The organism is Capnocytophaga sp. FDAARGOS_737 (genome assembly GCF_009730375.1).
GTDB lineage: Bacteria > Bacteroidota > Bacteroidia > Flavobacteriales > Flavobacteriaceae > Capnocytophaga > Capnocytophaga leadbetteri.
Window position 1 is genome coordinate 1 of record NZ_CP046316.1, and the last position, 57,671, is coordinate 57,671.

The 57,671-nt window shown below is 41.8% G+C and carries 52 protein-coding genes, 1 tRNA gene and 2 pseudogenes (1 of these 55 running past the window's edge); 27 read left to right on the plus strand and 28 right to left on the minus strand.

Going from position 1 to position 57,671, the window contains the following annotated elements; genetic code table 11:
- Nucleotides 1–83 precede the first annotated feature (83 nt).
- From FOC45_RS00005 to FOC45_RS00035, 7 genes are all read left to right on the plus strand, one after another.
- Entirely contained in the window at nucleotides 84–656 is a 573-nt protein-coding gene (locus FOC45_RS00005; protein WP_009388439.1) for an outer membrane beta-barrel protein, read from the plus strand.
- 143 nt (nucleotides 657–799) lie between these two features.
- Nucleotides 800–2,926, plus strand: coding sequence for a prolyl oligopeptidase family protein (locus tag FOC45_RS00010; RefSeq protein ID WP_009388431.1), 2,127 nt, complete (start codon nucleotides 800–802; stop codon nucleotides 2,924–2,926).
- Between the two features lie 181 nt (nucleotides 2,927–3,107).
- The gene (gldK, locus tag FOC45_RS00015; RefSeq protein WP_009388430.1) at nucleotides 3,108–4,484 is read left to right on the plus strand and encodes a gliding motility lipoprotein GldK; all 1,377 of its coding nucleotides are present in this window, start codon (nucleotides 3,108–3,110) and stop codon (nucleotides 4,482–4,484) included.
- Between the two features lie 69 nt (nucleotides 4,485–4,553).
- A complete protein-coding gene (gene gldL / locus FOC45_RS00020) occupies nucleotides 4,554–5,228 on the plus strand; it encodes a gliding motility protein GldL (RefSeq protein ID WP_009388429.1) in 675 nt (224 codons plus the stop codon).
- 39 nt (nucleotides 5,229–5,267) lie between these two features.
- Nucleotides 5,268–6,836 (plus strand): gliding motility protein GldM, encoded by a 1,569-nt coding sequence (gene gldM, locus FOC45_RS00025; RefSeq protein ID WP_009388428.1) that lies wholly within the window; start codon nucleotides 5,268–5,270, stop codon nucleotides 6,834–6,836.
- Nucleotides 6,837–6,847: 11 nt separating this feature from the next.
- Complete coding sequence (gene gldN, locus FOC45_RS00030; protein ID WP_009388427.1) at nucleotides 6,848–7,750, plus strand: gliding motility protein GldN; 903 nt, start codon at nucleotides 6,848–6,850, stop codon at nucleotides 7,748–7,750.
- 94 nt (nucleotides 7,751–7,844) lie between these two features.
- Nucleotides 7,845–8,171, plus strand: a complete 327-nt coding sequence (locus FOC45_RS00035) for a nucleotide pyrophosphohydrolase (RefSeq protein ID WP_009388426.1) — start codon at nucleotides 7,845–7,847, stop codon at nucleotides 8,169–8,171.
- A 51-nt stretch (nucleotides 8,172–8,222) separates the two neighbouring features.
- Here the strand turns inward: FOC45_RS00035 and recA are convergent, their stop codons facing one another.
- From recA to FOC45_RS00095, 13 genes and pseudogenes are all read right to left on the minus strand, one after another.
- The gene (recA, locus tag FOC45_RS00040; protein WP_009388425.1) at nucleotides 8,223–9,380 is read right to left on the minus strand and encodes a recombinase RecA; all 1,158 of its coding nucleotides are present in this window, start codon (nucleotides 9,378–9,380) and stop codon (nucleotides 8,223–8,225) included.
- A 76-nt stretch (nucleotides 9,381–9,456) separates the two neighbouring features.
- Nucleotides 9,457–9,864: a PLDc N-terminal domain-containing protein gene (locus tag FOC45_RS00045; RefSeq protein WP_157909062.1), complete on the minus strand. Its 408-nt coding sequence runs from the start codon at nucleotides 9,862–9,864 to the stop codon at nucleotides 9,457–9,459.
- Nucleotides 9,865–10,165: 301 nt separating this feature from the next.
- A complete protein-coding gene (pgmB, locus tag FOC45_RS12040) occupies nucleotides 10,166–10,771 on the minus strand; it encodes a beta-phosphoglucomutase (protein ID WP_231121930.1) in 606 nt (201 codons plus the stop codon).
- Nucleotides 10,772–10,810: 39 nt separating this feature from the next.
- Nucleotides 10,811–11,251 (minus strand): annotated as a pseudogene (locus tag FOC45_RS12045) (6-pyruvoyl tetrahydropterin synthase family protein); the annotation flags it as partial.
- 30 nt (nucleotides 11,252–11,281) lie between these two features.
- Nucleotides 11,282–12,049: a UDP-2,3-diacylglucosamine diphosphatase gene (locus FOC45_RS00055; RefSeq protein WP_034540745.1), complete on the minus strand. Its 768-nt coding sequence runs from the start codon at nucleotides 12,047–12,049 to the stop codon at nucleotides 11,282–11,284.
- Nucleotide 12,050: 1 nt separating this feature from the next.
- Nucleotides 12,051–12,935 (minus strand): NAD kinase, encoded by an 885-nt coding sequence (locus FOC45_RS00060; RefSeq protein ID WP_009388419.1) that lies wholly within the window; start codon nucleotides 12,933–12,935, stop codon nucleotides 12,051–12,053.
- 4 nt (nucleotides 12,936–12,939) lie between these two features.
- Complete coding sequence (locus FOC45_RS00065; RefSeq protein ID WP_009388418.1) at nucleotides 12,940–13,389, minus strand: PIN domain-containing protein; 450 nt, start codon at nucleotides 13,387–13,389, stop codon at nucleotides 12,940–12,942.
- A complete protein-coding gene (locus FOC45_RS00070; protein WP_009388417.1) occupies nucleotides 13,373–13,558 on the minus strand; it encodes a hypothetical protein in 186 nt (61 codons plus the stop codon). Before FOC45_RS00070 ends, FOC45_RS00065 begins: the two co-directional genes overlap by 17 nt.
- Before the next feature lie 159 nt (nucleotides 13,559–13,717).
- The gene (locus FOC45_RS00075; RefSeq protein ID WP_009388416.1) at nucleotides 13,718–14,686 is read right to left on the minus strand and encodes a glycoside hydrolase family 130 protein; all 969 of its coding nucleotides are present in this window, start codon (nucleotides 14,684–14,686) and stop codon (nucleotides 13,718–13,720) included.
- Between the two features lie 33 nt (nucleotides 14,687–14,719).
- Nucleotides 14,720–16,984: an NADP-dependent malic enzyme gene (locus FOC45_RS00080; protein WP_009388415.1), complete on the minus strand. Its 2,265-nt coding sequence runs from the start codon at nucleotides 16,982–16,984 to the stop codon at nucleotides 14,720–14,722.
- Between the two features lie 15 nt (nucleotides 16,985–16,999).
- The gene (locus FOC45_RS00085; RefSeq protein ID WP_155846571.1) at nucleotides 17,000–18,124 is read right to left on the minus strand and encodes a DegT/DnrJ/EryC1/StrS aminotransferase family protein; all 1,125 of its coding nucleotides are present in this window, start codon (nucleotides 18,122–18,124) and stop codon (nucleotides 17,000–17,002) included.
- Between the two features lie 14 nt (nucleotides 18,125–18,138).
- Nucleotides 18,139–18,771: an HNH endonuclease gene (locus FOC45_RS00090; protein WP_009388412.1), complete on the minus strand. Its 633-nt coding sequence runs from the start codon at nucleotides 18,769–18,771 to the stop codon at nucleotides 18,139–18,141.
- Nucleotides 18,768–20,000: an AAA family ATPase gene (locus tag FOC45_RS00095; protein WP_009388410.1), complete on the minus strand. Its 1,233-nt coding sequence runs from the start codon at nucleotides 19,998–20,000 to the stop codon at nucleotides 18,768–18,770. Before FOC45_RS00095 ends, FOC45_RS00090 begins: the two co-directional genes overlap by 4 nt.
- 351 nt (nucleotides 20,001–20,351) lie before the next feature.
- On the opposite strand from FOC45_RS00095, the gene FOC45_RS00100 reads away from it, so the two are divergent.
- The 3 genes from FOC45_RS00100 (at nucleotide 20,352) to FOC45_RS00110 (ending at nucleotide 24,082) form a co-directional block, all read left to right on the plus strand.
- Nucleotides 20,352–20,573: a hypothetical protein gene (locus FOC45_RS00100; RefSeq protein WP_009388401.1), complete on the plus strand. Its 222-nt coding sequence runs from the start codon at nucleotides 20,352–20,354 to the stop codon at nucleotides 20,571–20,573.
- Nucleotides 20,574–20,692: 119 nt separating this feature from the next.
- Entirely contained in the window at nucleotides 20,693–21,631 is a 939-nt protein-coding gene (locus tag FOC45_RS00105; protein ID WP_009388400.1) for a hypothetical protein, read from the plus strand.
- 171 nt (nucleotides 21,632–21,802) lie between these two features.
- On the plus strand, nucleotides 21,803–24,082 hold the full coding sequence (locus FOC45_RS00110) for a TonB-dependent receptor (RefSeq protein WP_009388399.1): 2,280 nt from the start codon (nucleotides 21,803–21,805) through the stop codon (nucleotides 24,080–24,082).
- Nucleotides 24,083–24,171: 89 nt separating this feature from the next.
- Here the strand turns inward: FOC45_RS00110 and feoB are convergent, their stop codons facing one another.
- Nucleotides 24,172–26,331 (minus strand): ferrous iron transport protein B, encoded by a 2,160-nt coding sequence (gene feoB, locus FOC45_RS00115; RefSeq protein WP_009388398.1) that lies wholly within the window; start codon nucleotides 26,329–26,331, stop codon nucleotides 24,172–24,174.
- Complete coding sequence (locus FOC45_RS00120) at nucleotides 26,315–26,569, minus strand: FeoA family protein (RefSeq protein WP_155846674.1); 255 nt, start codon at nucleotides 26,567–26,569, stop codon at nucleotides 26,315–26,317. The genes feoB and FOC45_RS00120 overlap by 17 nt, the downstream gene beginning before the upstream one ends.
- Before the next feature lie 120 nt (nucleotides 26,570–26,689).
- Here FOC45_RS00120 and FOC45_RS00125 point away from each other — a divergent pair, with 120 nt between their 5' ends.
- The 5 genes from FOC45_RS00125 (at nucleotide 26,690) to FOC45_RS00145 (ending at nucleotide 33,504) form a co-directional block, all read left to right on the plus strand.
- Nucleotides 26,690–27,922 carry a peptidoglycan DD-metalloendopeptidase family protein gene (locus FOC45_RS00125; protein WP_009388396.1) on the plus strand — a complete coding sequence of 411 codons (1,233 nt, stop codon included), beginning with the start codon at nucleotides 26,690–26,692 and terminating at the stop codon, nucleotides 27,920–27,922.
- Nucleotides 27,923–28,924, plus strand: coding sequence for a DUF3592 domain-containing protein (locus FOC45_RS00130; RefSeq protein ID WP_009388395.1), 1,002 nt, complete (start codon nucleotides 27,923–27,925; stop codon nucleotides 28,922–28,924). It begins immediately after the preceding gene.
- Nucleotides 28,925–29,087: 163 nt separating this feature from the next.
- A complete protein-coding gene (locus FOC45_RS00135) occupies nucleotides 29,088–30,065 on the plus strand; it encodes a pyruvate dehydrogenase complex E1 component subunit beta (protein ID WP_009388394.1) in 978 nt (325 codons plus the stop codon).
- 337 nt (nucleotides 30,066–30,402) lie between these two features.
- Nucleotides 30,403–31,020: a 4'-phosphopantetheinyl transferase superfamily protein gene (locus FOC45_RS00140; RefSeq protein WP_009388393.1), complete on the plus strand. Its 618-nt coding sequence runs from the start codon at nucleotides 30,403–30,405 to the stop codon at nucleotides 31,018–31,020.
- 192 nt (nucleotides 31,021–31,212) lie between these two features.
- Nucleotides 31,213–33,504: a TonB-dependent receptor gene (locus FOC45_RS00145; protein WP_009388392.1), complete on the plus strand. Its 2,292-nt coding sequence runs from the start codon at nucleotides 31,213–31,215 to the stop codon at nucleotides 33,502–33,504.
- A gap of 86 nt (nucleotides 33,505–33,590) precedes the next feature.
- On the opposite strand, the gene FOC45_RS00150 is transcribed toward FOC45_RS00145, so the two are convergent.
- The 11 genes from FOC45_RS00150 to FOC45_RS00200 form a co-directional block, all read right to left on the minus strand.
- Nucleotides 33,591–35,102: a GH3 auxin-responsive promoter family protein gene (locus FOC45_RS00150; protein WP_009388391.1), complete on the minus strand. Its 1,512-nt coding sequence runs from the start codon at nucleotides 35,100–35,102 to the stop codon at nucleotides 33,591–33,593.
- Between the two features lie 102 nt (nucleotides 35,103–35,204).
- Entirely contained in the window at nucleotides 35,205–36,758 is a 1,554-nt protein-coding gene (locus tag FOC45_RS00155; RefSeq protein ID WP_009388390.1) for a phosphoethanolamine transferase, read from the minus strand.
- A gap of 141 nt (nucleotides 36,759–36,899) precedes the next feature.
- Nucleotides 36,900–37,649, minus strand: a complete 750-nt coding sequence (locus FOC45_RS00160) for a uroporphyrinogen-III synthase (RefSeq protein ID WP_009388389.1) — start codon at nucleotides 37,647–37,649, stop codon at nucleotides 36,900–36,902.
- Nucleotides 37,650–37,706: 57 nt separating this feature from the next.
- Nucleotides 37,707–38,378 (minus strand): DUF4271 domain-containing protein, encoded by a 672-nt coding sequence (locus tag FOC45_RS00165; protein ID WP_009388388.1) that lies wholly within the window; start codon nucleotides 38,376–38,378, stop codon nucleotides 37,707–37,709.
- A gap of 14 nt (nucleotides 38,379–38,392) precedes the next feature.
- On the minus strand, nucleotides 38,393–38,803 hold the full coding sequence (locus FOC45_RS00170) for a DUF4296 domain-containing protein (protein ID WP_009388387.1): 411 nt from the start codon (nucleotides 38,801–38,803) through the stop codon (nucleotides 38,393–38,395).
- 1 nt (nucleotide 38,804) lies between these two features.
- Nucleotides 38,805–40,142, minus strand: a complete 1,338-nt coding sequence (locus tag FOC45_RS00175) for a dihydroorotase (protein WP_009388385.1) — start codon at nucleotides 40,140–40,142, stop codon at nucleotides 38,805–38,807.
- A gap of 6 nt (nucleotides 40,143–40,148) precedes the next feature.
- A complete protein-coding gene (locus FOC45_RS00180; RefSeq protein WP_009388383.1) occupies nucleotides 40,149–40,691 on the minus strand; it encodes an N-acetyltransferase in 543 nt (180 codons plus the stop codon).
- A gap of 4 nt (nucleotides 40,692–40,695) precedes the next feature.
- Nucleotides 40,696–40,986 (minus strand): DUF721 domain-containing protein, encoded by a 291-nt coding sequence (locus tag FOC45_RS00185; RefSeq protein ID WP_009388381.1) that lies wholly within the window; start codon nucleotides 40,984–40,986, stop codon nucleotides 40,696–40,698.
- A 169-nt stretch (nucleotides 40,987–41,155) separates the two neighbouring features.
- Complete coding sequence (locus tag FOC45_RS00190; RefSeq protein ID WP_009388379.1) at nucleotides 41,156–42,058, minus strand: radical SAM mobile pair protein B; 903 nt, start codon at nucleotides 42,056–42,058, stop codon at nucleotides 41,156–41,158.
- 17 nt (nucleotides 42,059–42,075) lie between these two features.
- Entirely contained in the window at nucleotides 42,076–42,447 is a 372-nt protein-coding gene (locus FOC45_RS00195) for an MBL fold metallo-hydrolase (RefSeq protein ID WP_009388377.1), read from the minus strand.
- A gap of 12 nt (nucleotides 42,448–42,459) precedes the next feature.
- Complete coding sequence (locus FOC45_RS00200) at nucleotides 42,460–42,912, minus strand: cupin domain-containing protein (RefSeq protein ID WP_009388372.1); 453 nt, start codon at nucleotides 42,910–42,912, stop codon at nucleotides 42,460–42,462.
- Nucleotides 42,913–43,146: 234 nt separating this feature from the next.
- On the opposite strand from FOC45_RS00200, the gene FOC45_RS00205 reads away from it, so the two are divergent.
- The 8 genes and pseudogenes from FOC45_RS00205 (at nucleotide 43,147) to murF (ending at nucleotide 51,950) form a co-directional block, all read left to right on the plus strand.
- The gene (locus FOC45_RS00205; protein WP_231121867.1) at nucleotides 43,147–43,938 is read left to right on the plus strand and encodes an AraC family transcriptional regulator; all 792 of its coding nucleotides are present in this window, start codon (nucleotides 43,147–43,149) and stop codon (nucleotides 43,936–43,938) included.
- A gap of 313 nt (nucleotides 43,939–44,251) precedes the next feature.
- A complete protein-coding gene (locus tag FOC45_RS00210) occupies nucleotides 44,252–45,475 on the plus strand; it encodes a 3-deoxy-D-manno-octulosonic acid transferase (protein WP_155846572.1) in 1,224 nt (407 codons plus the stop codon).
- A gap of 12 nt (nucleotides 45,476–45,487) precedes the next feature.
- Entirely contained in the window at nucleotides 45,488–46,420 is a 933-nt protein-coding gene (locus tag FOC45_RS00215; protein ID WP_009388366.1) for a hypothetical protein, read from the plus strand.
- Between the two features lie 45 nt (nucleotides 46,421–46,465).
- Nucleotides 46,466–46,564 (plus strand): annotated as a pseudogene (locus FOC45_RS12200) (DUF421 domain-containing protein); the annotation flags it as partial.
- Between the two features lie 39 nt (nucleotides 46,565–46,603).
- Nucleotides 46,604–47,518 carry a hypothetical protein gene (locus FOC45_RS00225; RefSeq protein WP_009388364.1) on the plus strand — a complete coding sequence of 305 codons (915 nt, stop codon included), beginning with the start codon at nucleotides 46,604–46,606 and terminating at the stop codon, nucleotides 47,516–47,518.
- Nucleotides 47,519–47,597: 79 nt separating this feature from the next.
- Complete coding sequence (locus FOC45_RS00230; RefSeq protein WP_009388362.1) at nucleotides 47,598–48,632, plus strand: inorganic phosphate transporter; 1,035 nt, start codon at nucleotides 47,598–47,600, stop codon at nucleotides 48,630–48,632.
- 202 nt (nucleotides 48,633–48,834) lie between these two features.
- On the plus strand, nucleotides 48,835–50,511 hold the full coding sequence (gldJ, locus tag FOC45_RS00235; protein ID WP_009388360.1) for a gliding motility lipoprotein GldJ: 1,677 nt from the start codon (nucleotides 48,835–48,837) through the stop codon (nucleotides 50,509–50,511).
- Between the two features lie 89 nt (nucleotides 50,512–50,600).
- Nucleotides 50,601–51,950: a UDP-N-acetylmuramoyl-tripeptide--D-alanyl-D-alanine ligase gene (gene murF, locus FOC45_RS00240; protein WP_155846573.1), complete on the plus strand. Its 1,350-nt coding sequence runs from the start codon at nucleotides 50,601–50,603 to the stop codon at nucleotides 51,948–51,950.
- A gap of 61 nt (nucleotides 51,951–52,011) precedes the next feature.
- Here the strand turns inward: murF and FOC45_RS00245 are convergent, their stop codons facing one another.
- The gene (locus tag FOC45_RS00245) at nucleotides 52,012–54,138 is read right to left on the minus strand and encodes a DPP IV N-terminal domain-containing protein (protein WP_009388352.1); all 2,127 of its coding nucleotides are present in this window, start codon (nucleotides 54,136–54,138) and stop codon (nucleotides 52,012–52,014) included.
- 129 nt (nucleotides 54,139–54,267) lie between these two features.
- Between FOC45_RS00245 and FOC45_RS00250 the strand changes: the two genes are divergently transcribed.
- Nucleotides 54,268–54,344 (plus strand) — tRNA-Ile (locus tag FOC45_RS00250).
- Nucleotides 54,345–54,391: 47 nt separating this feature from the next.
- Here FOC45_RS00250 and FOC45_RS00255 read toward each other — a convergent pair.
- Nucleotides 54,392–54,592: a hypothetical protein gene (locus FOC45_RS00255; RefSeq protein WP_155846574.1), complete on the minus strand. Its 201-nt coding sequence runs from the start codon at nucleotides 54,590–54,592 to the stop codon at nucleotides 54,392–54,394.
- A 299-nt stretch (nucleotides 54,593–54,891) separates the two neighbouring features.
- Here FOC45_RS00255 and FOC45_RS00260 point away from each other — a divergent pair, with 299 nt between their 5' ends.
- The 3 genes from FOC45_RS00260 to FOC45_RS00270 all read left to right on the plus strand — a co-directional run.
- The gene (locus FOC45_RS00260) at nucleotides 54,892–55,980 is read left to right on the plus strand and encodes a class I SAM-dependent methyltransferase (protein ID WP_009388345.1); all 1,089 of its coding nucleotides are present in this window, start codon (nucleotides 54,892–54,894) and stop codon (nucleotides 55,978–55,980) included.
- 145 nt (nucleotides 55,981–56,125) lie between these two features.
- Nucleotides 56,126–57,445, plus strand: coding sequence for a UDP-glucose/GDP-mannose dehydrogenase family protein (locus FOC45_RS00265; protein WP_155846575.1), 1,320 nt, complete (start codon nucleotides 56,126–56,128; stop codon nucleotides 57,443–57,445).
- An 11-nt stretch (nucleotides 57,446–57,456) separates the two neighbouring features.
- Nucleotides 57,457–57,671, plus strand: the 5' portion of a protein-coding gene (locus FOC45_RS00270) for an NAD-dependent epimerase/dehydratase family protein (RefSeq protein ID WP_009388341.1). Its footprint extends 634 nt past the window's final position; the window shows 215 of its 849 coding nt (coding positions 1–215); the start codon lies at nucleotides 57,457–57,459; the stop codon falls past the right edge of the window.

Sequence of the window (57,671 nt, forward strand, 5' to 3'; positions counted from 1 at the left end):
TAAGATTTAATTTCAGAAAAAGTTTGTCTATTCAAAAAAAAGAATTACCTTTGCGACAATAAACGTAAAAATTTAGAAAAACTATGAAAAAATTATTTTTATTTGCAGCCGTTATTTTTGCTAGTGCTTCTTACGCACAAACTGAAAAAGGAAATTGGTTTGCAGGTTCTGACTTAGGACTTTCTTACACATCTGAAACCACTACTCCTAAATATGATGGTACTAAAGGGAGTGAAACAACAGTATCTACTCTTAAGTTCACTCCTAATGTTAACTATTTTGTGATAGACAATTTGGCAGTAGGTTTAGGTTTAGAGTACACTAATATTAAAACAAAAGGGGTATCAGATAGTAAAAATATGTTTACTATAGCACCTAATGCTACTTATTTCTTCCCACTAAGTGCTAACTTGGCACCATTTGTAGGGGCTAAAGTAGGTTATGCTATGGCGTCAGCAGGAAGTTCTGATGCTAATAAGGATAACGGATTAGTATTTGGTGGTAAAGCAGGGATTGCTTATTTTGTAAACCAAGGAGCGGCTATCACCGGTTATGTAGGTTATGATAGCTATTCACTTAAGAATAAAGCAGATAGCAAAGCTGAAACCCAAAGAGGAATCTTAGGCGTAGGCGTAGGGGTTGCTTTGTTCTTTTAATATAATATAAAGAGAAAGACGAAAAAACAATAATAACTTTGCCAAAGGAGTTAATGTAAATCCTTTGGCAAGGTTTATTTGCTAACTACAGACAACTAATGCAACCAATGACAACTACTGACAACTAATAACTAACAATTAATATGAAACACTTTGTATTACCGGTAGGGCTGCTGCTATTAGTGGCTTGCCAGCAAAATCAAACTCCTTCCTCTACTAATGAAGAGAAAATGAATTATCCACAAACACGCAAAGACAGTACTGTAGATACTTACTTCGGTACTCAAGTGGCTGACCCCTATAGATGGTTAGAAGATGACCGCTCGGCTGAAACTGCTGCGTGGGTGAAGGCTCAGAATGCTTTCACTTTTGACTATCTCTCTAAAATTCCTTATAGACAAACTATCAAAGAGAAATTAGAAAAGCTGTGGAACTACGAAAAAATAGGTTCACCTTTTGTAGAAGGCGATTACACCTATTATTATAAGAACGATGGACTGCAAAACCAGTCGGTGTTGTACCGCAAAGACAAAGACGGTAAAGAAGAAGTGTTTTTGAATCCTAATACTTTTTCGGCTGACGGTACCACCTCATTAGCTACAGTGGCTTTCACCGAAGACGGCTCGCTTGTGGCGTACCTCATCTCGGAGGGCGGTAGCGACTGGCGCAAGGGCATTGTATTAGATGCTAAAACTAAGAAACAAATAGGCGAGACCTTAGTAGATATAAAATTTAGCGGCATAGCGTGGAAAGGCAATGAAGGTTTTTACTATTCGAGCTATGACAAACCCAAAGGTAGTGAGTTATCGGCTAAGACTGACCAACATAAGCTATACTACCATAAACTTGGCACTCCGCAAAGTCAAGATGTATTGGTATTTGGCGGTACTCCTGCCGAAAAATACCGCTATGTATCGGGCAGCGTGTCGGACGATGGCACTTATCTCTTCATTTCGGCTGCCAATGCGACTTCAGGCAACAAATTATTTGTAAAAGATTTGACCAAACCTAACGCTCCTCTTGTAACTATCACCGATAGCTTTGACGGCGATACAAGCTTTGTGAGCAACCAAGGTACGACCTTCTTCTTAGAGACGAACCTAAATGCTCCTAATGGCAGATTGGTGAAGGTAGAGGCTAAAAATCCGCAACCTGCTCACTGGCAAGATGTGATTGCAGAAACGGATAATGTATTGAGCATCAGTACCGCTGGCGAGTATCTTTTCGCTCACTATATGGTAGATGCGCTTTCAAAAGTAAAACAGTACGACTATACAGGCAAGCTCGTGCGCGAGGTGCAATTGCCTAATATAGGTACTGCGAGTGGCTTCCACGCTAAGAAGAAAGAAGTGCATACTTATTTCACTTTTACTAACTATGCTACCCCCAGCAGTATCTATAAAATGGACTTAGCTTCAGGGGCTATTGAGCAATATTGGAAACCAGCGATTGCTTTTGATGCTACCCAATATGAGTCGAAGCAAGTATTTTACACTTCTAAAGACGGAACCAAAGTGCCAATGATGATTACCTATAAAAAAGGATTGAAGTTAGATGGCAAAAATCCTACCTTATTATATGGTTACGGAGGTTTTAACGTAAGTTTGACTCCTGCTTTTAGCGTGGTAAATGCTGTGTGGATGGAGCAAGGCGGTGTATATGCTGTACCTAACTTACGCGGAGGAGGCGAATATGGTAAAAAATGGCACGATGCCGGTACTAAGATGCAGAAACAGAATGTGTTTGACGATTTTATAGCGGCAGCTGAATACCTTATTAAAGAGAAATACACCTCGCCTGCTTATTTGGCTATCAAAGGAGGTTCTAACGGTGGGCTGTTAGTAGGCGCTACTATGCTACAACGCCCTGACCTCTTTAGGGTGGCACTTCCGGCAGTGGGTGTGCTTGATATGCTACGTTATCACACCTTTACGGCAGGTGCTGGTTGGGCGTACGACTATGGTACTGCTGATGACAGCGCCGAGATGTTTGAATACCTAAAAGGTTATTCGCCCTTTCATAATGTGAAAAAAGGTGTCAGCTACCCAGCAACCCTCATCACCACTGGTGACCACGATGATAGGGTAGTGCCTGCCCACAGTTTTAAATTTGCGGCAGAGCTACAGAGCAAGCAAGAGGGTAATTTGCCTATACTTATCAGGATAGAAACCAATGCAGGGCACGGAGCCGGTACCCCAGTGAGCAAAACCATAGAGCAAAATGCCGATTTGCAAGCGTTTACCTTGTGGAATATGGGTATTAAAAAGTAACAAATAAGTATATAAAAACGTTTTTCTTTTAATCTTTTTTTACAAATAGGTGTGACGAAACGCGGTGAATTGTGAATAAATTGTTAAATTTCGCTCTCCATCAAAAATAAAAGTAGATAAATTTTGCTGGTGTGAAATAAAATGCGTACGTTTGCGCCCTAATTAAATGTGAATTTAAACAATGTTTATGGCAAGAAGAATATTTGTAGTGCTACTATCATTCTTTGTAATGACAGCGTGTAGACGTGGAGGTGGCGATAACAAAGGAGAGCTTGTAGGTGTAGGGGGTAAGAGCTGGAAGCAGCCTACTCCGTATGGTATGACGCTTATCCCGAGTGGTTCTTTCATTATGGGTAGTTCTGATGATGATAAGACCGCGAGTTTAAACGCTCCAGTCAAAACTGTGAGTGTTGGTTCGTTTTATATGGACGAAACTGAAATTACAAATAGTGAGTACCGCCAATTTGTGAATTGGGTGCGCGACTCTATTATCCGTACTCAGTTAGCCGATATGGCTGAACAAACAGGCCAAACCTCAGGTAGCGGTGGTATTGGTGACTTTGCATACTTAGACACTAATACAGAGAAGATGAACGCTTACCAACAGTATCTTCAAAATACTTACGGTGACCAAAAAGCGCGTAAACTCAATAAGAAGAAAGCACTTATTTGGGATACAAATAAATATCCTGATGAGTACTATTCTGAAGTAATGGACAAAATGTACTTGCCCGAAGAGGAAGCTTATAACGGCAAGCGCATTATGGACGTACAAAAGTTTGAGTTTAAATATCAATGGCTTGATATGGAAAAAGCTGCTCGTGCAAGAGGTAAACGTAAAGACTTCATTAAAGAAGAAATAGTGAAAGTTTATCCTGATACTACTGTATGGATTAGAGACTTTAACTACTCATATAATGAGCCTATGCACAATGACTATTTCTGGCACGAAGCCTACGGGGATTATCCTGTAGTAGGTGTAAGCTGGATACAAGCGAAGGCTTTCTGCGAGTGGCGTACTCTTAATAAGAATGCTTATCAGAAATCAAAAGGTGATTATACGGTGAATGCTTTCCGCCTACCGATTGAATCGGAGTGGGAATATGCAGCACGTGGTGGGCTACCAGGAGGTACTTATCCTTGGGGAGGTCCTTATACCTATGATGATAAAGCGTGCTTTTTGGCGAACTTTAAACCACTACGTGGTGACTACGCCTCAGACAACGCCCTTTATACTGTAGAAGCAAAATCGTACGAGCCTAACGGATACAACCTATATAATATGGCTGGTAACGTATCGGAATGGACAAATACTTCATACGACCCTAACTCTTATGAATATATGTCGACAATGAACCCTAACGTATTGGACGACAACAACAGACGTAAGGTAATACGCGGAGGTTCTTGGAAAGACGTAGCCTTTATGCTGCAAGTAAATACCCGTGACTATGAGTATCAAGACTCTGCGCGTAGCTACATTGGCTTCCGCACAGTACAAGACTTTATGGGTATCAGCGAAAAACAACAAGCTAAATCAGCACGAGGCTATAGATAGAATAGTAAACAAATAATCAAAAAAAACCAAAAACAAATAAACTAACAACATTTTTAATTTCAGAGTATTATGGCAGGAAGTAAAGTAACAAAGAGAATTTTCAATTATGCTTATGGTATAGGAGCCTCTATAGTAATTGTAGGTGCCTTGGCTAAGATTTTGCACGCAGATATTATGGGTATTAGTGGTAGTGTGCTATTGGCAATAGGTATGGGTACTGAGGCAGTTATCTTCTTTATGTCGGCATTTGAGCCAGTAGAAGAAGAGCTAGATTGGTCATTGGTATACCCAGAGCTAAAAGGTGGAGAGCCAGTATCACGCCAAGTGCAAGCTGTAGCCCAACAAGTAAATCCAGCAGAAGAGAAAGCACTAAAAGAATCTCTTTCTGAAAAATTAGATGCTATTTTAGCAGAAGCTAATATTGACGCTAACTTAATGCGTTCATTAGGTAAATCGATAGAAAACTTTGCAGAAGCAAGCAAAGAAATCGCTCCTGTAGCAGGTACTATGGTAGCAACCCACAAATATGGTGAAGAGCTATCAGAGGCAGCCTCTAACTTAGAATCACTAAATAGCCTTTACAAATTACAATTAGAAAGAACTGAACGTCAGGTTTCTGCTCAAGCAGGTATTGCCGATAATCTAGACTCATTGAACAAACAAATGCTTTCATTTAAAGACAATCTAAAATCTTTGAACACAATTTATGGAGGTATGTTGTCAGCAATGGGAGGTGCTCGATAAGAAGAATTTATTAACTTAACTAATTTAAAAATTTAGCTTATGGCAGGTGGAAAGGCAAGTCCTAGACAGAAAATGATTAACCTGATGTATCTGGTTTTCCTTGCGATGATAGCGCTTAATATGGGGAAACAAGTATTGGATGCATTTGGGTTAGTTAATGCAAAATTTGAATCAGCAAATACAAGGGCCAACGGTACCATCGCGGCTGCTTTTGCTGATCTGGAAACTAAAGCGAGTGAAAACCCAAAACAGTATGCTGCGATTTTAGAACAATCGAAGCAGATAAAATCACTCTCTTCTGATTTGTATAGCTATATCCAAGAGATTAAAACAGGATTGGAAGATGCTATTGGACAGAAAGATAAGAAGGTAGAGGAGAAAGATTATCAAGCAATGGATAAATCTGACTATACTGACCACTTATTTTTTGCTGAAGGTGCTACAAAAGGCACAGAATTTGTAGAGAAGATTAATGCATATCGCGAAGGAATTCTAAAAATATTGGGTGAAGACAAGTCTTACGCTGAGTTAGCTACTAAAGTAAAAGAAAACTTTAGTACTAATGACCGCAAAGATAAAGACGGTAATACCGTAAAATGGTTGCACTTCAACTTTGAAGGATTCCCTTATATCGCTTCTTTGGCTAAGTTCTCTATGATGCAGTCAGATATCTTATCAGTACAAGAAGATTTCTTTGCTAAAGCACTTGAAGGTAGTTTGAAACAGCAAGTATCGATGACTAACTATACTACTTTGCTTGAACAAGGTAAAGGAGCTTACTATCAAGGTGAGAAATTTGATGGTTCGATAGTGTTAGGTCGTAAAGATGCTTATACACGCCCTAATGCAGTAGACATTTCATTAGACGGAAGAAAGCTTTCACAAAGTGAATTTACCATTGAAGATGGACGTGTGAAACTTAACATTTCAGCAGGTAATACTGGAGAACACAAAATTACAGGTAATCTTTACTTTGACCAAGAAGGTGAGCGTATAGCAGTGCCTGTATCACAAAGTTTCTCTACTATTCCTAAACCAAACTCAGCTGTTATCTCGGCTGATAAGATGAACGTAGTATATCGTGGCGTAGATAACCCTATCACCATCTCGATGCCTGGTGTACCTGATAACAAAATTATGGCTTCAGGACAAGGACTCTCTAAAGCCTCTGGAACAGGAGCTTGGGTGATGAGACCAGGACAAGGTAAAGATGTAACCATCACTGTAACAGGTGAGTTAGACGGACAACGCTTTAGCTCTTCAAAACTTTTCCGTATTAAGAGTATTCCTCGTGCGGTAACTAGTATAGCCGGAATTGTAGGTGATGGCAAATTGCCAAAAGATAATATCGGTGTATTACCAATCAACGCTGTACTTGAAGACTTTGATTTTGACTTGAAACTACAAGTAAATGAGTTTAAAGTATTTATACCAGGACAACCTAGTGTGGTAGTGAGAGGAAATAAATTTAATGAACAAGCACGCTCAGCTTTATCACGAGCAAAACGTGGTGATAAAGTACAGATATTCGATGTAAAAGCGAGTATAGTAGGCAATAGCACATTGAAATTACCTCCTGTTTCACCTATCGTTATCGAAATAAACTAAGAAGAATTTTTATGTTACAACTAAAAAATATAATAGTACTATTAATTTTAGTGTTTACTTTTCAGCTTTCATCAGCACAGGTGAACATTCTCAATGCTAAGGTAGCATCGGATATTGGTGTGAAAACAGCTGCACAGATAGAGGCTGACAATGATAAGCCCCTACCTTACGGCTATGTAGATGACCGAGATATCCTATGGTCTGTAGAAGTATGGGAAGTAATCGACCTAAACGAAAGGGCAAACTTTCCGCTTCTTTTCCCTACTGATACACTTGAGGTAGACGCTTATCGCCGCTCTCTATACGATGTGCTTATCAAGAATATCAAAAATGGTAAGATAAAAGATCTGTATGTAGATTCATATTTTACACAAACTAAGACAGCTGAGGCTATACAAGCTTCTATGTCTAAGATTGATACGCTTGATATAGGGTATGAGCAACTAAATGCTGGAGAGAAACTTTCGCCTGAGTACGTTACTCGTCGTAACTTAGAGTCATCGGATATTGCTCAGTATCACATACGTGGTATATGGTACTTCGACAAACGCCAAGGAGAGCTCAAGTACCGTTTATTGGCATTGGCTCCTGTAGCACCTGATGTAAACTTTATAGACTCAGACGACTCTACGATGTCAGCATTAGTACCTTTATTCTGGGTGTTCTATCCGCAGGTGCGAGAAATTTTGCACGAGGCTAAAACGTTCAATAGAAAGAACGATGCCCGCCCGATGTCATTCGACCACTTGCTCAATGCCCGAATGTTTAGTTCTGTTATCTATCAAGAAGCTAACGTATACGGCGATAGAAAGATAAAGGACTACATTCAAAACAACGCACTCTTCCAACTCTTAGAGTCTGATAAGATAAAAGAGAAGATTCGTGACAGAGAGCAAGATATGTGGGCTAATTAGAATTTAAATTCACAGAAATATTCTTTTAACTGTTAAAAAAAGCATTGTTGTAATGACAATGCTTTTGTTTTAGATATAAATAAGGAGAAAACAAATGGACATTAAGAATGCACAATTAGAAGTAGATAATTGGATTAAGGAGCATGGAGTGAGATACTTCAATGAGCTTACCAATATGGCGCAACTTACTGAAGAAGTGGGTGAGGTGGCTCGTATCATAGCACGTCGTTATGGAGAGCAATCAGAGAAAGAAAGCGATAAGAACAAGGATTTGGGAGAAGAGCTTGCAGATGTAGTATTTGTAGTACTCTGCTTAGCTAACCAAACAGGCATCGATTTGCAACAAGCCTTTGATAAGAAGATGCTTAAAAAAACTGAGCGAGACCACAATCGCCATCATAATAATGAGAAGTTAAAATAAAAAATAGGGGATACTTAATTAAGTATCCCCTATTTTTATGGGAAAAATTATCTATTCTTCATCTTCAAATAGTTCTTCATCATCATCAAAGTCCTCATCTTCTACTTCGTCAAGGTCTTCTTCTTTAGCTTTGGTAGCTACTTTCTTACCTTTTTTCTTGCCTTTGCTTGGCAACTCGTTGCTCTTAAGCCATTCTCTTATAGCAGCTTCTAATTCTTCTGTTAGCTCAGGGTTGTCTTTTAATACTTTTATTACAGCATCACGCCCTTGCCCGAGCTTGCTTTCTTTGTAGCTAAACCAAGAACCGCTTTTGGTTATGATATCTGCATCTACGCCTATATCTAATATTTCACCTATCTTAGAAATTCCTAGTCCGAAGATAATATCAAATTCGGTAGCCTTAAATGGAGAAGCTACTTTATTCTTTACTACTTTTACTTTAGTGCGGTTACCAATGATTTCACCACTGCTATCCTTAATGGCTGCGCTTCCTTGAGGGCCTCCAGCTTTGCGGATATCTAAACGCACTGATGAATAGAATTTTAGTGCATTACCCCCTGTAGTAGTTTCAGGAGAGCCAAATGTTACACCTATTTTATCGCGTAGCTGGTTGATGAATATCACTATACAGTTAGCTTTGCTTATGCTGGCTGTTATCTTGCGTAGAGCTTGCGACATTAGGCGAGCGTGAAGACCCATTTTAGAGTCACCCATTTCACCTTCTATCTCTCCTTTAGGGGTTAGCGCTGCTACCGAGTCGATAACGATAAGGTCTACTGCACCAGAGCGTATAAGGGCATCTGCTATTTCAAGAGCTTGCTCTCCACTATCAGGTTGTGTAACCAATAGATTTTTGACATCTACGCCCAAACGCTGTGCGTATACAGGGTCAAAAGCGTGCTCAGCATCTATAAAAGCTGCTGTACCTTTAGCTTTTTGTACCTCGGCTATAGCGTGTAGGGTAAGAGTGGTCTTACCTGATGATTCGGGACCGTATATCTCAATTACGCGCCCTTTGGGGTAGCCACCTACACCGAGGGCTGCATCTAAGCCTATAGAACCTGTAGAGTATACTTCTACATCTTCTACAGGGCTGTCGCCTAAAGCGCGTACGGTTCCTTTGCCATAGGCCTTATCTAGCTTGGCTAAGGTTAGCTTGAGGGCTTCTCTTTTTTGTTCTTCTACACTGAGTTCTTTGTTCTTTGCCATTAGTGTTTACTTTAATAAGGTGCAAAAATAGTAATAAAATCAGTAAGCTACAAATATTTACTGATAGGCTTATGGGCTAAAGTGTCTGCCGTTTGCTTTGTTCTACTCTCACTACAAATAGTCCTATACCTAATCCGATGGCGAAAATGCCTAAGTCTTGCAGGTGCAGTGTGTTTGTTTCTTTGTAGAGAGCGCTAACAGTCATCAGACAGATACCTAATAATAAAAGAGCAGGGTAGACTTTAGTAAAGCTGAAATCTTGCTCTAAGCTGTTTAGACGGCGCAGACTAAACTGTCTCTTTCGTCTATAAATTGTATTAAAATAGAGTAATACCCCCAATATTGGGGTACCCACAATCATCAGCGCCCATAAGGTAATGTCTTGTTTCTTTTCGTTCTTGTACCTTTTAAAGAGGTCAGAGAGTGCCCATATAGCAAAAGCGACTTGTAGCACTACAAGGGTAATAATTAGTTCGGTTTGCATAATACATTTAGGTTTTTTTGAGTGGTTATCAAAAAGATGCCACAAAGGTAGCATTTATATTTGATAAATGCAAGTCTTTTTAAGATATAAAATAAAAAAAGTCCGATAATTATTTATCGGACTTTTCCATTAACCAACCAAAACTTTAAATTATGAAAACTATTATTTGAAGTTTTACAATGAGCTACCACCCTCATTGCGTTGGCAAAGGTACGGCGTTTTTTTGAAATACCAAAATAAAATCAGACTTTAACAAAAAATTAACGCATATCACTTTTTTAGGTAGCTCATTATCAATATTTTAACCATTTGCTAAAGAACTGATTACTTTATCAGCTCCTTTCAGAATTTCCGGACTTCCTACTCCTATAGCAGTCATTCCAGCAGCTTTAGCAGCCTGTATACCCGCAGGAGCATCTTCTAATACACAGCAGCGGTCGGCACTGAGGTGTAGGGCTTCGGCTGCTTTCAAGAAAACTTCTGGGTCAGGTTTGGCTTTGCTAACCATTGTGCCATCAACTATAGCATCAAAATAAGGCAGTATACCGGTGCGTTCTAATACTAAGTGTGCATTTCTACTAGCAGAGCCAAGAGCTATCTTTTTGCCTTTGCTTTTCAGTTGCTGAAGCAGTGGCAATACCCCTGGCAATAGTTCCTTATGGTCTATATGACTTATTTTTTGCAGATAACTTTCATTCTTTCTAAGAGCGGTCTGCGCAAAAACTTCCTCGCTTAGGCTCTTGCCTGCCCACGATAATATTTTGTGCAGCGATACCTCTCTTCCTATGCCTTTTAGCTGCTCATTATGCTCGGGAGTAAGCTCAAAACCAAACTCTTTAGTGATTTCTTTCCAAGCTAAATAATGATATTTAGCCGTATCTACTAATACCCCATCAAGGTCGAAAATATACCCATCAGCATCAGGTAGGGAGCATACAGGCTGCGGATTGTCAGAAGCAAACCATTCAGCATACGAACTTTCGGTTTCGCATAGGCGTATAGAGTAAAGTTGCACATTGGGGGGCAACTGCTGCTGAATGCGCTGAGCAAAGTCGATTACCAGATTTTCGCTTGTAGGCTGATAGGGTACACTGATGATATTGTGTCCTTTGGCGCGTAGGCTTTCTGCTAGCTCTTGATGAGGTGAGTTAGAGTTGAATACCATAGCGTGGTCAAAAGGGGTGATAATCTGTTCTTGTACGATGCGTTTTAGGTCGCCAAAATCGATAACCATACCGTTTTTAACGTTGTGTGGGTCATTGATGGGCGTACCAATAACGGTTACTAAAAGTTTATAGCTATGTCCGTGCAGGTTTTTGCACTTGCCGTCATAACCATAGAGGGCGTGACCTGCCTCAAAATCAAATTTCTTTGTAATACGAATCATTTTCTAATCGTTAATTCAAAAATTCATAATTTATAATTCAAAATGCATCAGCTTTGTTTCTTTGCCATCGAATACAGCGTAGGTGTAGTAGTGTATCCAGTCGCCGGTATTTATATAGGTAGCTTTGCCGCCCAAATCGATAGTCATTGGTAGGTGCCGATGCCCAAAAAGGAAGTAATCATAATGGGTAGTCTCTAATTTGCGCTTGCAGTACTGCACTAACCACTCTTTGTCTTCACCTAAGAAATGCACGTCTTCATCGCCCGAAATCATCTTGTTTTTCACCGATAAATATTGCGCTAAACGCACGCCTATATCAGGGTGCAACCAACGGAAAAGCCACTTGCAAAAAGGATTGGTAAATACTTTCTTCATTCGCTTGTAGCCCTTATCGCCAGGCCCTAAACCATCGCCGTGCCCTATAAGGAAGCGTTTGCCGCAGCTCTCTACCTCTTGCGGACGGTGAAAGACAGGTATATTGAGTTCTTTTTCAAAATAATCATCCATCCACAGGTCGTGGTTGCCTACGAAAAAGTAAATAGCGATGCCGCTATCGCGCAGTTCGGCCAGCTTGCCTAAGGTGCGTACGAAGCCTTTAGGCACTACTGTGCGGTACTCAAACCAGAAGTCGAATAAGTCGCCTAAGAGGAAGATAGCCCCTGCATCGGCTTTTATAGTGTCGAGCCAGCGCACGAATTTCGCTTCGCGTTCCTTGCTCGCCTCAGGGGTAGGAGCGCCCAAGTGATTGTCTGAGGCAAAGTATATTTTCTTATTTTCAGTTAGTGATACGTGCAACATCTTATTTATTTCGTTTATCTTCACCCCAAAGTAGCTTGGTGCGAAGGGTTTTGATAAAGCTATCGCCCTCTAAACGAATCATCTTCACTACGAAAGGGGCTTTCCTAACTATGATACTCTGTTTGTTGGGTATCGATTTGATATGCGAGTCAAGCGACATCAGGAACTTCTTTTCGCGCCCTGAAATGCTCAGCTTAACCTCTGCGTCTTCCGGAATAATAACAGGGCGGGCGCTCAGATTATGAGGAGCGATAGGGGTAAGCACAAAGTTCTTAGCGGTGGGTAATATTACCGGCCCTGCACAGCTTAACGAGTAGCCCGTAGAGCCTGTAGGGGTAGCGATGATAAGTCCGTCAGCCCAATAAGAGCACAGGTAGTCGCCATTTAGTTCCGTATCGACAGTTATCATCGAGGCGGTATTTTTGCGAGTAACGGTTATCTCGTTGAGGGCGAAGTTTACCGTATCTACCGGCTCGCCTGTATCGGCAAACACAGCCTCTATAACCGAGCGTTCTACCACCTGATAATCGCCTTTGCGCAGTTGTTCTAATACATTGGGCAAGTCGTCTTTATGGGCGGTTGCCAAGAAGCCCAATCGCCCAGCATTGATGCCCAAAATAGGTATCTGCAAACTGCGTACATAGGTAATGCCTTTTAGCAGTGTGCCATCGCCCCCTATAGTCAGCATCACGTCGTAAGAGGTGTTTAGGTCTTCGAATGAAGCAAAAGATTTAGCGCTGTTAAATTTATCAGACCTCAGCTGCAATTCCGATAGTATTTCCTGCTCTATATACACTTGGTCATCAGGGGTAAAGAGCGAGAAAAGCTGCTGTAAGATGCTTTCGTTTTCAGCAGTATATTGGCGTATATAAATAGCGATTTTCATCTTTTCAAATTTCTTCTTTTTTATAAAGATGTTTTTTTAGTTCTTCAGTAGAGGTAAAGAAATGCCCATAGCCTTTGGCAGTAAGTCCTTTTTTTAGTTTTTCATCACCAGACCAAATCTTGTGCCCAGTATGCAAATGAAGAGCTATGAAAAAGGTATCATCTTCGTCTATATCATCTACTAATGCGTGTGCTTTTAGTAAAGTAGGGGTAGGTATTTCGCTTACATAACTTAGCTTTATACGTGTTTTGTAGTATTTTAATTCCTCTTTCAGTTGTTTTTCTGTTAGGTCTGAACATTCTACCACTTTTTGCCAATGTTCTTTTAACTCCTCAAAAATATAATCAGGAGCTGTAAACTGTAAATGGCTTTTTTGTTTGAATATAGAAGCCATTATCCCCTTAGGAGTTATCAAGGCACTTATCAGAATATTACTATCAGTTATGAGTATCATTTTTTTCTCTAAATAACATATCGAATAAGTATCTTCTTGTCATTCCTGCATTCATAGATTTAGCAATCTCATCAATCGCTTTTTTCTTCTGATAATAAGAGAGTTTCTTTTTAGGCTTTTCTTTCTGAACAGTGGTTGGGGTATTTGTATTTGTAGCTGTTGCTTGCATAATATTTTAATATTTTGTCTTCTATAAGGCAAAGGTACAAAATAATTAGCAAATGAGAAAATTAGTGAAGAACGTTTTGTCTTTGTACTGCACAAAAATAATAAAAATTGCGTGATTTTCCACAAATCACGCAATTTTTATTATGTTGCTATTCTCTTATTAAAGCGAATTTTCTTTAGTAAACTTCACGATTTCAGAGATGCGTCCGAAAGCTACCCCTACTACTGTATCAGCAGCGCCGTAGTATACCGCTACTTTGTCCTCTTCAATAGAATGTAGGGCAGCGCAAGGGAATACTACATTAGGTACATCGCCGGTAGTTTCGTAGAGGGTGGCAGGCGCCAAAAGGTAAGGCTGTGTACGAGCGATTACCTTGCTTGGGTCGTTTAGGTCTAATAGGGCAGCCCCCATAGAGTAACGGAAGCCGTTGCAAGTATTTATCACCCCGTGATAGAATAACAACCAACCGTCTTTAGTTTTGATAGGTACGGCACCAGCTCCTATCTTAGTACATTGCCAAGCGCTATCAACAAAAGGCGTTACTTTCATCACACAGCGGTGCTCGCCCCAGTACTTCATATCCGGACTGTAGCTGATGAAAATATCACCAAAAGGAGTATGTCCGTTATCACTTGGGCGACTTAACATCGCGTATTTACCATTGATTTTCTCAGGGAAAAGCACTCCATTACGGTTGAATGGCAAAAAGGCATTCTCGCATTGGAAGAACTCTTTAAAGTCGAAAGTGTAAGCGATACCGATAGTAGGGCCACAATAGCCGTTGCACCAAGTCACCCAATAACGGTCTTCGATGAAAGTTACGCGAGGGTCGTATTTGTACTCAGAGTGTAAGAAATCAGTATTACCCCCTTTCATTACGATAGGTTCGTGGTTGATTTCCCAGTGGATAGCATCTTTACTAAAACCAGCAAAAATATTCATTTGCACGGCTTTGTTATCGCAGCGGAATACCCCTGCAAAACCATCGCCAAAAGGCACTACAGCCGAGTTGAAAATACTGTTAGAGGTAGGAATATCATATCTACCGATAATAGGGTTTTCAGAGTAACGCCACATCACATCGGTACAACCTGCAGGGCGTTCTTGCCAAGGAATTTTATGACTCATTATATTTTTATTATTTTAATTTTTTTAGGTTAATTATTTACCCTGTGCTTCTATCACAGCCAGAGTAGCTAAGTTTACCATCTCATCTACGGTCGACCCGATAGTGGTGATGTGTATAGGCTTAGTAAGACCCATAATCAGAGGGCCTATGGTGTCTAAGTGCTGCGTTTCTTTTAGTAGCTTATAGCTGATGTTAGCCGCCTCTAAGTTAGGAAATATCAGCGCATTAGCCCCCTTGCCATTGTTCAGTTTAGAGAACGGATAGGTTTTGGCTATCTTGTCAGGGTTAAGGGCAAAATCTGCTTGTATCTCGCCATCTACCACTAAGTCAGGATAATGCTTGTGTAGGTAAGCCACAGCCTCGCGCACCTTTAGCGTACTTTCAGAGGTAGCTGAACCAAAGTTAGAATACGATAGCATCGCTACTGAAGGTTCTAAGCCAAAGAATTTCACCGCTTTAGCCGTTAGCAGCGCTATATTAGCAAGGTCAGCCGCCGATGGGTCTATGTTGATAGTAGCATCCGATAAGAAAATAGGACCTTGTTTGCTGAGCATTATACTTGCAGCAGCTATGCGTGTTACACCTTCTTCTTTTTTGATGATTTCCAGCACCGGACGTATAGCGTTAGGATAAGCGTGCGAGTAACCGGTAATCATAGCATCTGCCTGACCGGTTTCTACAAGCATAGTACCGAAATAGTTGCGCTCGCGCATTAGTCGGTCGGCTGCCTCGTAGGTTACCCCACGGCGTTCGCGTTGTTTCCAGTATAGCTCGATGAAGCGTTCGCGGCGGGCGCGTTCAGCATCGCTCTTAGGGTCTATTACATCTACACGGGCAGTAAAACCTATTTCGTGTTTTAAGGCTTTGATAACATCTTTGTTACCCAAAAGCACTGGTATACCGATACCGTCTTCGTAAATGCGTTGTGCCGCTTTTAGCACTTCTTTCTGATCGCCTTCTGCAAATACTACTCGCTTAGGAGCGCGTTTAGCGCGGTCTTGCAATAGGCGTATTTCTTTGCTACCCACCCCTATTCTGTCCATTAGTTCGCCTTTGTAGGCTTCCCAATCGGTGATAGGGTGTTGGGCTACTCCTGTAGCGATAGCCGCTTTAGCGATAGCCGGTGGTACTTCGTATATAAGTCGAGGGTCAAAAGGTTTAGGTATGATGTAGTTTTTGCCAAAGGTTAAGTTCTCACCTCCGTATACCAAACTCACTTGCTGAGGGACAGGTTTTTTAGCCAATTCGGCTATAGCGTGTACCGCAGCCAACTTCATTTCCTCGTTAATCTTAGTAGCGCGTACATCTAACGCCCCGCGGAAGATATAAGGGAACCCAAGCACATTGTTCACTTGGTTAGGATAATCTGAGCGACCGGTAGCCATTATAATATCCTGACGAGTTTTCACTGCTAAGTCGTAGTCAATCTCAGGGGTAGGGTTCGCCATCGCAAATACGATAGCGTCTTTGTTCATCGAAAGTAGCATTTCAGGGGTAAGTACATTACCTTTAGAAAGTCCGATAAATACATCAGAGCCTTTCACAGCTTCTTCCAGCGTGCGTAGGTCGCGGTCGGTAGCAAATTCAGCTTTCTGTTCTGTTAGGTTAGGCGCATCTTTGCGGATAACCCCTTTGCTATCGCACATTACTATGTTCTTAGGGTCAGCACCGAGGGCTACGTATAAGCGAGTGCAAGAGATAGCAGCCGCACCAGCTCCGTTTACCACTATCTGTGCTTTGCTGATGTCTTTGCCTACGATTTCTAACGCGTTGATAAGGGCAGCAGCCGAGATGATAGCCGTACCGTGTTGGTCGTCGTGCATCACCGGTATATCCAATTCTTCTTTCAGGCGGCGTTCTATTTCAAAAGCCTCAGGCGCTTTGATGTCCTCAAGGTTAATCCCTCCAAAAGTAGGAGCGATCGCTTTTACGGTTTCTACAAACTTATCTACATCGGTAGCATCTACCTCAATATCAAATACATCTATACCTGCGAATATTTTGAAGAGCAATCCTTTCCCTTCCATTACAGGCTTCGAAGCGTCAGCGCCTATATCGCCCAAACCGAGCACAGCTGTACCGTTCGAGATAACGGCTACAAGGTTACTTTTAGCGGTATATTTATAAGCGTTGCTTTTGTCTTCTGCGATAGCCAAACAAGGCTCAGCCACACCAGGCGAGTAAGCCAATGACAGGTCGTGTTGGGTAGCGTGTTTTTTGGTAGGTACAATAGCTATCTTACCGGGTTGCGGAAACTCGTGATAGCGTAATGCTTCTTCTTTTTTTCTTTGATCCATTTTTTTAATCTCTGATTATACGGTTTTATTGATAAGGTCTGTTATAAAAGCTATTTGCTCGTCTTCCAGCTCGGTGTGCATCGGTAGCGAGATAACCTCTTGCACTAACTGATTGGTTACACCGAAGTCAGCCTCGTTATACGAGCTACGAGTGTAAGCTTTCTGAGCGTGTAGCGGTATAGGGTAGTAGATGCCAAAAGGTACCCCATTATCAGCAAAAACTTTAGCCAAGGTATCGCGTTTGCCGTTGGTGATGCGCAAGGTGTATTGGTGGAATACGTGGTCGTAGCCTTTAGCTATTACAGGGGTGATAATGTTAGCGTTGCCTTGTAGGGCTTCGGTATATTGGCGAGCAGCCTCGCGACGGCAGTTGTTATACTCGTCTAAGTGAGGCAGTTTAGCGCGTAGTACAGCCGCTTGTAGCGAGTCTAAACGCGAGTTTACCCCTACCACATCGTGGTGATAGCGCACATACATACCGTGGTTTACGATACCTCTAAGGGTGTAAGCCAGCTCATCGTCATTAGTGAAGATAGCCCCTCCGTCGCCATAGCAACCAAGGTTTTTAGAAGGGAAGAAAGAGGTAGCCCCTACGTGTCCTATAGTACCCACTTTCTGTTGGCGACCGTCGGCAAAGGTATAGTCAGCCCCTATCGCTTGGGCGTTATCTTCAATTACGAAGAGGTTATGCTTTTTAGCTAGTGCCATAACCGCCTCCATATTAGCCGGTTGCCCGAAAAGGTGTACAGGCACGATAGCTTTAGTGCGTGGTGTAATAGCTTTTTCTATAGCTTCGATATTGATATTAAAAGTATCGTCATACACATCTACCAGCACGGGGGTTAGTTTTAGTAGGGCAATCACCTCTGCGGTAGCGGCAAAGGTAAAGTCGGCAGTTATCACCTCATCGCCTTCTTTCAGACCGAGTCCCATCATAGCTATTTGCAGCGCATCGGTACCGTTAGCACAAGGTATTACGTGTTTCACGCCCATATAGGCTTCTAACTCTTTCTGAAACTGCTGTACCTGAGGCCCATTGATAAAGGCAGTAGTACTAAGCACTTCTTCAAAAGAAGCCTGCACCTGATTTCTAATTCTTTCATACTGACCTTGTAGGTCAACCATTTGTATTTTTTTCATATATGTTGAATATTTCACTTGTTCCATATAATATTATTCGAAAACTCTCGAAAAAGAGCGGGATTATTCTTGATTATCCAATACTTAAACCCTAAAAAATCTTGTTTTATAGAGAGTAACTCTCTTACTACCTCCTTGGTTTCTGGGGTGGGTGCAGAGAGATAATTATTAACAGCTTTTTCAAAATTATTCATTTTTGAGAGAAACTCCTCAAAAAAGAGTTCTTCTTTAAGCGTTCTTATGGCATTTTTCCCATTGAAAATACGATTCAGTAGCACAATCGTTTGTTGTATAGCCGCCGAAGTATCATTAGTAGCAAAATCTGCTTTGTCATAATTAAGGGTTTGCACGATTTTCTCTTCAATAGCTTCTTTAGTAGGGTTTACAATACCGTCAAAATTAGCCGACTTTTTTCCATTACAATAGCTACACACAAAGAAAAGATTATCCCAATTATACTTTTCATCAGGGTAATGCTCTTGGCTGTGCAAATGTTCTACTTGAAAATCAGTAGTCAGTTGGCGCTCACAGATATAGCATTTATCATAATGGTCTTTGGCTAATAAGGCTTTCACATCCTCGCCGTCATATTTGTTTTTAGTAGCCAAAGAAGCAGGAGCGGTGGTAGTTTTTTGCAATTGTATCATAGCGCATTGATTTTTGCAAAATGTTGGTTCTTCAGTTGTAAGTACCTCCCTATAATTTTGGGTGAGACTACCTCTGGTATTTTATCAAAATCACAGATAAGGTCTTTTAGTTCAGTCTTTTCAGAAAGAGGAAGCATTTCTTTTTTCAAAAGTTCCTCTAATCTATCCAATTGCATTCCCATATAGCTGGAAGCAGTTTTTACCCCAAAATACCCTTCAGCTAATGATTCGTATGAATACTCGGTTAAATCTTCTATTATTTCTTGGTGTTCTAAGTCGAACGCTACGGCATTGCTGAGCGAACTCAACACAAAAGGCGAGTGTGTAGTAACGATAAATTGTATATTAGGGAAAATCTTTGTCAGTAGTGGCATAATGACCTTTTGTAATTCTAAGTGCAAGTGGGTTTCAATCTCATCTACTAACACGATACCTTCGCACTCATAAGCCCTTGTAAGTTGGTTTTTATGCTGCATTTTCAGAATAAGGTCTACTACTATATCCAAAACTGCAGCAAAACCATCTGATAACTCTGTAAACTTAAACTCTTTTCCTTTGGTTAATATCTTAAAAGAATAATCTTTATAATTAAAATATAATTGCAAGTCTTTATCTTGAAAAATCTCACCCAAAAGCCTTTCAAAATTCACAAACCATTCTCTGATTTGGTTAGCATCTCTCTCTAATTTTTCATTTCGTGCTAAAGCCTCTTGTATTTTAAGGTCAGCAAGGAATTTTAAGAATTCTTGAGTAGAGGTTTGCTTTATTTCCCATTTATCTTGAAGTTTAGGTTTAGTAGGGTTTTTAGGTTCTTGGAGGTTTTTTATAGTTCTATGTGCTTCATAAAAAGCAATAATAAAATTGCCGTCTTGATATTTTCTAATAAGGTTATCAACATCTTCAAAAGCAACTATTACCTCCCCAAAAAAGAGCTCATATTGACTTTTCCAATACTCTAAATCCTTTTCTATAGAAAGAGTATTCTTAGAATTATCTTTTAGTTGTTTTTCCCAATATTCTATCTGTCTCTCATAACTTTCAAAACTCTTATAGTCATCATTTGCTATTCTTTCAATATGATTAGCAATAGCATTGAGCAGAGAAGTTTTCCCACTACCATTCTTACCAGTAATCATCAAATGAGGATAATATTCCTTTTCCAAAGGAATATTTATGTCCTTCAGATGTCGTACTTTATTGATATGTATATTTTTGATATATCTACTCATAGATGCTCTATAACTTTTCAAAATGCAAAGATATAAAATAAATATCAATTATGAATGTTTAACGACTAATTATTTAAGGTTGAAAGGGCGAAATATTTTGGTTAATGGGAGGTATGAGAGGGCTGGGAAGGCTGGGAGGAATGGGGGTAGGATATTTTTCTGGTTTTTAGACAATAATTAGAGGTTTATACTTTGCTCATCTTTCGGTTATCGTTCGCTCTTGCTGTATTGTTCTTGTATCGTTTGTATAGGGAAGGTAGCAGTAGTGTATTTTTCTGCTAAATCAGTAGGAAGGAAAAATTTGCTAATTGGCAAATTATTCAGTATCTTTGCCCTCTAAAATAGAAAGATATGAGTACAGCTATATTACACGCAGAGATAAATACAATTGATATTCCTATAATTAGAGCATTATTAGAGAAGTTCAAAGCTAAAAAGGTAGTTTTTGAAGAGGAAGCCTATGTGCCTAATGAAGTAACGCTTCAGGCTATGAAAGAAGTAGAGCAAATGAGGAGAGATAAAAATACTAAGTTTTTTGACTCTACCGAAGAGCTTTTGAAATCTTTAAAATAGAATCAGACCTATCGCGCTTGGGCTCTCATACCGATTTGTTTGACAAGAAAAAGTAGTAATCCTTTGCTAATTGGTAAATTTATTTGTACTTTTGCCCCAAATTTAAAAATAATATCTATATGAAAAAGTTTTTTATCGCCTTAATGGCAAGCGTAGCCTTAGTGGGTTGTGGTAAAGATGACAACAACGATACAGGCATACAAGAGGGTGCTTTCCCTAAGAAAATAACTACTACTTACCCTAATAGTAATAGGAGTAGTGTAACAACCTACAACATTCAGAACGGCAACCTGTTGTCGGTTACTTCTATTCAATATGAGAATGGCGTTCAAACAGGTACTGCTAGTATTATGAGAGTAGAATACGAGGGTAACCGTATAAAACAACTAAAACATGGCGAACCTTCTACAGAAGATTATGCAATTGAAGATTATACCTATGACGGACAAGGGCGTATGATAAAAGAAACACGCGTAGAGCCTCATAGAACAACAGAAGGCGGAAATTCTTATACCCAAGAATACCGCTATGAGGGTGAACAGCTAACAAAGATTATCAGACAGAGCGTTTCAAGTACTTGGATTAATGGAGAGCGCAAAAAGGTAAATAGACATTCTGAGAGTGTGTTAGCCTATAGCGGTAGTGATATTATCGTAAATGAAACCGTTACTTATCGCGATGGGAATGGAGCGGTAGTAACAGGTACAAGTACTCAAACCAACACTACTACTTATACCGTAGCAGGGGGCAACCTAATAAAAAAAATAGAGAGAGGGCACACTACCGAGTATAAATACGATAGCAATACAAACCCTACACCACTGAATGCGTTGATGAAAATGGCAAATCCTGATTATTTCTTACAAAAAAGTTTTAGTAAAAATAACCTGATAGAACAAGTGGATAGCTTTACTGATTATCAAGGAAATTTGGTTAAGAATATTACCTCTGTTGAGCTTACTTATAACAGTAAGGGATATCCTACAATGAAAAAATTCTTTGGACAAAGAGGTAGTAACGTAAAAACTCTTAAATCGATAGAAGAAATCGAATACTAAAATAAAGACGAAGTACAAAGAATAAAAGACGAAATGCGAGTAACACCCGTATTTCGTCTTTTGTTTTTCGTCTCTAAAGTAATATTATTTAAAAATTTTCTACATAAATGCTTGCAATTATTTAGAAAGTTTTTATTTTTGCGCCCCGAAAAGTAATAAATAAATGTTTTTATGAAAAACAAATCACTATTTTGGGGTAGTCTGCTGTTAGCTATGATAGCCTCTGAGGTAGCCGAAGCGAAGTCTTCAGCCCTCGAAAATACAAGCGTAACGCGCTTTCAACAAGAAGAGATAGAGGTAGAAGGACAAGTGTTCGATACCGATGGCTCTCCTATGTTAGGGGTTAGTGTGGTAGTAAAAGGCACTCACCGAGGCGTTATCACCGATGAAGAGGGGCGTTTTACCCTCAAGGCTGATGCTAATGCGGTACTCGTTTTCCGATTTTTGGGTTACCAAACCCAAGAGATTGCCCTAAATGGGCGCTCATCTATCAGCGTACAGATGAAAGCCTCTACACAAGAGTTAGGCGAGGTAACCGTTACTTCTACCGGTATCAAACGCCAGATAAAAGACTTTGCAGGCACTGTAAATGTTATTTCAGCTTCGCAAATAAAAGAATTAGCTATCCCAGCAGTGGGCGATGCGGTGCGCTTTATGCCAGGGGTGAACTACATAGATGAAGACGGTCGTGGCTTGCGCCCAGGTATAGGCTTGCGCGGTATAGAGCCCAACCGCAATAGCAACACTTTAGTGGTAATAGACGGTAAAATACCTATCGGACAGAGTTATTCTGATATGGGCGGTTACTATATGATGCCCGTAGGTGCTATAGAAAGTGTAGAAGTGATAAAAGGCGCTTCGCCTGCCCTCTACGGAAGTGGTAGTATAGGTGGGGTGGTAAACATCATCACTAAAAAAGGAGCCGCTCGCCCTTATACAGGCATCAACCTACAATACGGCAACCACAATGCCCTAAATATAGGGGTGGAAACGGTAGGCAATACTAATGAAGGGGCTATGAACTACTACGCAGGTTTTCACCGCCGACAAGGCGATGGCTTTAGAAAGTCGCGCAGCCGCTATAACGTAAACGACCTTACCGCCAACGTAACAGCTAAGGTAGGCGACAAAAACGAATGGCGTTTCTTCTTAAACGGCTTTACCGAATACTCTGAAACCCCAGGCGGACTTAGTCAAGCACAATGGGAGCAAGACCCTGAGCAGTCTGTTAATCCGCACGACTTTTTCGAGGCAAGACGCTTCAGTACCGCTATTTCATACAAACGCAGTTTTGATGAAACCAATAGCCTAACCACTTCGGTATATGGTAGTTACCTAAAAAGGGACTGGTGGTTAGACAACCGCAACGCTACCGCTAGCAAGCGCAAGTTTACAGCTGCCCTACGCGATGTGCCTACAGTGGGCTTATTCTCAGACTACGAGCGTACTAATACCCTATTCGACAAAGAAAATAAGCTGTTAGCAGGTATCCGCCTACACACTGACGTTACCCACGAGGTATCAGTAGCTGGCGATGAAATGGGCAAGAAAGCAGGCAAGACTACTGCCAACTCGGCTAATACCGTAGCGGTAGTAGAGGGGTATGTGTTCGATGAGTTCCACATCACCGATAAGCTAAACATCAACCCAGGGGTGCGCTATACTTTTGTGAATTACGACAAAGAAGATTATTACAAGAATAGTTGGGACAACCGCAACGAAGATGCTTTTGTTTACTCATTAGGGTTGTTCTACAAATTCTCTGAGCAGTATCGCGCTTATGCTACCTATTCTAAAGGGTATAAGATGCCGCAGATACGTTCAGCATTCGAAACCAATGGCGACCTCGATGCTGAAACTTCTGATAACTACGAAATAGGACTACGCACACGCCCTACCCAATGGTTAGAAGTGGAGTTAGCCGCCTATATATTAGACTTCAATCATAAAATATTCCGCGAAAGTGGTTTGCTAAACAACGGAGGAAAAGCCCTACACAGAGGGATAGAAGTAAGTGGTGCTATTTATCCGGTAGAAGGATTAAAACTCTACGGTAGTGGAGCCATACAAAGAGCTACTATAGAGTACGGAATGAACAAAGGCAACCGCGTACCTTATGCACCGCGTTATACTGCAACCGCAGGGGCTAAATACCAATGTGGGGTAGGCGAGGGCACCCTTACTACCAACGTATATGGCAACTTTGTAAGTTCGCAGTTTTCAGACCTTGCTAATACTTTAGAAGGCTCAGCTAATGGCAATGTAGGTTTAATACCTAAGTTCTTCTTGCTTAATGCAACGGCTAGCTATAGCTACAAGCAATGGAACTTCAACCTTAATGCCCTTAACTTGCTCAATCGCAAATACTTCACTACGCGCCACAATGCTTGGGGAGGTATTATGCCAGCAGCTACTATCAGTGTATTAGGTGGTGTAGGCTATCAGTTCTAAAAAATAAAGAAGAAATACAAAATACAAAATACAAAAGACGAAATACGGGTGTTACTCGCATTTCGTCTTTTGTATTTTCTCTCTTGTCTTTAAAAAATCGTTTTTACTAAAAAGCAAACTATCACGCCGTATAGTATAGGCAGGAAAGTAGCAATGAGCGTCCATTTCTTGCTGTTAGTCTCTTTGTAGATGGTGTAGATGGTAGTGCTACAAGGGTTGTGCAAAAGGCTAAAAAGCATCAGATTTACAGCCGTGAGGAGCGTCCAGCCACCGGCGTGTAGTAGGTTGCCAACTTCGCTGTTGGTAGCCTCCATTAGTACCCCTGCTTCGGCTGCGGTAGCTTGTCCTAATACCATAGTGGTAAGCATCAGTATGGTAGGGATAACAATTTCATTAGCAGGTATCGCCACCACGTAGGCAAGGAGTATCACCCCATTGAGTCCGATGAACATACCTATAGGGTCGAGCCCTTGTATGAGCCAAAGAGCTAACGGCTGACTGCCAATAGGAATATTGCAAATAAGCCAGATAACAGCCCCTGCGGGAGCGGCAAATACGACAGCCCGCCATAGTACGATAAGGGTGCGGTCGATAAGCGAAGTGTAGAGCGTCTGAAAGAAACGCGGCGGGCGGTAAGGGGGTAGCTCAAGCACAAAGAAAGATGATTCCCCTTTCAGCAGTGTTTTAGACAACAGCCACGAGGTGAAAAGCGAAAAGGCAATCCCCAATACGGCTATGCTTATCACCGCCAACATCGATACGGTGCCCGACCACTCTTTGGGTACTAATGCCCCTATAAAGAGCGTAGCGATAAGTATTTGGGTAGGCCAGCGCCCATTGCATAGCGAAAAGTTATTGGTGATGATAGCGATGAGCTTTTCGCGCGGACTGTTAATAATGCGGGTAGCTACCACGCCAGCGGCATTGCAGCCAAAGCCCATACTCATCGTTAGGGCTTGCTTGCCGTGTGCGCCAGCGGTGCGAAACATACGGTCGAGGTTGAAGGCCACACGCGGTAGGTAGCCAAAGTCTTCGAGTAGGGTGAAGAGCGGAAAGAAGATACTCATAGGGGGCAGCATTACCGATACTACCCATACCGTAGCCAGATAGACCCCATCGATGAGGAAACCGCTCAGCCACCAAGGGAAGTGCAAAGCCGTAGCACCTTCTTTTAGCAAAGGGTATAGCCACCCTATAAACAAATCGGAGAGCCATTGCGAAGGGTAGTTAGCCCCGATAATGGTAATCCACAGTACTGCCGAAAGCAATAGCAACATAATAGGGAAGCCCCATAGTCGGTGGGTAACAATGCGGTCGATAGCGCGGTCAATGCGGAAAGAACGCGCCGAAAAGTCAGTGCTTACTGAAGCCCTACATAAAGCATTTGCTTTGGCATAAATAGCCTCTACCAAATCGTTGCGATAGCTGTCCCCCAATAAGCGGTGATACTCATCGGCTATCCGTAGCACTCGTGTTTGCTTCTCTGAAGAATTGACTTCAGAAAATACCCCTTCAGCAACCCCTTTTTTTACGCTTTCATCGCCCTCGATAAGGCGCATCGCTAACCAGCGCGTATTGGGTAGCGCAGGGTTCAGTTCGCTGAGCAGCTGGCTAAGCTGAGCAATAGCTTCAGCATTCTGTTTAGGTAGGTCGATAAAAGTTTGTTTTTTAGTTTGAAAAGCCCCACTTACTACGGCTTCTATAGCTTGTAGTAGGTCGGTTATGCCCTCTTTAGTACGCGCGCTGGTGGCTACTACCGGTATGCCCAAATCACGCGAAAGGGTGCGCGTATCTATGCTGATGTGGTGGCGGCGCGCCTCGTCCATCAGGTTCAGGCATAGCACTACCTTGTCAGTTATTTCTAATATCTGTAGCGCAAGGCTGAGGTTGCGTTCTAATCGGCTGGCATCTACCACCACTACTGTAACATCGGGCTTTCCGAAGAGGATAAAATCGCGGGCTACCTCTTCGTCTTCAGAGGTAGAAAGCAGCGAGTAAGTGCCAGGGAGGTCTATCATTTTATAACGCGTACCGCCGAAAGAGAAACTCCCCTCGGCACGTGTTACGGTCTTGCCCGTCCAGTTGCCCGTGTGTTGGTGTAGCCCTGTAAGAGCGTTGAACACGGTACTTTTGCCCGTATTAGGGTTGCCTGCTAAGGCGATAGTATAGCTATAGTCGCCTTGCTCTTCGCCCAATCGTTTGAGCGAGGCAGCAGGGTTTAGTTCGCAAGTATCACATACATTTTTCATTTTCTTCTAAGTTTATCAGTACACATAAAGCATCGCTTTTTCGCAAGGCAATCTGGGTGTTGTGGATATTGTACGCCACAGGGTCGGATAGCGGACTTACATTCTCTACCCTAATGGTAGTGCCGCGCACAAACCCCAAGTCTAACAAGCGTTGGCGCACCTCTTGTCGGCAGTCAGGGGCAAAGCCTGCGATAACCGCTGTTTGTCCGTATTGTAGCGATGCTAAAGTAAGCGTTATCATATAAGTTCTATTAGTATTAAAAATATTTTTAGACGAGCAAAATTAATATTTTTTTTGATAATGACCAAATTGTCAATAATAAATAGTATCTTTGCCCGATATTAACAAAAGAGAAAAATGATAAAAAAAGCGTTTTATATGGCTCTTAGTGCCCTTGCACTAACCTCGTGCGAGCAGTATACTATTAGCACAGGCACTACTAGTGCTACTACCCAAGTAGCTACCCCAGCACCTGTATATGAATTCGGTTTTAACCTCAATGATTACAATATTAATAAAGATACCCTAAGGCAGGGCGATACTTTTGGCAAGCTTTTGGAAGAGAAGGGCGTAGCTGTGGGCGACATCTATAACATAACCACCCAAACCAAAGAGCTCATTAACCCTAAGAACTTTCACGTAGGCAAAATGTACGCCTTTCTGTACGACAAGAAGAAACCCAACACGCCCCATAGTTTTGTATATCAGCCCAATGTGGTGGATTATATAGTGGTGCACCTAACCGATTCTATCTATGCTTATACCGCTCAGCGCAAAGTATCGGTGGTAGAAAAAGCCTTTGCAGGCAGCATAGAAAACAACCTGACAGTAGATGCGCAAGCCGCAGGTATCAGCCAAAACGCTACCTATCAGTTAGGACAGATTTTTGACTACACCATCGACTTCTTCCGCCTACAAAAAGGCGATGTTTTCAAGATTATTTATGACGAACGCTATGTAGAAGATACTATTTTTGCAGGGGTCGAAAAGGTAAAAGCAGCTTACTTCGAGTGGGAAGGCAAAAAGTATTACGCTTTCAACTACACTACCGACACTATCAAAGGCACCAATGGCTTTTACGATGAAAACGGAAATATGATGAAGCGTATGTTCCTCAAATCGCCATTAGATATCTTTCGTATTACCTCTAAATTCGGGATGCGTTTTCACCCCGTGCTACACCGTATGAAAGGGCATTTTGGCACCGACTACGCCGCTCCTACCGGTACCCCTATACGCGTAACGGCAGCCGGCACAGTGATAGAGGCAGGACATACCTCAGGTAATGGCAATTACGTAAAAGTACGCCATAACAACACCTATACTACCCAGTACCTACATATGTCGAGAATTATAGCCCGTAAAGGGCAGCACGTAGCGCAAGGCGAGGTAATTGGGTTAGTGGGTAGTACCGGCTTGGCTACAGGCCCCCACGTGTGCTATCGTTTTTGGAAGAATGGCGTGCAAGTAGACCCACTGAAAGAAAAACTACCCGATGCCGTGCCTATAGACGACAAGCTAAAAGCTCCTTACTTAGAGTATATCAAGCCGCTGAAAGCACAATTAGATAATTTGCAAAGTAACAAATAGATGAGCCGTACCCGTCTTTTCTGGATAATAGCCGCTCTGCTGACAATTGCCGCTGCGGTGGTCTTTTTCCCCATAGAGGCATTTGAAAAAGGGGGTATATACTACGCTTTGCTGATGGGGGTGCTGATAGGCTTGCTCTCTTTCTTAGCCATAGCCGAAATTACAACTTTTAGCGCGTTGCGCACGGCTATGCTCGACAAAGAAGCGCCTACTAATACCCCAATGAATGCCTTTATACCAGTGATGGTGCTTATCGTTGCGGGCTTTGTTATCTATCAGCTGATAAACTATCGCATAGATTACCTGCTGAAGACCGAAGGGCTATATGCTGAGGCGACTATCGAGCAAGGACAGCGAGAAACCATAAAGCGTATCGGCAGTACCTCAGAAAACTACAAGGTGCAAGTGTCGTTTGCTGATGCCAAAACCGCTAAGCAGTATACTTTTAGCACAGCTGTCCCCAAAGAGCTCTTTAGTATGATTTACAAAGGGCAGCGCCTAAAGGTGCTATACCTGCCTAAGCAGCCTACTGTCTTCAGACTTATGGCAGGGGGAAACATAGAGCGATACCAAGAGCGGCAGAACCGAAAGCTACAGCTGCAAGACCTCAATACACTGTTTGCTACCTCGCCTGCTGAGGTGTTGGAGGCGCTGAAACGTATCAGTCCCACGTGGGAGGTTGCTGCTGAGGATGAGCTTCCCGACCGTCCTTTGGTGATAGAGGGGCATCTATTTAAGAACGATCAGCTACAAGAGTCTTTGCTAATCTCATCGCACGGCATTGCCCTTTATGAGAGTGGCTATACCTACGATTTTATACAAAGAACCCCTGTGCTAAAGCAGCCCGAAACTACCTCTTTGCCTTTAGAAGACGGAAAGAGCGAAAAGGTTAAGCTTTATGAAACAGCTGCTTATACGGTGAAACGGGTAGAGGTGATAACTTTTAGGGCTTCTTCTATTTCAGTAGAGGCGTATTATTTGGTAATGACAAATAAAAAATAACTAAATTTTATAAATAGCTATAAAACAATACATTAAGAAAAAAATGCGAAATAAAAATCGCAAAAATGTAGGATATTCAATAATTATTATTACTTTTGTGCTTTCAAAAGAAAAATAACAGACAATTTTAGTTATATACTTTAATTTTATAATTTTCATATAAATGAGAACGATACAATTTAGAGAAGCTGTTTGCGAAGCGATGAGTGAAGAGATGCGTCGCGATGAGTCTATTTATTTAATGGGTGAAGAGGTAGCCGAATATAACGGTGCCTACAAAGCCTCTAAAGGAATGCTCGATGAGTTCGGACCTAAACGCATCATCGATACCCCTATAGCTGAAGGCGGTTTCGCAGGTATTTCAGTAGGAGCTGCTATGAATGGCTGCCGTCCTATAGTAGAGTTTATGACCTTCAACTTTTCGCTAGTAGCTATTGACCAAATTATCAATAACGCAGCAAAAATGCGCCAAATGTCTGGCGGTCAGTTCAATATTCCGATAGTATTTAGAGGCCCTACCGCTTCTGCAGGTCAGCTGGCTGCTACCCACTCTCAAGCTTTTGAGAATTGGTATGCTAACTGCCCAGGGCTAAAGGTTGTAGTACCTTCTAACCCTTATGATGCTAAAGGACTACTAAAATCAGCTATACGCGATAATGACCCAGTTATCTTTATGGAGTCAGAGCAAATGTATGGTGATAAAGGTGAAGTACCTGAAGAAGAGTACACAATTCCATTAGGAGTAGCAGACATCAAACGCGAAGGTAAAGACGTAACCATAGTGTCATTTGGTAAAATCATCAAAGAAGCCTACAAGGCAGCTGATATTTTGGCTCAAGAAGGTATAGAGTGCGAAGTTATCGACCTACGTACCATCCGCCCAATGGACTTTGAAACTATCTTCAACTCAGTGAAGAAAACAAATCGTTTAGTAATCCTCGAAGAGGCTTGGCCTTTCAGCAGTGTTTCTTCTGAAATCACTTACCAAGTACAAGAAAACATTTTTGATTACTTAGACGCACCTGTACAACGTATTACTACAGCTGATACCCCAGCGCCTTTCTCTTCAGAATTGCTAAAAGAATGGTTGCCTAATGCTGACGATGTAGTAAAAGCAGTGAAAAAAGTACTTTACAAATAAGTAATTTGCATATCATTTTTATTTTTTTTAAAGTTATATTTTATTTTTTTAGTCCTTGTGGTCTCTCTTCCACAAGGACTTTTTTTGTCAGTATTACTGTTAATGCGATGTTAAACTTGTAATTTTTCAATGTTAAATTTACAACGAACTATTTTGCATCGATTTAATAAATAAACGTATATAAAATATTAATAAACAGCCAAATTTTAATATAATTAATACATTTGTTAGTAAATTTTTTATGTTAAATAAAGAACCCTACCTCTTGTACATTTGTGTAGAAATCAAAAAATCTCTACTTTTGTAGTGAAATTCAGATGAAAGAAATAATAATAATATGGCTTTAATTAAAACAATAGACATTGATCAGAAATCCCGACTATACGTCTGGGATGTTCAAGAACCTCTTGCTACTTTGCAAGAGGGAGTGAGCCTTACACCTCAGCAAAATGAGATGTTTCAGGCAATACACAACGAAAAAGGTAAGAAAAATTTCTTAGCAACAAGATTTTTGCTTAAGAATTTAGGTTATCCTCCTAATGCGCTGTTTTATGACCCTAATGGCAAACCCTTCCTAAGCGATGGCAAACAGATTTCTATTAGTCATTCGTTTGACAAAGTAGCTGTGATTATCAGCAACAGAGGCGTAGGAGTAGATATAGAGAAAAAGAGAGATAAAATCGTCCGCATAGCCCCTAAATATACTCAATGGGACTATCGTACAGCTGCCTTCTCATTCGAAAATATAGTACAGAAACTCACTATGATTTGGTGCGCTAAAGAGGTGGGCTTCAAAGTACACGGTAATCCAGCCCTCACGCTCAACGATATCAAAGTACGCGATTTTTTTCCTACAGATACACGTACTGAGATAAAGGTAGAGAAAACAGTCTATGAAGTGTTCTTTCATTTTATAAGCGACTTCGTGCTGAGCTATTGCCTACACATTAAATAATTATGAATGTTGAATTGATAATTAGCAATTAAAAAAGGAAATTTAAAGATAAAAGGGCTGCCTATAGGTAGCCCTTTTTTGTATGTCTAAAATATAGAAATTCAATTTGTCTAAAAATAATATGTTAAAAATTTTCGTGTTATCTAAAAACGTTATATCTTTGCACCGAATAATTCAATTTAGATAAGATATATGAAAACGTATTTAGTAGCAATTGCTATATTTATTGGTGCTATTGGCTTTGCGCAGAATGGCACTATTACCGGTAAGGTTACTTCTTCAGACCTACCTTTAGAGGCTGTTTCTATTCAGCTTGAAAACAAAACCATCAAAAAATGGACGACTACCGACCGCAACGGGCAATATACGCTTAGCTTGCCTGCTGGCGAGTATCGCCTAAAAGTACAATCATTGGGGTATAAACCTCATAACGACAAAATAATCATCAATGCCGACCAAACAGTTCAACTCCCTATCAATCTAAAGGAAGACGTCTTAGGTATTGACGAAGTGGTGATAACCGCTACCAAAACCAAAGAGAATCGCAAAGACGCTCCCGTATTGGTAAGCATAACAGGTACTAAAGAACTCGCTACTGCTAAGGCGCACACCTTAGTAGAAGGCTTGGTATTTCAGCCTGGGTTGCGCACTGAGGTAAACTGTCAGAACTGCGGTACTACCCAAGTGCGTATCAATGGCTTAGACGGGCCTTACTCGCAAATACTCATCGATGGGCGCCCTATATTTGGGTCGCTTAATGGGGTGTATGGTTTAGACCAGATTCCTGCTAATATGATTGAGCGCATCGAGGTAATACGCGGTGGGGGCTCAGCGCTCTTCGGCTCTAATGCTATTGCAGGTACTATAAATGTTATCACTAAAAACCCTATCAAAAACGAAGCCCAAGCAGGGGTAGTGAGCAGCCTTATCGCAGGCAAAGCTGCCGATGTGGTAAGTTCGCTAAATGGGTCACTAATAAGCGACAATTACACCAGAGGGATTTCGTTCCACGCACTACACCGCGCTCGTCAAAGCTACGATGCTAACGGCGATGATTTTACCGAGATAACTCGCTTGCGCAATCTAAACGTAGGGGCTAAACTCTTCAACGATTTTACTGACCGCCACAAACTCACCGGTGAAGTGAATATGAGCAATGAAAACAGACGCGGGGGCAACAAGTTAGACGAGCCTGAACACCTTGCTGATATAGCCGAGAGTATCCGTACCCAAATGGTAGGAGGTACAGCCAACTACGAGTATTTCACTCCTGCCTATAATCATAAGTTTACGGCTTATGCCAGTGGCGAACGCACTCGTGCCGATAACTATTACGGTGGTTTAGAAGGAAATGATATCGAGGCTTCAACCGGCAACTACGGACTTACCAAAGAGCATATTTGGGCGTTCGGAGGGCAACATACAGCCTATGTGCCTATAGCCAAAGGCAACCTACAATGGACTTCAGGGTTAGAGTACCAGCACGATAAAATATCAGAAAAACGCGTAAATCCTCTTATCTTGGCGGTAAATCAAAAGTCTAATATTTTCGGCGCTTTCACCCAAGCTGACTGGCGTATTTCGCCTAAAGTAAAGGTATTAGGCGGACTTCGTTTAGACAATGTAACTTCTGATATCCTCAAGAGCAGCATTACAGTGCTAAACCCACGTGCTAGTGTGTTGTATAATATTGATGAGAACTTCATAGCACGTGCTTCTTACGGACGTGGCTTCCGCGCTCCTTTCTTCTATTCTGAAGATGTACACAGCGAATTGCCTAGTGGCGAGGTACGCCGTGTAAAACTCTCTGACGACCTTAAAAAAGAAACTTCTGATAGCTTTACCGCTTCATTCGAGTACAACCATACCCACGAGGCACATCAGTTTGTAGCGATGATAGAAGGTTTTTATACGGCTCTACACGACCGTTTCGACTATCGCGATATAGGTGAAGAAAATGGCTTGAAAGTAAAAGAGAAGTTTAATACCGATGGGGCAATCGTAAAAGGACTTAATATCGAGTTGAAGTATAGCCCTAATAAGCAATTTATCTTTCAGTTAGCTACTACTATACAAAGTGCTAAGTACAACAGCACCCAAAATCCTGAAGACAATATTTTCACCGACCAGCTGCTCAAAACCCCTAATGTATATGGTAACTTGCTAGCTACCTACAAGCCACGCCCTAACTGGGACATCAATCTTGTAACCGTGTATACCGGAAGTATGAAAGTAGTGCACTTAGCGGGTTATATAGCTGAAAACCGCTTAGAAACTACTAAAGGATTGGTAGATATAGGGCTAAACACCTCATATCAAATCAACGTGAGCAACTTCTTCCCTTTAGAAGTGAGCTGCGGAGTGAAAAACCTCTTTAATCAGTACCAAAACGACTTTGATAAAGGGGCTAAACGCGATGCCGATTATATCTACGGGCCTGCTTTGCCTCGTACAGTATTCGTAGGCTTAAAGGTGAAGATGTAGCAATTAATAATAGTTCACAAAACAACAAAAAAGGATTGCCAGTACTTGTATGTGCTGGCAATCCTTTTTTGAAAAACTAAATAATTTTATAATAGCTTCAGCAGTTCCTCTACATATTCTCTGCTGTTAGATAAACGGGGCACTTTGTTCTGTCCGCCTAGTTTGTCTTTGTCTTTTAGCCAATCGTGGAAGAGCCCTGTGCGCGCTTGGTGCACTTTAGGCATATTTAGGGTCATATTGTTATAGCGTTTGGCCTCATAATCCGAGTTGAGTTTCTTAAGTTCAGTGTCCAATACCTCAGTAAAATGCTCAAGGCTTGCCGGAGGGGCATCAAACTCTATCACCCATTCGTGTCCGCCTTTTAGCTTATCTTGCATAAATATAGGGGCTACGGTGTACTCTATCAGATGGCTACCCGTCTGCTCGCAGGCTTTCTCAAGGGCGCGCTCGGCGTTCTCTATAATAAGCTCTTCCCCAAATACATTGATAAAGTGCTTCGTGCGGCCTGTAATCTTTATCCTATACGGACTCACAGAGGTAAAGCGCACCGTGTCGCCTATCAGGTAGCGCCATAAACCGGCATTAGTAGTAATCACCATTGCGTAGTTTTTGCCTATTGCTACCTCGCTAAGAGGGATTATAGTTTGCTCAGGAGTGCCAAAGGTATCCATCGGAATAAACTCGTAGAAAATACCATAGTCTAACATCAGCAACATCTCGTCAGAATTATTGCGGTCTTGTATAGCAAAGAAGCCTTCAGAGGCGTTGTATATTTCGTAGTAACGGAAAGTATCAGAGGGGATAATATGCTTGTACTGTTCCCTATAAGGAGTGAAGCTCACGCCTCCGTGAAAATACACCTCTAAGTGCTTCCACAGTTCTAATAAATGCTCTTTTTTTGTCTCTTCTAATATCCGATTGAGCAGCACTAGCATCCACGAAGGTACCCCTGCTATGCTGGTAACGTTTTCGTTTTTAGCTTCTCTGATGATAGCTTTTAGCTTGCTTTCCCACTCGCTCATCAGCGACACCTTATTGCTGGGGGTACAACTAAGCTCAGCCCAAAAAGGCAGATTTTCAATCAGTATAGCCGATAGGTCACCAAAATAAGTGCCATTTTGCTCATATAGTTCTTTGCTACCACCCAAGCGCAAACTTTTCCCTTTAAAGAGGTTAGAATCTTCGTTATTGTTCAGGTACAAACACAGCATATCTTTACCCGATTTGTAATGACACTGCTGCAAAGCCTCTTCGCTTACGGGTATAAACTTACTCTTGGCGTTAGTAGTACCGCTACTCTTAGCAAACCATTTGATAGGGGTATGCCAAAAGATATTGCGTTCGCCACGCCTTGCACGTTCTACGAAAGGCTCAAATGATTCGTAAGTAGTAAGGGGGGTATTGCGTATAAACTGCTGATAGTTGGTTACCTCGCCGAAGTTATAAGCCTTGCCTAATTCAGTGTTTTTAGCGGCATTAGTCAGCTCGAGCAATACGCGCTCTTGCACCCTATGGGGGTGTTGTACAAACTCCTGAATTTGGTCTATGCGGCGTTTGAGGAACCACGATGTGATAGAATTAAATAGTGCTAATGGCATCTTATTATTGCTGATAATGTGTTAGTTAATTATCTTTTATCCGAGTATCGATGATTTGCGGCTACAAAGATATATATTTCCGTCTAAATAACCAAATGCCTATTACTTTATTACCTCATCTTCTGCCAAATCGGCAAAAGGTACATTCTTGTATTGGTCGAATACCTGTAGAGAGTCGGGGGTAGGCGATAAGAAATCGTAATGGCTGTCTAAACTGCGCTCTCTAATGCCCAACCAATGCGCATACCCACTCAGAAAGTAAAAAGCCGACTTATTTACCTTCACTTGCTTGTGCTCAGTGTCATCGCTGTTTATAAGGGCAAAAGGCACGCGGTAGCACGCTTTGTTGGGGTGAGTATCGCCGTGAGTGAGGGTAGCGAAATAAGAGCCTCTATCTTTGGTCATCAGCCCGTGGTCAGCAAAGTAGAGCAGCGAAAAAGGCTCTTGCTGGGCTTGCAGCGCTGCGTATATAGCCGATAGCAAATGGTCAGTCTGCTCTATAGTCTGCAGATAAGCCGAAAAGTTACGGTTGTAATAATCGTAGTGTATGGGGTTTTCTAAGCGCTCAGGAAAGTACAAATGCGATCCCATAATATGCACTACCAGCAGTCGTGGCTTATGGCTTTTTTGTTGCAAGTAGCGCTTCAGCACTGGCAGTAGGGCAGTGTCGTAAATGTTCATCGAGTCGTACTCGCCCATTTTAGTAAAAGTGCGATAGTCCGAGAGCGAAGCTATCTTGCTGATGGGCGTATCCCACGTACCTACCGAACCCTGATTAGAAAGCCAATAGGTCTCAAATCCTGCCCCTTTAGCTAAGCTGATAAGGTTATTTTCATACACGAACTCCTCTTCGCCTTTGCGCTGCAAAAACATACGCAGCAGTGCCGTAGTAGTGTTAGGGGCTGCTGCGGTATAGCCCTCTAATATGGAGCCTTTCACTCCCTCCAGAAAAGGCGAATTTTCTATCGGAAACCCATACACCGACATATAGTCGCGGCGCACACTCTCGCCTATTACCAACACGTAGTTGCGATAGGCAGGCGCACTGCTTTCTATCTGCCACGTAGGCTCACCTGTTAGCTGTTCGTTCAGTTCTCGGCGCAATTGTTGATAGCGCTCTATATTGTTGTAAATAGAGGCGTAAAAAGCGATAGGGGCAGTGCGCGAGGTCTCCCAGCTAAAACTACCTATTTCTTCAATCTTTTTTAAAGGGCGATATATTGTTAGCCCTATCCCTACCAGAGCCATAGCCCCTGTGATGAGCCAATGCCTACGCGAGCGCACATAACGTTTTTTCTTTCCTAAGTATAGTATATAAAGGCTGAAGAGTAGCGTCAGTACCGATACCCCATAGGCGTATAGAGGCAACGATTGCATAAACTCTTTGCTTTCGCGAAAGTCTGTTTCAAAGAAAGCCCCTATCATAGTAGCAGGGGGGTGACCAAACCATATAATCTGAGGCAAAAACAGTACACAAGTAATCGCAATAAAGCCAAAAGCCACTAAAAACAACCCGTAGTAAGTACGTCTTAATGCTAAAAACAGCAGAAAGGTAGCCAGCATACCATAGACCGCCAGATTCATATCAAGGGCAAAAGGAATAGCTACCGAAAACAGTAGTAGTAAGATTTCAAACAAATACGCTTTTAGTTTCATCACTTTCTATAATAAATCAGTTGCAAAAATAATAAAAAAAACATTGCCAGCATCTAAACGCCAGCAATGTTATTAATTTTTAAAATCATCTCATCGACAAATCGCCAAATTGGCAAATCGCCAAATTAGCTAATTATCCGATTACTTCTTCCCATTCATCTTACCTATGTAGTGGTCAAGGGCTACGGTCATCGAAGGGCTTTCAGGTGAGGGCGCTTTGATGTCAATAACAAGCCCAGCCTCTTCAGCCGCTTTTAGGGTTGCATCTCCATACACAGCTATTTTGGTTTTCTTCTGCGAGAAGTCAGGGAAACTCTTAAAAAGAGCCTCGATACCCGCAGGCGAGAAGAATGTAAGTATATCGTATTTATTGTTTTTGATAGCCGAAATATCGCAATACACGGTGCGGTAGAATACCACGCGTTCCCATTTTATTTTCAGGTCGTTCAGCGCTGCGGTAGCCTCAGGCTTAGGCGAGTCAGACCCAGGGAAAAGAAAGTTCTCATCTTTGTATTTCTTCAGTATAGGCAATAATTCCGAGAACTCTTTTTTGCCTACGTATATTTTGCGTTTGCGGTAGGTAATATATTTCTGCAGATAAAATGCGATAGCTTCTGATTGACAAAAGTACTTCATCGTATCCGGCACTTTAAAGCGCATTTCTTCAGCTATACGAAAATAATGGTCTACCGATTTGCGGCTGGTCAGGATAATGGCAGAAAACTTGGTAAGGTCAATTTTCTGCATACGAATATCTTTTGCCGTCATACCTTCTACTTTTATAAAGGGCACAAAGTCTACCTTTACGTTGTGGTTTTCGATAATCTGAGAGTATGGCGAGTTCTCCGCTTTAGGCTCTGGCTGTGATACTAAAATTGATTTTACCTTCATAAATTTATTTCTTTACACTCTATAAGTCTTCTTAATTTACTTAAAAAAAGCACACTACTACTGATGTGTTATCACCAGCCTTGCCCCGTAGATAAGAAACACGTAGGGTGCGATTTCAAGGGCGCAAAGATACAAAATAAAATAGAAAATATAGGGTTTTATTTCTTTTAGATTGTTTTTAATAATTTCTACCCAGCTTAAAGCATTGATAATTAGTAGTATAATAAATAGCACTGCCAGCAGGGTTACACTTACTAATGAGCTGTAAACACCTATAAAAAGCACCAAAACAGCCCCTATTGCAGCGTATGATGAGTAGGCTATACGTATAAAAATGTAGTCATTGCTGAAGTCCGAAAGGTCAAAAAGACTACTTACCCACTGCTGTATCACCAGCTTCAGCATCAGTATGGCTGTTACCGATAGGGTCAGCTCCAAAAACATAAACCGCTCGCTAAAGAGTTTCTTAATGCCAAAGTGTTTCATTCCTACGTAGATGAGCAGCGCCAAACACACGCACTGCATTAGGTAGAGTACTACTGTAAAAAGATGCAACTTGCGCTCCTTTTTGCCGTAAATAGCTATGTACTTATTGTTTACTAATAGTCGCTCATAGTCAGCAAAATGCTTCGGGTAAAACGCACGAAGGAAAGCCACCAACCCAAAGATAAGCAGGAAGGCGGGGAATACCCACGTCAGGTACGAATGATGTAGCGTAATAGGTTCCAATCGTTTTTGTTTTTTTAGGGGTGAATACTATCCAAAGGCGGTAGGGGAGGTCTTTTGGGTATGTTAGGCTCAAGGGGCGGAGCGCTCTGCATTGCCTTATTAAGGCTGTCGCGTTGTGCTTTCATCCGTTCATCTACCCTGTGCACTATTTGGTCGTATTGCTTCGGAAAAGAAGCGTAATACACCATATTTTGCGCCAGTGCCGTACTATCGCATTCGTATTTCTTATAGATAAACGCTTTAGCGTCAAACTGCAGCGAGTCTAAGGTATGCGACTCCGATACTTTCATCGATTCTAATAACGCCAAATCGTACAATAACGACTCCATCTGGCGCTCGTCCAAAAAGTGGTCAGGTTTAGGCACTATATTCTTTTTGCAGGCTACTAAGCTCAGCAGCCCTATTATATAAATGATTTTCTTCATATTATCGGTTAAAGGTTACGCGTTGTCCGTAAGGGGTAGGGCATACCTGCCCGTTGTTATAAGCTAATTGTCCGTTTACGAAAGTGCTCACTATTTTTGCGTGAAACTGCTGTCCTTCTAGCGGACTCCAGCCGCACTTGTACAGCAAGTTTTGCTTTTGTACCGTCCACAGAGCGTTCATATCCACCAGCACCAAGTCTGCGTAATAGCCCTCGCGTAGGTAACCTCTGTCTTCTATATCAAAGAGGATAGCAGGGTTATGACACATCTTTTCTACTATCTTTTTAAGCGAAATAACCCCCTTGTGTGCCTTTTCGAGCATTGCCACTAACGAGTGTTGTACTAGCGGAGCGCCAGAGGGGATATTCGTATAGCCTTTTTGCTGCTTTTCTTCTAGCGTATGAGGAGCGTGGTCAGTAGCGATAACATCAAGGCGGTCATCTAAGAGGGCTTGCCATAGGGCGGCGCGGTCTTCAGCTGTCTTCACCGCAGGGTTCCATTTGATGAGTGCCCCACGAGTATCGTAATCATCAGCCGTAAACCAAAGGTGATGCACGCATACCTCAGCAGTTATCTTCTTGTCTTTTAGCGGAATATCATTGCGGAAAAGCTCCGTTTCGGCAGCTGTCGAAAGGTGGAACACGTGCAATCGGGCTCCTGTCTTTTTAGCCAAAGCGATAGCGCGCGATGACGACAGATAGCAAGCCTCAGCACTGCGTATATGTGGGTGCAGGTCTATCGGAATATCATTGCCGTATAGCGCCTGATAGTGAGCCAGATTTTTTCTAATAGTTGCCTCATCTTCGCAGTGAGCAGCAATTACCAAATCCACATTGCTAAAAATCGCCTCTATAGTCTTCTCGTTGTCTACCAACATATTGCCGGTCGACGAACCTAAGAAGAGCTTCACCCCTGCGCAAGCCTTAGGGTCTAAGCGTTTTAGTTCTTCAAGGTTGTCGTTAGTACCCCCAAGGAAAAACGAATAGTTGGCAAACGAACTTTTCTGAGCGATAGCGAATTTTTCTTCGAGGCGTTCAAGGGTTACCGTTTGGGGTACGGTGTTGGGTTGTTCAAAGAAAGTAGTAACGCCTCCAGCTACAGCGGCTCTACTTTCGGTAGCGATAGTAGCCTTGTGGGTAAGACCAGGTTCGCGAAAATGTACTTGGTCGTCAATTACTCCAGGCAGCAGATACTTACCTGTAGCGTCAATTACCTGATAATCTCCCTTCGGATGAAGGTTAGCACCTATCCTACTGATGCGCTCATCCTCTATCAAGAGGTCAGCCACTTGTAGCTCGTTTTCATTCACGAGCGTTGCGTTTTTTATTAGGGTTTTCATAAGGCGTTATATTTTTAGTATCAAATGTTTATATACTCCTCCTGCAAGTTCCTGATGATTGGTGTATTCAAATCCCAACCTACTGTAGAGGCGTTCAGCTTCAGGGTTATTCACATCTACTAATAGTCCTAAGGGCTGCGAGCTCACCTCGCATAGGTGGCGTACAAGCTTCGAGCCTATCCCGCGCCCTTGGGCTCTGGGCAATACGCTTAGCGTATCTATGTACAGTTCGCCAGCGGCGGTCTCATCTTCAAGTACAATATCTATACCATAGCTACTGCGGATAAGTGCCAATACCGGAGCGCGCAAGGCGTGCAATTGCGCCCCATCGTAGGCTATAACCGACCCTACTACGTTACCCGCTTCCTCATATACCCAAGCGTTTTCGTACGAATATTGGTTCCCTTTTTGGGCGAATAGCTGTGCCAGCAGGGCGATAGCCTCTTCTTTATGGGGTTTGCCAATCATTTTATAGACGATTTCCTCCATTGCCTGAAACATCAGTGGGGCAACGGCAAGGACATCGGTCGGAGTAGCGTTACGTATCATAGTATTAGTGTAAGAAAACCAGTTTTTGTATAACCTCACTACCGAGGGCTTCGTTGAGGTTACTTATTATTTTGCTTTTCCCATAGCTAAGCTCTTGGGCGAGGGCAGGCGAGGTCAGCCGTACGAAAAGGGTAGTTCCTTTCAGTGCTACCGACGAGGTGTACTTAGCTACCGGAGCCCCCATCAGTTCAGCCCAAAGGGTGGGCAGCTGCGCGCGATAGAGCCCGTAGCTGAGGTTATTTTGCTGAATATACAGGCGTACCATTTCGCCGAGCGTATGGGTATTAGCGTCCATAAGAAAGTGTATTTTGGCGCAAAATTATGAATAAAAAGCAAAACTACAAAAAATAATGTAATTAGCTCATACAAAGGAGATTAATTTTTTGACAAGAAGATAAGAGAAGATAGACTCTTAGATGATTTGGACAGGCTTTTTCAAACAACAGTAGAGATACACATCTGTTTTATTGTATAACATTCCTTTTACCCGTATTTTCTGACCCTCTGATTTCTTCGTGATAAAGATAATTCACTATCGAGGGATGTCCTTTTGGACTTCGTTCGTAAGGCAATTCATTATCCACATACTTACATTGAGCCTCCTGCGCCATTTTCGCGGCTTCTTGCTCCAATTGCTTCCAATATGTTCGGTCTTTATGCAGATAGATTTCTTCATAAAGTGGGAACAAATGGGGATAGTGTGATTTGATATAATCCATAATGTTAGCCTTAAAACTACCCCGCAGATTGAGGTTCTCAAGCCAAAAGAGGTCGCAAATATCTTTCACTTCCTGAAAAATAGCTTTGAAATTGGTGATGCCGGGGAAGATAGGCGACACAAAACAAACTGTTCGGATGCCCGCCTCGTAGACCTTTCGCATGGCTGCGATACGTCGCTCTATGCTCACGGCCTTGTCCATATCGGCACGAAATGTCTCATCAAGCGTGTTGATTGACCACGATACGGTAACTTTCTTCATTTGTTTCAACAGGTCAAGATCACGCAACACGAGGTCGCTCTTTGTACAAATGAGTATTTCTGCATCGCTGTCTTTGAACTCTTCAAGCAGTTTACGTGTCCTGCCGAAAGTTGCTTCTTCGGGATTATACCCATCGGTCACCGACCCAATAACTACCCGTTGTCCGGCATATTCCTTCGGATTCTTGATTGCAGGCCAATACTTCACGTCTAAGAAACTGCCCCATTCTTCTTTATGTCCTGTGAAGCGCTTCATAAATGAGGCGTAACAATACTTGCAAGCATGGGTGCAACCCACGTATGGATTCACCGAATAACCACCAACAGGGAGGTTCGACTTGGTTATGATGCTGCGCACCTCTTTCGTTCCAATGAGTGTTTCTGTCATATTTATTCTTTTATTTTTTATAAATTTTCTACCTTTTCTCCATCTTCGGGAATAAAGACACGATTTAATATTCCAGCTGCTTCAGCACGCTTTCTCACCATTTCACGCGTCACACTATTATGGTTTACGCCTTCAAGATGCGTCACAAATAGCTTTGCATTAGGTGTAGCTGCAGCAACTTTTACCACATCTTCATCGTTCATAATAACGCGTCCACCTAAGCGAAAGCCATTTAAAGGTAGTTCATGAAGTGGGTTGCGCAGGTGTTGATTTCTACTAAAGGGGAAAGGCTGCATGCAGCCTTTCTTTCCCAACATAGGGTCTATCAGAATTTTCTTTCCCCCATATTCAACGATTATCGTTGCATTTCTTATTTGCTGGATATTCATTGTTTATTAAAATTAAAGTTTAACATTGGCTTCCAGCATAATAGCATCTTTCAGTGGTTCATCATCATCAGAGAACGAATTTGCCTTATATTGTACACAAAGCACGAGCATTTCGCTGCTACCTGTGTTCTTGAAAGCGCGTTTGCCATTGGGCGCAATTCTCACGATGCTTCCCTCCGAAATGGGAAATCGTTTGCCATCTACATCGAAAATGCCTTCACCTTTAAGAATGAAATAAAGCTCTTCGTGGGTTTTATGGGCATGGCGTGTGCCATAATCCTGCCCAGCGGCAAGACTTTGGAAAGACAATTCTGCGCCTGTCGCTTGCAATGCATGACCAGCAAACATCTTTCCCGGGATAGAGAAATTGCCCATAGCCAACTCATATTCCTTAATTTCATTCAACTTACCTACGTTCACCGTGGTGAAGTTCTCACCTTTTTCTACAATTTGAATTTCTTTCATGATAATATTTGTTTTTGATTACGGGTGCAAAGGTAGGGCATAAAACAAAGACGCATTCTACCATTAACAATATATGTTCTACCATTTTGATAACTCGTTTATTTTTCATACATTTGTCCCATGAAATTAGCGATTAGTCCCAAAGAACTTACATATGTTCCCTTCAGCAAAACGGAATGTGGTGTAGACTTCAACCTCAATACTGATACACACCAGCGGTTGCGTGGTGTATTGATGGAGTATCCGTGTTTCAAAACTAACTTTTTCGAGTTGTTTTTCTTCAGGAAAGCATCTGGGTGGCTGCGTTATGGCTTTCAACATATCGCGTTGAAAGACAATACGGTGCTGATACTTTCGCCGCACATCCATCAAGAGTGGCATATTAATGAAAGCCAAACCGATTATCGTTTCCTTGTTTTTCGTGATGACTTTCTTTCAACCTATCTTGCCGATCCTTTCTTTACTTATCGTTTGCTTTATTGCTACCAAACAGATTTCCCACCCTATCTGTTGGCTACTGCTATAGAACAACAAGAATACGAGCGTTTGCTTGTGCGGATAAAAGAAGAACTCAACCATCCTCTTGCCGATAGCTATCACATCATCGTATCCTTGCTTCATTATCTGCTTATGACCCTTAATCGTAGGTATTCTGCTCAATACCATCTGCCTTTTGATGCTCCCAAGAACCACCATGCCTTTATGTTCAAGCAACTCTTAGAGAAACATATTCGCCAATACCAGCAAGTGGCCGACTATGCAGCCATGCTGAACATCAGCCGCATTACATTGAATGCTTCTGTACAAGCACAATATGGGCAAACGGCCATACATCTGCTCAAACAACGTCTGCTTGCAGAAATCAAGAATGAAATACTCTTCACTGACAAAACCACCAGTGAATTGGCATACGAATTTAATTTCTCAGAGCCAGGACATTTAATGCGTTTCTTCAAAAAACAAACAGGACAGACGGTTACGGAGTTTAAAGAAGAATATAAAGGACAACAGTTTACCGAAGAATAGAAAAATGGTTAAACGCAAAAACTTACCAATAAACGAACGGCACTTGAAACAGAGATATCTCTGCTCAAGTGCCGCTATCCATTCAGCAATAAGCAGAAAAATTTTCTATAGCCATTTACCCTATATAAACGATATAGGAACATATATAGGAAGACCGAAAAAATTGTCATCTCCTAATGCTCATCTATACTGACCATCGCATCTCCCCCTTTGAAGGGGGCAGGGGGGGATGTATCAAACAATATCTCCAAAAATATTTGTATTTTCTCCCGAACTTATTACCTTTGCCACCATCAGCAATTCACTAAAATTAATGTACACATTATCCATATACCTCGTTAGGGCAATCCTCCCTATTGTGGCGCTTTTCAGCAAGAAAATACGTCTGTTCGTCAGCGGACGAAAATCCGTATGGGCGACCCTCAGCACTGAGCTTGACCCCCAAGCCCGCTACGTATGGGTACATACCGCCTCTTTAGGCGAGTTCGAGCAGGGCTTGCCTGTTATCAAAGCTCTCCGAAAACAGGGCTATAAGGTGCTAGTTACCTTCTTTTCGCCTTCGGGCTATGAGGTGCGAAAAAACACCCCCGATGCCGATATCGTAGTCTATTTACCCTTAGATACCCCTGCTAATGCCCGCCGTTTCGTGCAAATGGTGCAACCTACTATGGCTGTTTTTGTCAAATACGAGTTTTGGTGGCACTATTTGTCGCAACTTCATAAGGCAAATGTGCCAACTTACCTCCTTTCGGGCATATTCCGACCCAGTCAAGCCTTTTTTAAGCCTTATGGAGGCTTTATGCGCCGTTGTTTGCACTGTTTCACTCACTTTTTTGTCCAAAACGACCTGTCTAAGCAACTGTTGAACGGCTTAGGCTTTACCAATGTTACGGTAGGGGGCGATACCCGCTTCGATCGTGTAGCCGAGATTCTAACCCGCGATAACCACCTCGATTTTGTCGAGCAGTTCAAAGGCGATGCTCTTTGTGTGGTGTTTGGCAGTTCGTGGCCTGCCGATGAAGAGGTGTATTTGTTGTACCTCAATAGCTGTAAGGGCAAGGTGAAGTTCATTATAGCGCCCCATAACATCCATCCTGATGAGATAGCCGTTTTAAAGCACAACAAACAGAAGTTAGACCGCAAAGTAGCGCTTTTCTCCGAGAAAGACACGCTTAACTTAGCCGATTACGAGGTGCTTATCATCGACACCATTGGCATTCTCACTAAGGTATACAGTTATGCTGATATAGCCTATGTAGGTGGCGGTATGGGCAGTACAGGCTTGCACAATGTTTTAGAGCCTGCCGTCTTTGGCATTCCGGTTCTCATTGGCAAGAATTACAGCAAGTTCAACGAAGCCAAAGAGTTAGTCGCTTTAGGCGGAGTGCTTTCTATTAGCAGTCCTGAGCAGTTTGCCATAGCTATGGATAGCCTAATAAATTCAGCGGACAAGCGCGCTGCTATCGGAGCCATCAACAGCCGTTACATAACAGAAAAACAAGGTGCCACCCAAGCCTTTTTATCCGTCTGCCAATAATTATTTTTGCAAATGAAAGCTTTACTACAGACCATAATGCTTTTAGCGGTTGCGCCGCTTTGGGGGCAGTTTTCGGGCTATGCGCTTAGGCAAGAGCTCAAAGGCGTGCAGCCCAACACTTGGCAGCGACTGGTCTTGCCTGCTGCCGCTTTTGACCGCTATTTACCCCACATCCACGGCGATTCCTTCACCCCAAGAGGGAAGGACATTCGTATTTTCGGCATTTCCGAGCGCGACACTATCGAGGTGCCTTTTGTATGGGGCGATAGTACCCTTACCTTGCAGTCCATCAATTTCAACTACCGCTCCGATGCCAAACGGCAGACCTCCCACCTCAGTTTTTTATTACCTAATAGCCTAAAAGTAAGCGAATTGCAGATAGAGGTATCGCCTGTATTCAAAGGCGAGCGACAGGTACAGCTCACTATGTGCGAGGGGCTTACCCTCCTCAACCCCCACTGCGACCGCCCCAAGACGCTTTATCAAGGCAAACTGATGCCGCAGTTGGTCAATACGTTAGCTTTCGAGCCTGTTTATTTGCACAAAGCAGAACTCCTCATTGACGATAGTGGCAAATCGCCGCTTATTATTAGCAAGGTCAGCCTAAAAAGCTACACTTACGCTGTGTATATACGCTTTGCGGGCGACCAGTACACCTATTATCTTGCTTACGGAGGCTTTGGCGAAGACCCTAAAACCTACGATTTGCCAGAACGTGTACCCTCAAAAGTATCTTCAGAGGTCACTTTGGGCGAAAAAGAGGTACTTTTTAAGATACCTTTTGCCCCTCCAACCCCCGATGAGACCTCAGTTTCAGCAAAGATACGCAAGAAATACGAATACAGAGGACGAAGTTTTGGTGCTTTCCTGATATGGGTAACTATAATAATGATAGGTTCTCTTATAATTACTGCTTTTAAGGCACTTTTTCGCAAGAAAAAATAGATTTTAATTAGCTTGCTAATTTCCTAATTATGCTTATTTTTGCCCCTCGAAGAACTACAAAAGGCAGGCTATAATACTCCTGCTGAGGTATTTTTAGCTGAGTACGAGAGTGGACAAATAAAGGTCATACCCTATGCAAACTAAAATAATCGACAAATTGACAAATTGACAAATCGCCAAATTATGAAGTATTTATATTTGTTTTTAGCCTTGTTGTGCGCATCACAAGGGCAAGCGCAGCTCAAAAGTTACCATTATCGTCAGGAGCTACAAGGGGTGCAGCCCCATCATTGGCATCAGCTTTCCCTACCTAGTACCGTCTTTCAGCACTTAGAGAGCGGCTATGACGACCTGCGTATTTATGGCGTATCGGCTACTGACACTATTGAGGTGCCTTATAGTATTGATAAAACTAACTATATCAATACCGAGTCGCGCACTTCATATACCGATAGTGTAGCCCAAAAGCTATCAGTGCCTTTTGCTGTACAACAGCTCAAAAAAGAGAAACAAACTCTTATCAGCCTTGCGCTACCCCATACGTTGCGGCTCTCCAAAATAGCTTTTACTATCAACGCCAACTACGATTATTTCAGAAAAGTAAAAGTGCTCAAACGCTATAGCTCTTCGCAAGAAAGTGACCCCTATAATGAGGACAGTACCTTGCTTTTCTCTGATGTGCTCAGCTCTAAAACGCCCAATGCGTTCTACTTTCGTACCCAACTCATTAAATATATACAGATAATTATTGACAATGCCGATAATCAGCCGCTACCTATAGATGAGATAGTAGTCAGTGCGGTGCCTTACACCCTCAAGGCGCGCTTTGGTAGTGCCGACTACACCTATTATTTGGCGTATGGCAAGCAAGGCGATTACGCTCCGGTGTACGACATCACCCACTTCCCTAAAGATATTCCTGCCCACCCTGCTGCCCTCTCTTTTGGCGAGGTCACCAATCAGCGACCAGTGGTTACCTCTTATACCGCTACCCCCACTACTCAAAAGGCGGACAGCAAACAGTTGCTTTGGTGGGTAATGGGCTGCATAGTAGTCCTTATTTTTATTTTTGCTACGAAAATGATAAAATCGCGTTAATTATCAATTCTTAATTGTTTATTGTCATTTTTTTTGTATTTTTGCCGGACGTTTTTACCAAGAACATTCATAAGAACAGATGACTCCTATATATAATCAACTATTAATTCCTTTTATCACAGCGATGGCATTGGCTATCACTATGGGGGGGAGTGGTACAGCACCTGCATTCTCGGCTGCTTACGGGGCTAATGTTATCCGCAAGTCGATTATCCCAGGGTTATTTGGTATAGTAGTGTTTGTGGGGGCGTTTTTGGCAGGCAAAAAGACAGCAGGCACTATGGGTAGTGGCATTTTGCCATCGGAGTATATGACCTTTATGGTCGTATCGATTGCCTTGTTTTCTATAGCTGTTACAATGCTGATTTCCAATATATCAGGCATACCGCAGTCTACCAGCCAAGCGGCGGTATTAGCTTTGGCAGCGCCTGCGGTATATTTTGGCAAGCTCGATACGCAGGTACTTTTTGCTGAGATTATCCCTGCGTGGTTTATACTGCCTGTTATATCCTATTTTTTGAGTTATTTCTGCGGAAAATACATCTACCAGCCTATGCGGCGACGCGGACTTACCATACAGCGCGCTCAGAATGAGAACAGAAAGCATATTTGGGATATAGTGTTAGTGGTGATGGCTGTCTACGTATCATTTGCGATAGGGGCTAATAACGTAGCCAATGCGGCAGGCCCTCTCTACACGATGACCATCAACGAGCTGAACATACGCGAGAGCGACCATATAGTTATACTGATGCTTGCCACCCTTGTAGTAGCACCTTGTTTTGGTATAGGGGCGTCGCTTTTCGGACATAAAATATTAAAGAATACTGGTAAAGAGATTATTCTTTTTGGTAAGTTCGAAGCGGTAATTATCGCTTTTATATCGGGTAGCTTACTGCTTCTGGCATCACTCATCAAAGGGATACCTACCTCTTTGGTACAGGTGAATGTTGCAGCTATATTGGGGATAGGTGTTGCCAAAATGGGGCATAAAAACATATTCAGAAAAACGCAAGTGAAGCGCTTTTTCACTATGTGGATGATAGCCCCTATTATCTCTTTTTTCTTGTCGCTATTGCTCATTTTTTTGGCTGATATGCTCAAAATGCTCTAATAGAAGACTTAAAGAATTGTTAAAATGTAGCGTATTTTGCTTTTGTTACTCAAGAAAAATGCGAGGCTAAATATAATTGTATATAGCTGATTTACAGCTGTATAAAACAAATTTTGTAAAAAAATAATATTAAATATAGCGTTAAAATAGTGAAAGGAAGATACTATATTAAAAAAAAGTAGTATCTTGCGCCCGAATTTTTATGCTAACAAGTGTTTTTACTATGAAAAGAAGTTTATTAAAAGTTCCTGTTTGCTTGGCTCTTACTGGCTTGCTATTAGTAGGCTGTGGAGGCAAGAGTAAAGGTGATAAGAACATCTCTAGTGCGACTGGTTGGAAAATCAACGCCAAAGAGGGAGGGTTCCAGTATAATACTGACTTTAAAGACCAAGAAACAGGACCAGGACTTGTGTTGATAGAGGGAGGTACCTTTACAATGGGGCAAGTGCAAGACAACGTAATGCACGATTGGAACAACGTTCCTACCCAACAACACGTACAGTCTTTCTATATGGACGAAACCGAAGTGACCAATAAGATGTATATGGAGTACCTCGATTGGTTAAAACGCGTTTTTCCTCCAGAAGAAGAGCAATATAAGAACATCTATAAAGGTGCTCTTCCTGATACATTGGTATGGAGAAGCCCTCTAAGTGCTAACGAAGCGATGGTGGCTAACTATTTGCGTCATCCTGCTTTTGCTGAATATCCTGTAGTAGGGGTAAACTGGGTACAAGCGGTACAATTTAGTGCTTGGCGTACTGACCGTGTGAATGAGGCTATCCTTTCGCGCGATGGTTACCTTGCTAAAGATGCTCGCTACCAAGTAGATGCTACTAGTACTTTTAGCACAGATACTTACCTAAACACTCCTTCACAAACCTATGGTGGTAAAATACAAGGAGAAATGGGAGGTAAAAAAGCTAGTGGTAAAGACGGACAAATGACTTATGCTAAGCAAACAAGTGGTATCTTATTGCCTGAGTACCGACTTCCTACTGAAGCTGAGTGGGAATACGCAGCCAAGGCTCTAAATGGTATCCGCGAATACAACTCACTACAAGGTCGTAAAAAATATCCTTGGAATAGCCAATACACTCGCTCTACTCAACGTAGAACACGTGGTGAGCAGTTAGCTAACTTCAAACAAGGTAAAGGTGACTACGGTGGATTAGCTGGTTGGTCTGATGATAAAGGTGATATAACAGTAGCTGTAAAAACTTATCCGCCTAATGACTTCGGTTTGTATGATATGGCTGGTAACGTAGCAGAATGGGTAGCTGACGTATATCGTCCTATCATAGACGATGAAGTATCAGACTTCAACATCTATCGTGGTAACGTATATATGAAACACGCTATAGGCGAAGATGGTAAGCAAGTAGTAGTTACCCCTGAGACTATTAAATACGATACTCTTAGCAATGGTAAAATAGTAGCTCGTAACCTTCCTGGTAACTTAGCTACTGTGCCAGTAGACTCAAACGAAACTTACCTACGTTATAACTTTACGCACTCTGATAACCGTAGCTATAACGATGGTGATAAAGCCTCTACACGTAAGTTCCGCAACCAAAATGATTTAGGTTCTGAAGGTTCAGAGTACACTAACTCTATGTACAACGCTCCTAAACCTAAAAAACCAGGAACAGAACTTAATGGTAAGGATTACGATACTTCTAACGACCGTACCTCACTTATTGATGACGAAGTGCGTGTATTTAAAGGAGGTTCTTGGAGAGATCGCGCTTTCTGGATTGACCCAGCACAACGTCGTTACTTACCTCAATATATTGCAACAGACTATATTGGGTTCCGCAATGCTATGAGTCGTGTAGGTTCAAAATCTAAGACAAATCATCGTACTCCTCGCGGATAACGGATTTAAAAAAGTTGATACATAAAATTTGAAAACGCTGCAAAATGATTATATTTGCAGCGTTTTTTTATAAATACAAAACACAAGAAATGAAAGAACTTTACCAGCAATTTATAGCTTCAGCAGGCGTTTGTACCGATACGCGCAAGATAGTTCCGAATAGTATTTACTTTGCACTGAAAGGGGCTTCGTTTGATGGCAATACCTTTGCGGCAGAGGCATTAAATAAGGGGGCTACTTTAGCTGTGATTGATAACCCTGCCTATCAGATAGATGAGAGAACTCTATTAGTGCCCGATGTGCTTTTAGCACTTCAAGAGTTGGCTAACTATCACCGTCGAACACTCAAAACTCTCATCATAGGTATAACGGGTAGTAATGGCAAAACAACTACTAAAGAGCTTATTAAGTCAGTGTTAAGCGAGGCAATGCAGGTAGTGGCTACTGAAGGTAACCTCAATAATGCTATAGGGGTACCGCTAACCTTGCTCTCTATCAAACCTGAAACTGATATAGCTATTGTAGAAATGGGCGCTAACCACCCACACGAGATAGCTGACCTCTCCCGTATTGCTGAACCTGACTATGGGTATATCACTAGCATAGGCAAGGCACATTTAGAAGGCTTTGGCTCTTTTGAAGGAGTCATCAAAACAAAGGCAGAACTGTACGACTACCTAAAGGCACACCAAAAGACTATCATTTATAACGCAGACGATACCCTACAGCAGTCATTAGTAGAGGGCTATGCCAATGTTTATAGCTTTGGCACAACTGATGAGGTGAATGTACCAGTAGCGTGCGTAGCAGTGCAGCCTGTGAGCATACGTTTTAGTGAGGGGTCAGTATTGCAAACGGAAGAACCAGCCACTAAAGACCTCCCTTATATAGATACAACTATCAAAGGTTTTTCAGGGGCAACAATAGCTGTTTCACATCTTATGGGCAGTTATAATTTCAACAATATAGCAGCGGCTGTAGCTTTTGGGCGTTATTTCAGACTGCCTGCAGCAGCAATCAAAAGGGGAATAGAGAAGTATGTCCCTCATAATAATAGAAGTCAGTTAATGGCTTGGGGTACTAATACGCTACTGCTCGATGCCTATAATGCTAATCCTAGCAGTATGGCAGCGGCTATACATAATGTACTGACAATGCCTAACTTCACTAAGAAAGTGCTTATTTTGGGTGATATGTTCGAATTAGGCGATTATGCTGCTGCTGAACACCAACAGATAGTAGATAGTCTCACCCCTCACCAATGGGAGGGCGTTTATTTAGTAGGTCAGCATTTTGCACAAACTAAGAGTCCTTATCCGCAGTACGAAACTTTCGAGGCATTTCAAGAAGCGTTTAAGCAACTCACTTTTACCGATAGCCTCATCCTCATCAAAGGCTCAAGAGGAATGGCTCTCGAACGGTTAATAACAAATGGTTAATTACAGATAACAAAAAAAAGGCTGTCCAAAGTTTTGGACAGCCTTTTTTTATTGGCAAATTTTACTGATTGTGTTTCTTGATATAGTCGATGATTCTTTCTGTTAGGTTGATATGGTCGAGACCGCTTACACCGTGAGCGTGCATAGGGTAGAAAAACATCTCGATAAAGTCATTCTTGCTAATCGATTCTTTAGTAAGGCTCATTAGGTGTTGTGGTACTACTATATCATCTACGCTACCGTGAATAAAAAGCAAAGGACGTTTAAGACCCCCAAGGTATTTGCCTACACGGCTGTTTTCATAGCCTTCTGGGTTCGTTTGAGGGGTGTCCATATAGCGTTCACCATACATTACTTCATAATATTTCCAGTCAGTAACGGCTCCCCCGGCTACAGCGGTGCGAAATACTTCAGGGTGACGAGTGAGTAGGCTTGAAGCCATAAACCCTCCAAAACTCCAGCCGTGTACTGCTATACGATTTGCATCAACATAGGGCAAACTCTTCAGATAAGCTACTCCCGCTAACTGGTCTTTTATCTCGTAATCTCCTAAATGGCGGTGTATAACACTTTCAAAAGCAAAACCGCGATTTTCACTTCCTCTATTGTCGAGGGTGAAGACGATATACTGGTCGTTTTGAGCAAAAGCTGATAACCATAGGTACGAACCTACTCCCCAAGAGTTTTTAACTTCCTGAGCGTGAGGACCACCATATACGTATATAAGTACAGGGTATTTCTTCTGAGGGTCGAAGTTCTGAGGTTTGTGCATTTTGGCGTAGAGAGTAGTGCCATCGTCTGCTTTTAGGGTAAGCAGTTCAGGAGTTCCTACAGCAAAACCTTCTAACGGATTAGCAGCTGTTAGCAATCGTTTAGCACTACCTTTTTCGGTATTAATAAGGTCGATATTCTTAGGGATACTTATGCTTGAATAAGTGTCTAATAAGTATTTTCCGTCAGAGCTTAATTGCACTTTGTGGGTACCAGGGGTAGTGGTGAGAGCTGTTATTTTCTTAGGATTTTTGAGGTTTATTTTTAAGCATTGTTTCTCGCGAGGATCTGCCCCTGTTCCTACGATAAAGAAGTTTTCGCCTTTGCTGTCGAAGCCTAAAATATCTTGTACCACCCAGCGGAAATGAGTGAGCTGTTTTATCAGTTTTCCATTAGTGTTATAATGATATACATTCATAAACCCGTCGCGCTCGCTAAGCCATAAAAACTCGTCGTTAGAGGTAGGCAAGAAGACAGCAGGATTTTCTGGTTCTACCCATTTTGGGTTGCTTTCTTCAAAAATAGTGTTCACTTTTTTGCCTGTAGTAGCATCATAGCGGTTTAGGGCAAAGTGGTTTTGCTCGCGGTTTATTTCAGCTAAAAGGAGGTACTTTTCATCAGGACTCCACGCGAGGTTAGTTAAGAAATGTTCATCTTTAGTATCAATATCTAAATAGATAAGTTTCTTAGTTTGCAGGTTGTACACCCCTACAGCTGCCTGCTCGCTACCTTGCCCTGCCATAGGATATTTGATAGCCTTAAGGGCAGCAGGGGTAGTGGTAATATCTACCAAAGGATAGTCGGCTACGCGGCTTTCATCTTTCTGATAAAAAGCTAACAAAGAGCCCTTGGGCGAGAAGAAAGTACCTTTTTGGATACCAAATTCATTCCTATGGATAACCCCTCCTGCAACGATATTGGGGTCAGTAAAGGCAGTAATAGCTATTTTAGGATTTGTTTCGTTAGCTATATACAGATTGTTCTTCAGAGTATAGGCTATAGATTTGCTTTTAGAGTCATAGTCATTGTTTGCAGCCCCTTCAGGCAGACTAATTTCAGCTATAGTCTGCTGGGTGTGATAGTTGTATCGTTGATATTTATTGTCAAGTGCTAATACAGCTTCGTCTTTATCAATATATTCGATAGAAGAGTAAGGTGCTGCCCCGAAAGAGGTTATTTTTTTACCCTGCACATCGAAGACTTCGTAAGCAGTATCGCTGGCATAGAGATAATGTTGAGTGCCATTCACCCATTGTAGATATCTAAGGGTTTCGGGTGAAAGACTACGGTAACCCATTGGTTGGCTATCATCTCTGACAGCATAATAGATAGCTTCAGCTACCGAAAGCGGGCGGTTTTGAGCCCAAAAGGGAAAAATAAGCAGCGAAAATAAGGCTGCTGATATTAATTTTTTCATAATGATAAACTGTTAATTAACAGAGGCAAAGGTACGTAAAAGATATTATTATGCAAAAAAAATATAAATAAAATTTGCACATATCAAATATTAGTATTACTTTTGCGCCGTCTTAAAAGATAAAGACAGGGTCTCATAGCTCAGCTGGTTAGAGCATCTGACTCATAATCAGAGGGTCGTTGGTTCGAGCCCAACTGGGACCACCATAAGGGGTAAAGAAAAGGCTATCGCATATTTGCGATAGCCTTTTTTATTAGTGCTTTGCTGCCTTTCCTTCTTTCAGTAGTTGTTCTATTAAAAAGATTCCTACTGCACTACCTAATACCATAGGTAGGTTTTCGGTAATCATTGCATCAGTAAAATAGCGTACTTGTGTGCAAAGATAGAAGCAGTACAATAAAAAGACAATGAAAATGCTCAATATGAGCAAAATGGTGAAAGGTTGAGTTTTCATATTATAATGTGTTTTTGTTATGAATACATTTTTGATTTCTTTAAGAAATTTCTGCAAAGGTATAAATATTTTAACAAATAACAATATTTATTTAAGAAATATTAAGCTTCAAAAATATAACACTATGTTAATGAGGCTATGAGGTAGATAGAAAGGTTATTATTCGGTAAGCCTTCGCTTATTGTTCGCTGATCCTTCGCTCATCCTTCGCTCATCCTTCGGTGAGGTAGTCAGTTTACTAATTTGCTTATTTGCTAACTTCTAACTACATTTGCGGCACTTTTAAGAAACTAAAAAAAATGAACTTAACACCTGATTTAGAAAAACGATATACCACCGAACAGCTGACAGCCCTTGAGGCACAACGTTTGGCTCAGCAGATTGCGTTTGCTCCTATTGCGTTTCAAGTGTCGCGACTAATGGTCAAACTTGGCGTTTTTAGTGCTTTATCAGAAGCCTCTGAAGGACTCACCCCCAAGCAGATAGCTGATGCTACTAAGTTGAGTGCTTACGCTGTGCAGATACTCTTAGAAGCCTCTTTATCAATAGGCACAGTAATAGTGCGCGATGACCGCTTTTTGCTAACCAAAGCAGGCTGGTTTTTGTTGCGCGACAAGACTACGCAGGTGAATATGGACTTTGTGCAAGAGGTGTGCTACTTAGGGTTAAATCATTTAGAGGAGGCTCTTATAGAAGGCAAACCAGCAGGGCTAAAAGTCTTTGGTTCTTGGCCTACTATCTACGAAGGACTTTCAGAGTTGCCCGCTGAGGCACAACAGAAATGGTTTGCTTTTGACCATTATTATTCTGATTACTCTTTTGCCGATGCCTTAAATCTTATTTTCAAAGAGGAAGTGCATACTCTATTAGATGTAGGTGGCAATACGGGACGCTTTGCGCTGCGCTGTGTTGATTTCAATCCTAAAGTGCAAGTGACCATTATGGACTTGCCCCAACAACTCAGCCTTATGCAAGAACATATAAAGGGTAAAAAAGGAGCAGACCGTATTTATGCTTACCCAGCTAATCTACTAGACCCTGCAGTGCCTTTCCCTACAGGTTTTGATGTGATATGGATGAGTCAGTTTTTAGACTGTTTTTCGCCTGAAGAGGTAACGAGTATTCTAAAGCGTGCGGCGACGGCAATGACTGCTGATAGCCGTTTGTATATACTCGAAGCCTATTGGGATAGACAGCAGCACGAAACAGGAGCTTATTGCCTAACTCAGATAAGTGTGTATTTTACAGTTATGGCAAATGGCAATAGTAAGATGTACTACTCTCAAGATATGATAGATTGTGTAGAAAGGGCAGGATTAAAAGTAGAGGCTATTTATGACCACCTCGGCAGTGGTAATAGTCATACACTTTTTAAAATCAGGCGATAAGAAGTTTTACTGATTTACTCTTTTGGTTATTAGTTAGTTATAAATATTCGACTGTTGAACTTTTGAAAAAAGTAGCCTCATAATTATGAAATGTGAGGTAAAGTATGTATCTTTGTCGCAAAATTTTTACAATACTAAAATTAAAATGAATATAGCAGTCATTGGTACGGGCTACGTAGGTTTAGTTTCAGGAACTTGTTTTGCTGAAATGGGTAATAAAGTAACTTGCGTAGATGTAAACACACAGAAGATAGAGAAACTTAAACAAGGTGTTATTCCTATCTATGAACCTGGATTAGAAGAAATGGTGCTGAGCAATGTAGCTCATAAAAATCTGTTCTTTACTACTAATATAGCTGAAGCTATTAAAGAGGCTGAAGTAGCCTTTATAGCGGTGGGTACCCCTATGGGCGATGATGGATCTGCTGACCTACAATATGTGCTTTCAGTAGCACAGTCTATAGGCGAAACGATGGAAGGCGAACTTATAATAGTTGATAAATCAACCGTACCAGTAGGAACTGCAGATAAAGTACGTGCGACTGTGCAAGCCGCTTTAGACAAACGCGGAGTGAATTATGATTTTCACGTGGTGTCAAACCCTGAGTTTTTAAAAGAAGGAAAAGCTATTGAAGACTTTATGAAACCTGACCGCGTGGTAATAGGAGCGGATAACGAACGCGCGCTCAAGAAGATGAAAGAGCTTTACAGCCCTTTTTATATGCAGAATGAACGAATGATTACAATGGATATTCGTTCAGCAGAGATGACTAAATACGCTGCTAATACAATGTTAGCTACCAAAATATCGTTTATGAATGAGATAGCTAATATTTGTGAACGAGTAGGTGCAGATGTAAATAAGGTACGCATTGGTATAGGTTCTGATAGTCGTATAGGCTATAGTTTTATTTACCCAGGGTGTGGCTATGGAGGCTCTTGCTTCCCTAAGGATGTGTTAGCTCTCAAGAAATTGGCAGAAGAAGTTGGCTATAAAGCAGAACTTATAGAGTCGGTAGATAATGTAAACAATCGTCAGAAGTACGTTATAGCTCAAAAGGTGATAAAACGATATGGCGAAGACCTTACAGGCAAGACTTTTGCTATTTGGGGCTTATCATTCAAGCCTGAAACTGATGATATGCGCGAAGCTCCTGCAATTTATATCATTAAAGAATTGGTAAAAGGCGGTGCAAAAGTACAGGCATATGACCCTAAAGCAGTACACGAGGCGAAGGTATGCTACCTAAAAGATATACCCGTGACCTATGTAGATAGTAAATACGAAGCTCTAAAAGGAGCAGATGCTTTGATATTGCTAACTGAATGGAAAGAATTTCGTGTGCCAGACTTTGATGAAATAAGTAAATTGCTAAAAGAGAAGGTAATCTTTGACGGACGCAACCAATACAATGCCTTTGACTTACCTACTAAAGGATTTGAATATATACAAATAGGAGTTTAAAAAAAAGAGTGATGAAAATATTAGTAACAGGAGGAGCAGGTTTTGTAGGCTCGAACCTTTGTGAAGCTTTAGCTAAAGACCCTAATAACGAAGTCTATTCATTAGACAACTATTTTACTGGTAGTCGTGACAACCACGTGGAGGGCGTTACCTATATAGAGGGTAGTACTGAACATATTTTTGAATTGATAGACTTTGTTCCGAATCTTGTATACCATTTAGGTGA

Bases quoted from the DNA above. Each gene is read 5' to 3' on its own strand.
- FOC45_RS00005 (WP_009388439.1), top strand. From the start codon at position 84: ATGAAAAAATTATTTTTATTTGCAGCCGTTATTTTTGCTAGTGCTTCT.
- FOC45_RS00010 (WP_009388431.1), top strand. From the start codon at position 800: ATGAAACACTTTGTATTACCGGTAGGGCTGCTGCTATTAGTGGCTTGC.
- gldK (WP_009388430.1), top strand. From the start codon at position 3,108: ATGTTTATGGCAAGAAGAATATTTGTAGTGCTACTATCATTCTTTGTA.
- gldL (WP_009388429.1), top strand. From the start codon at position 4,554: ATGGCAGGAAGTAAAGTAACAAAGAGAATTTTCAATTATGCTTATGGT.
- gldM (WP_009388428.1), top strand. From the start codon at position 5,268: ATGGCAGGTGGAAAGGCAAGTCCTAGACAGAAAATGATTAACCTGATG.
- gldN (WP_009388427.1), top strand. From the start codon at position 6,848: ATGTTACAACTAAAAAATATAATAGTACTATTAATTTTAGTGTTTACT.
- FOC45_RS00035 (WP_009388426.1), top strand. From the start codon at position 7,845: ATGGACATTAAGAATGCACAATTAGAAGTAGATAATTGGATTAAGGAG.
- recA (WP_009388425.1), bottom strand. From the start codon at position 9,380: ATGGCAAAGAACAAAGAACTCAGTGTAGAAGAACAAAAAAGAGAAGCC.
- FOC45_RS00045 (WP_157909062.1), bottom strand. From the start codon at position 9,864: ATGCAAACCGAACTAATTATTACCCTTGTAGTGCTACAAGTCGCTTTT.
- FOC45_RS00055 (WP_034540745.1), bottom strand. From the start codon at position 12,049: ATGTTGCACGTATCACTAACTGAAAATAAGAAAATATACTTTGCCTCA.
- FOC45_RS00060 (WP_009388419.1), bottom strand. From the start codon at position 12,935: ATGAAAATCGCTATTTATATACGCCAATATACTGCTGAAAACGAAAGC.
- FOC45_RS00065 (WP_009388418.1), bottom strand. From the start codon at position 13,389: ATGATACTCATAACTGATAGTAATATTCTGATAAGTGCCTTGATAACT.
- FOC45_RS00070 (WP_009388417.1), bottom strand. From the start codon at position 13,558: ATGCAAGCAACAGCTACAAATACAAATACCCCAACCACTGTTCAGAAA.
- FOC45_RS00075 (WP_009388416.1), bottom strand. From the start codon at position 14,686: ATGAGTCATAAAATTCCTTGGCAAGAACGCCCTGCAGGTTGTACCGAT.
- FOC45_RS00080 (WP_009388415.1), bottom strand. From the start codon at position 16,984: ATGGATCAAAGAAAAAAAGAAGAAGCATTACGCTATCACGAGTTTCCG.
- FOC45_RS00085 (WP_155846571.1), bottom strand. From the start codon at position 18,124: ATGAAAAAAATACAAATGGTTGACCTACAAGGTCAGTATGAAAGAATT.
- FOC45_RS00090 (WP_009388412.1), bottom strand. From the start codon at position 18,771: ATGATACAATTGCAAAAAACTACCACCGCTCCTGCTTCTTTGGCTACT.
- FOC45_RS00095 (WP_009388410.1), bottom strand. From the start codon at position 20,000: ATGAGTAGATATATCAAAAATATACATATCAATAAAGTACGACATCTG.
- FOC45_RS00100 (WP_009388401.1), top strand. From the start codon at position 20,352: ATGAGTACAGCTATATTACACGCAGAGATAAATACAATTGATATTCCT.
- FOC45_RS00105 (WP_009388400.1), top strand. From the start codon at position 20,693: ATGAAAAAGTTTTTTATCGCCTTAATGGCAAGCGTAGCCTTAGTGGGT.
- FOC45_RS00110 (WP_009388399.1), top strand. From the start codon at position 21,803: ATGAAAAACAAATCACTATTTTGGGGTAGTCTGCTGTTAGCTATGATA.
- feoB (WP_009388398.1), bottom strand. From the start codon at position 26,331: ATGAAAAATGTATGTGATACTTGCGAACTAAACCCTGCTGCCTCGCTC.
- FOC45_RS00125 (WP_009388396.1), top strand. From the start codon at position 26,690: ATGATAAAAAAAGCGTTTTATATGGCTCTTAGTGCCCTTGCACTAACC.
- FOC45_RS00130 (WP_009388395.1), top strand. From the start codon at position 27,923: ATGAGCCGTACCCGTCTTTTCTGGATAATAGCCGCTCTGCTGACAATT.
- FOC45_RS00135 (WP_009388394.1), top strand. From the start codon at position 29,088: ATGAGAACGATACAATTTAGAGAAGCTGTTTGCGAAGCGATGAGTGAA.
- FOC45_RS00140 (WP_009388393.1), top strand. From the start codon at position 30,403: ATGGCTTTAATTAAAACAATAGACATTGATCAGAAATCCCGACTATAC.
- FOC45_RS00145 (WP_009388392.1), top strand. From the start codon at position 31,213: ATGAAAACGTATTTAGTAGCAATTGCTATATTTATTGGTGCTATTGGC.
- FOC45_RS00150 (WP_009388391.1), bottom strand. From the start codon at position 35,102: ATGCCATTAGCACTATTTAATTCTATCACATCGTGGTTCCTCAAACGC.
- FOC45_RS00155 (WP_009388390.1), bottom strand. From the start codon at position 36,758: ATGAAACTAAAAGCGTATTTGTTTGAAATCTTACTACTACTGTTTTCG.
- FOC45_RS00160 (WP_009388389.1), bottom strand. From the start codon at position 37,649: ATGAAGGTAAAATCAATTTTAGTATCACAGCCAGAGCCTAAAGCGGAG.
- FOC45_RS00170 (WP_009388387.1), bottom strand. From the start codon at position 38,803: ATGAAGAAAATCATTTATATAATAGGGCTGCTGAGCTTAGTAGCCTGC.
- FOC45_RS00175 (WP_009388385.1), bottom strand. From the start codon at position 40,142: ATGAAAACCCTAATAAAAAACGCAACGCTCGTGAATGAAAACGAGCTA.
- FOC45_RS00180 (WP_009388383.1), bottom strand. From the start codon at position 40,691: ATGATACGTAACGCTACTCCGACCGATGTCCTTGCCGTTGCCCCACTG.
- FOC45_RS00185 (WP_009388381.1), bottom strand. From the start codon at position 40,986: ATGGACGCTAATACCCATACGCTCGGCGAAATGGTACGCCTGTATATT.
- FOC45_RS00190 (WP_009388379.1), bottom strand. From the start codon at position 42,058: ATGACAGAAACACTCATTGGAACGAAAGAGGTGCGCAGCATCATAACC.
- FOC45_RS00195 (WP_009388377.1), bottom strand. From the start codon at position 42,447: ATGAATATCCAGCAAATAAGAAATGCAACGATAATCGTTGAATATGGG.
- FOC45_RS00200 (WP_009388372.1), bottom strand. From the start codon at position 42,912: ATGAAAGAAATTCAAATTGTAGAAAAAGGTGAGAACTTCACCACGGTG.
- FOC45_RS00205 (WP_231121867.1), top strand. From the start codon at position 43,147: ATGGAGTATCCGTGTTTCAAAACTAACTTTTTCGAGTTGTTTTTCTTC.
- FOC45_RS00210 (WP_155846572.1), top strand. From the start codon at position 44,252: ATGTACACATTATCCATATACCTCGTTAGGGCAATCCTCCCTATTGTG.
- FOC45_RS00215 (WP_009388366.1), top strand. From the start codon at position 45,488: ATGAAAGCTTTACTACAGACCATAATGCTTTTAGCGGTTGCGCCGCTT.
- FOC45_RS00225 (WP_009388364.1), top strand. From the start codon at position 46,604: ATGAAGTATTTATATTTGTTTTTAGCCTTGTTGTGCGCATCACAAGGG.
- FOC45_RS00230 (WP_009388362.1), top strand. From the start codon at position 47,598: ATGACTCCTATATATAATCAACTATTAATTCCTTTTATCACAGCGATG.
- gldJ (WP_009388360.1), top strand. From the start codon at position 48,835: ATGCTAACAAGTGTTTTTACTATGAAAAGAAGTTTATTAAAAGTTCCT.
- murF (WP_155846573.1), top strand. From the start codon at position 50,601: ATGAAAGAACTTTACCAGCAATTTATAGCTTCAGCAGGCGTTTGTACC.
- FOC45_RS00245 (WP_009388352.1), bottom strand. From the start codon at position 54,138: ATGAAAAAATTAATATCAGCAGCCTTATTTTCGCTGCTTATTTTTCCC.
- FOC45_RS00255 (WP_155846574.1), bottom strand. From the start codon at position 54,592: ATGAAAACTCAACCTTTCACCATTTTGCTCATATTGAGCATTTTCATT.
- FOC45_RS00260 (WP_009388345.1), top strand. From the start codon at position 54,892: ATGAACTTAACACCTGATTTAGAAAAACGATATACCACCGAACAGCTG.
- FOC45_RS00265 (WP_155846575.1), top strand. From the start codon at position 56,126: ATGAATATAGCAGTCATTGGTACGGGCTACGTAGGTTTAGTTTCAGGA.